This is a genomic window from Rahnella contaminans, from assembly GCF_011065485.1.
In the GTDB taxonomy this organism is placed as follows: domain Bacteria; phylum Pseudomonadota; class Gammaproteobacteria; order Enterobacterales; family Enterobacteriaceae; genus Rahnella; species Rahnella contaminans.
On record NZ_JAADJS010000003.1, the window covers coordinates 72284 to 129954 of the forward strand.

Annotated in this window: 55 protein-coding genes (2 of these 55 running past the window's edge); 19 read left to right on the forward strand and 36 right to left on the reverse strand. The window is 52.9% G+C overall.

Annotated elements, in window-relative coordinates; all coding sequences use genetic code 11:
• The 4 genes from GW579_RS15135 to GW579_RS15150 form a co-directional block, all read left to right on the forward strand.
• Positions 1-888 carry the 3' portion of a LacI family DNA-binding transcriptional regulator gene (locus tag GW579_RS15135; protein ID WP_165059839.1) on the forward strand. Its footprint begins 135 nt before the window's first position, so 888 of the gene's 1023 nt are visible here — the last part of the coding sequence; the start codon falls outside the window, past its left edge; it ends in the stop codon at positions 886-888.
• Between the two features lie 563 nt (positions 889-1451).
• Positions 1452-2177: a gluconate 2-dehydrogenase subunit 3 family protein gene (locus tag GW579_RS15140; RefSeq protein ID WP_152326752.1), complete on the forward strand. Its 726-nt coding sequence runs from the start codon at positions 1452-1454 to the stop codon at positions 2175-2177.
• A gap of 45 nt (positions 2178-2222) precedes the next feature.
• Positions 2223-3992, forward strand: coding sequence for a GMC family oxidoreductase (locus GW579_RS15145; protein ID WP_165059841.1), 1770 nt, complete (start codon positions 2223-2225; stop codon positions 3990-3992).
• Between the two features lie 15 nt (positions 3993-4007).
• Positions 4008-5279: a c-type cytochrome gene (locus GW579_RS15150; RefSeq protein ID WP_420821544.1), complete on the forward strand. Its 1272-nt coding sequence runs from the start codon at positions 4008-4010 to the stop codon at positions 5277-5279.
• Positions 5280-5335: 56 nt separating this feature from the next.
• On the opposite strand, the gene GW579_RS15155 is transcribed toward GW579_RS15150, so the two are convergent.
• Positions 5336-5725: a DUF4440 domain-containing protein gene (locus GW579_RS15155; RefSeq protein ID WP_165059845.1), complete on the reverse strand. Its 390-nt coding sequence runs from the start codon at positions 5723-5725 to the stop codon at positions 5336-5338.
• The gene (locus GW579_RS15160) at positions 5722-7110 is read right to left on the reverse strand and encodes an MFS transporter (RefSeq protein ID WP_165059847.1); all 1389 of its coding nucleotides are present in this window, start codon (positions 7108-7110) and stop codon (positions 5722-5724) included. Before GW579_RS15160 ends, GW579_RS15155 begins: the two co-directional genes overlap by 4 nt.
• Positions 7111-7224: 114 nt before the next feature.
• Between GW579_RS15160 and GW579_RS15165 the strand changes: the two genes are divergently transcribed.
• Both GW579_RS15165 and GW579_RS15170 read left to right on the forward strand, forming a co-directional pair.
• The gene (locus tag GW579_RS15165) at positions 7225-8139 is read left to right on the forward strand and encodes a LysR family transcriptional regulator (RefSeq protein WP_165059848.1); all 915 of its coding nucleotides are present in this window, start codon (positions 7225-7227) and stop codon (positions 8137-8139) included.
• Between the two features lie 28 nt (positions 8140-8167).
• Positions 8168-8695, forward strand: a complete 528-nt coding sequence (locus GW579_RS15170; protein WP_165059850.1) for a GNAT family N-acetyltransferase — start codon at positions 8168-8170, stop codon at positions 8693-8695.
• Positions 8696-8704: 9 nt separating this feature from the next.
• On the opposite strand, the gene GW579_RS15175 is transcribed toward GW579_RS15170, so the two are convergent.
• Positions 8705-9334, reverse strand: coding sequence for a Vat family streptogramin A O-acetyltransferase (locus tag GW579_RS15175; protein ID WP_152326745.1), 630 nt, complete (start codon positions 9332-9334; stop codon positions 8705-8707).
• A gap of 124 nt (positions 9335-9458) precedes the next feature.
• Here GW579_RS15175 and tehB point away from each other — a divergent pair, with 124 nt between their 5' ends.
• Both tehB and GW579_RS15185 read left to right on the forward strand, forming a co-directional pair.
• The gene (gene tehB, locus GW579_RS15180) at positions 9459-10058 is read left to right on the forward strand and encodes a tellurite resistance methyltransferase TehB (protein WP_152326744.1); all 600 of its coding nucleotides are present in this window, start codon (positions 9459-9461) and stop codon (positions 10056-10058) included.
• A 250-nt stretch (positions 10059-10308) separates the two neighbouring features.
• Positions 10309-10722, forward strand: coding sequence for a hypothetical protein (locus tag GW579_RS15185; RefSeq protein WP_165059852.1), 414 nt, complete (start codon positions 10309-10311; stop codon positions 10720-10722).
• Between the two features lie 504 nt (positions 10723-11226).
• Here GW579_RS15185 and GW579_RS15190 read toward each other — a convergent pair.
• The 7 genes from GW579_RS15190 to GW579_RS15220 form a co-directional block, all read right to left on the reverse strand.
• Positions 11227-12648 carry a gamma-aminobutyraldehyde dehydrogenase gene (locus tag GW579_RS15190; RefSeq protein WP_165060536.1) on the reverse strand — a complete coding sequence of 474 codons (1422 nt, stop codon included), beginning with the start codon at positions 12646-12648 and terminating at the stop codon, positions 11227-11229.
• A 12-nt stretch (positions 12649-12660) separates the two neighbouring features.
• Positions 12661-13467 carry an ABC transporter permease gene (locus GW579_RS15195; protein WP_165059854.1) on the reverse strand — a complete coding sequence of 269 codons (807 nt, stop codon included), beginning with the start codon at positions 13465-13467 and terminating at the stop codon, positions 12661-12663.
• Positions 13457-14389 (reverse strand): ABC transporter permease, encoded by a 933-nt coding sequence (locus tag GW579_RS15200; protein WP_193333166.1) that lies wholly within the window; start codon positions 14387-14389, stop codon positions 13457-13459. Before GW579_RS15200 ends, GW579_RS15195 begins: the two co-directional genes overlap by 11 nt.
• 15 nt (positions 14390-14404) lie before the next feature.
• Entirely contained in the window at positions 14405-15427 is a 1023-nt protein-coding gene (locus GW579_RS15205) for an ABC transporter ATP-binding protein (RefSeq protein WP_152326739.1), read from the reverse strand.
• A 26-nt stretch (positions 15428-15453) separates the two neighbouring features.
• The gene (gene ydcS / locus GW579_RS15210) at positions 15454-16593 is read right to left on the reverse strand and encodes a putative ABC transporter substrate-binding protein YdcS (RefSeq protein WP_152326738.1); all 1140 of its coding nucleotides are present in this window, start codon (positions 16591-16593) and stop codon (positions 15454-15456) included.
• 34 nt (positions 16594-16627) lie between these two features.
• Positions 16628-18091: a gamma-aminobutyraldehyde dehydrogenase gene (locus tag GW579_RS15215; RefSeq protein WP_165059856.1), complete on the reverse strand. Its 1464-nt coding sequence runs from the start codon at positions 18089-18091 to the stop codon at positions 16628-16630.
• Positions 18092-18238: 147 nt separating this feature from the next.
• The gene (locus GW579_RS15220) at positions 18239-19147 is read right to left on the reverse strand and encodes a LysR substrate-binding domain-containing protein (RefSeq protein WP_152326736.1); all 909 of its coding nucleotides are present in this window, start codon (positions 19145-19147) and stop codon (positions 18239-18241) included.
• Between the two features lie 205 nt (positions 19148-19352).
• Here GW579_RS15220 and GW579_RS15225 point away from each other — a divergent pair, with 205 nt between their 5' ends.
• Together GW579_RS15225 and GW579_RS15230 are read left to right on the forward strand one after the other, a co-directional pair.
• Positions 19353-19586, forward strand: a complete 234-nt coding sequence (locus GW579_RS15225; RefSeq protein ID WP_165059858.1) for a type II toxin-antitoxin system Phd/YefM family antitoxin — start codon at positions 19353-19355, stop codon at positions 19584-19586.
• An 88-nt stretch (positions 19587-19674) separates the two neighbouring features.
• The gene (locus GW579_RS15230) at positions 19675-19971 is read left to right on the forward strand and encodes a type II toxin-antitoxin system RelE/ParE family toxin (protein WP_235937398.1); all 297 of its coding nucleotides are present in this window, start codon (positions 19675-19677) and stop codon (positions 19969-19971) included.
• Between the two features lie 58 nt (positions 19972-20029).
• Here the strand turns inward: GW579_RS15230 and GW579_RS15235 are convergent, their stop codons facing one another.
• Entirely contained in the window at positions 20030-20461 is a 432-nt protein-coding gene (locus GW579_RS15235; RefSeq protein WP_152326735.1) for an OsmC family protein, read from the reverse strand.
• A gap of 145 nt (positions 20462-20606) precedes the next feature.
• Between GW579_RS15235 and GW579_RS15240 the strand changes: the two genes are divergently transcribed.
• Complete coding sequence (locus GW579_RS15240) at positions 20607-20786, forward strand: YodC family protein (protein ID WP_152326734.1); 180 nt, start codon at positions 20607-20609, stop codon at positions 20784-20786.
• An 86-nt stretch (positions 20787-20872) separates the two neighbouring features.
• Here the strand turns inward: GW579_RS15240 and metQ are convergent, their stop codons facing one another.
• The 3 genes from metQ to GW579_RS15255 form a co-directional block, all read right to left on the reverse strand.
• A complete protein-coding gene (metQ, locus tag GW579_RS15245) occupies positions 20873-21685 on the reverse strand; it encodes a methionine ABC transporter substrate-binding lipoprotein MetQ (RefSeq protein ID WP_165059860.1) in 813 nt (270 codons plus the stop codon).
• A gap of 292 nt (positions 21686-21977) precedes the next feature.
• Positions 21978-22187 carry a hypothetical protein gene (locus GW579_RS15250; RefSeq protein WP_152326732.1) on the reverse strand — a complete coding sequence of 70 codons (210 nt, stop codon included), beginning with the start codon at positions 22185-22187 and terminating at the stop codon, positions 21978-21980.
• Between the two features lie 206 nt (positions 22188-22393).
• The gene (locus GW579_RS15255) at positions 22394-23605 is read right to left on the reverse strand and encodes an MFS transporter (protein ID WP_165059862.1); all 1212 of its coding nucleotides are present in this window, start codon (positions 23603-23605) and stop codon (positions 22394-22396) included.
• Positions 23606-24038: 433 nt separating this feature from the next.
• Here GW579_RS15255 and tssD point away from each other — a divergent pair, with 433 nt between their 5' ends.
• Genes tssD through GW579_RS15270 form a run of 3 tightly spaced genes read left to right on the forward strand, consistent with a single transcriptional unit; the run spans position 24039 to position 25303 of the window.
• Positions 24039-24524 carry a type VI secretion system tube protein TssD gene (gene tssD, locus GW579_RS15260; protein ID WP_165059864.1) on the forward strand — a complete coding sequence of 162 codons (486 nt, stop codon included), beginning with the start codon at positions 24039-24041 and terminating at the stop codon, positions 24522-24524.
• Between the two features lie 6 nt (positions 24525-24530).
• A complete protein-coding gene (locus GW579_RS15265) occupies positions 24531-24971 on the forward strand; it encodes an STM2901 family protein (RefSeq protein ID WP_165059866.1) in 441 nt (146 codons plus the stop codon).
• The gene (locus GW579_RS15270) at positions 24965-25303 is read left to right on the forward strand and encodes a DUF1493 family protein (protein ID WP_165059868.1); all 339 of its coding nucleotides are present in this window, start codon (positions 24965-24967) and stop codon (positions 25301-25303) included. The genes GW579_RS15265 and GW579_RS15270 overlap by 7 nt, the downstream gene beginning before the upstream one ends.
• 45 nt (positions 25304-25348) lie before the next feature.
• Here the strand turns inward: GW579_RS15270 and GW579_RS15275 are convergent, their stop codons facing one another.
• From GW579_RS15275 to GW579_RS15305, 7 genes are all read right to left on the reverse strand, one after another.
• Positions 25349-27148, reverse strand: coding sequence for an ABC transporter ATP-binding protein (locus tag GW579_RS15275; protein ID WP_165059870.1), 1800 nt, complete (start codon positions 27146-27148; stop codon positions 25349-25351).
• Between the two features lie 2 nt (positions 27149-27150).
• On the reverse strand, positions 27151-28068 hold the full coding sequence (locus tag GW579_RS15280) for an ABC transporter permease (protein ID WP_165059872.1): 918 nt from the start codon (positions 28066-28068) through the stop codon (positions 27151-27153).
• Positions 28068-29042 carry an ABC transporter permease gene (locus GW579_RS15285; protein WP_165059874.1) on the reverse strand — a complete coding sequence of 325 codons (975 nt, stop codon included), beginning with the start codon at positions 29040-29042 and terminating at the stop codon, positions 28068-28070. The genes GW579_RS15280 and GW579_RS15285 overlap by 1 nt, the downstream gene beginning before the upstream one ends.
• Positions 29039-29989 (reverse strand): nucleoside hydrolase, encoded by a 951-nt coding sequence (locus tag GW579_RS15290; RefSeq protein WP_152326724.1) that lies wholly within the window; start codon positions 29987-29989, stop codon positions 29039-29041. The genes GW579_RS15285 and GW579_RS15290 overlap by 4 nt, the downstream gene beginning before the upstream one ends.
• Before the next feature lie 4 nt (positions 29990-29993).
• Complete coding sequence (locus tag GW579_RS15295; protein ID WP_165059876.1) at positions 29994-30944, reverse strand: nucleoside hydrolase; 951 nt, start codon at positions 30942-30944, stop codon at positions 29994-29996.
• Complete coding sequence (locus GW579_RS15300; RefSeq protein WP_152326722.1) at positions 30941-31825, reverse strand: dihydrodipicolinate synthase family protein; 885 nt, start codon at positions 31823-31825, stop codon at positions 30941-30943. Before GW579_RS15300 ends, GW579_RS15295 begins: the two co-directional genes overlap by 4 nt.
• Positions 31826-31923: 98 nt before the next feature.
• Positions 31924-33486: an ABC transporter substrate-binding protein gene (locus GW579_RS15305; protein WP_165059878.1), complete on the reverse strand. Its 1563-nt coding sequence runs from the start codon at positions 33484-33486 to the stop codon at positions 31924-31926.
• A 141-nt stretch (positions 33487-33627) separates the two neighbouring features.
• On the opposite strand from GW579_RS15305, the gene GW579_RS15310 reads away from it, so the two are divergent.
• Positions 33628-34515, forward strand: a complete 888-nt coding sequence (locus tag GW579_RS15310) for a LysR family transcriptional regulator (RefSeq protein WP_165059880.1) — start codon at positions 33628-33630, stop codon at positions 34513-34515.
• 421 nt (positions 34516-34936) lie between these two features.
• Positions 34937-37414, forward strand: a complete 2478-nt coding sequence (locus GW579_RS15315) for a membrane-bound PQQ-dependent dehydrogenase, glucose/quinate/shikimate family (RefSeq protein ID WP_165059882.1) — start codon at positions 34937-34939, stop codon at positions 37412-37414.
• An 80-nt stretch (positions 37415-37494) separates the two neighbouring features.
• On the opposite strand, the gene GW579_RS15320 is transcribed toward GW579_RS15315, so the two are convergent.
• Together GW579_RS15320 and GW579_RS15325 are read right to left on the reverse strand one after the other, a co-directional pair.
• Complete coding sequence (locus GW579_RS15320) at positions 37495-38790, reverse strand: type II toxin-antitoxin system HipA family toxin (RefSeq protein WP_165059884.1); 1296 nt, start codon at positions 38788-38790, stop codon at positions 37495-37497.
• A gap of 3 nt (positions 38791-38793) precedes the next feature.
• Positions 38794-39045: a helix-turn-helix domain-containing protein gene (locus tag GW579_RS15325; RefSeq protein WP_152326717.1), complete on the reverse strand. Its 252-nt coding sequence runs from the start codon at positions 39043-39045 to the stop codon at positions 38794-38796.
• Between the two features lie 207 nt (positions 39046-39252).
• On the opposite strand from GW579_RS15325, the gene GW579_RS15330 reads away from it, so the two are divergent.
• Positions 39253-39963 (forward strand): GntR family transcriptional regulator, encoded by a 711-nt coding sequence (locus GW579_RS15330; protein ID WP_152326716.1) that lies wholly within the window; start codon positions 39253-39255, stop codon positions 39961-39963.
• Here the strand turns inward: GW579_RS15330 and GW579_RS15335 are convergent.
• Complete coding sequence (locus tag GW579_RS15335) at positions 39960-41159, reverse strand: enolase C-terminal domain-like protein (RefSeq protein WP_165059885.1); 1200 nt, start codon at positions 41157-41159, stop codon at positions 39960-39962. The two genes, GW579_RS15330 and GW579_RS15335, sit on opposite strands and share 4 nt — an antisense overlap.
• A 322-nt stretch (positions 41160-41481) precedes the next feature.
• Between GW579_RS15335 and GW579_RS15340 the strand changes: the two genes are divergently transcribed.
• Positions 41482-42870 carry a PTS transporter subunit EIIC gene (locus GW579_RS15340; protein WP_165060539.1) on the forward strand — a complete coding sequence of 463 codons (1389 nt, stop codon included), beginning with the start codon at positions 41482-41484 and terminating at the stop codon, positions 42868-42870.
• A 2-nt stretch (positions 42871-42872) separates the two neighbouring features.
• On the opposite strand, the gene GW579_RS15345 is transcribed toward GW579_RS15340, so the two are convergent.
• The gene (locus GW579_RS15345; RefSeq protein ID WP_152326714.1) at positions 42873-43724 is read right to left on the reverse strand and encodes a fumarylacetoacetate hydrolase family protein; all 852 of its coding nucleotides are present in this window, start codon (positions 43722-43724) and stop codon (positions 42873-42875) included.
• 158 nt (positions 43725-43882) lie between these two features.
• Between GW579_RS15345 and GW579_RS15350 the strand changes: the two genes are divergently transcribed.
• Positions 43883-44806 (forward strand): LysR family transcriptional regulator, encoded by a 924-nt coding sequence (locus tag GW579_RS15350; RefSeq protein ID WP_165059887.1) that lies wholly within the window; start codon positions 43883-43885, stop codon positions 44804-44806.
• 28 nt (positions 44807-44834) lie between these two features.
• Here GW579_RS15350 and GW579_RS15355 read toward each other — a convergent pair whose 3' ends face one another.
• The 11 genes from GW579_RS15355 to pdxR all read right to left on the reverse strand — a co-directional run.
• Positions 44835-45800 carry an ABC transporter ATP-binding protein gene (locus tag GW579_RS15355; protein WP_152326818.1) on the reverse strand — a complete coding sequence of 322 codons (966 nt, stop codon included), beginning with the start codon at positions 45798-45800 and terminating at the stop codon, positions 44835-44837.
• 14 nt (positions 45801-45814) lie between these two features.
• Positions 45815-46819: an ABC transporter ATP-binding protein gene (locus GW579_RS15360; RefSeq protein ID WP_152326712.1), complete on the reverse strand. Its 1005-nt coding sequence runs from the start codon at positions 46817-46819 to the stop codon at positions 45815-45817.
• Positions 46816-47763 (reverse strand): oligopeptide ABC transporter permease, encoded by a 948-nt coding sequence (gene opp4C / locus GW579_RS15365; RefSeq protein WP_165059889.1) that lies wholly within the window; start codon positions 47761-47763, stop codon positions 46816-46818. The genes GW579_RS15360 and opp4C overlap by 4 nt, the downstream gene beginning before the upstream one ends.
• Positions 47763-48722, reverse strand: coding sequence for an ABC transporter permease (locus GW579_RS15370; RefSeq protein ID WP_152326710.1), 960 nt, complete (start codon positions 48720-48722; stop codon positions 47763-47765). Before GW579_RS15370 ends, opp4C begins: the two co-directional genes overlap by 1 nt.
• A gap of 51 nt (positions 48723-48773) precedes the next feature.
• Positions 48774-50393, reverse strand: a complete 1620-nt coding sequence (locus GW579_RS15375; RefSeq protein ID WP_235937418.1) for an ABC transporter substrate-binding protein — start codon at positions 50391-50393, stop codon at positions 48774-48776.
• Positions 50394-50800: 407 nt separating this feature from the next.
• The gene (locus GW579_RS15380; protein ID WP_104925214.1) at positions 50801-51787 is read right to left on the reverse strand and encodes a replication initiation protein; all 987 of its coding nucleotides are present in this window, start codon (positions 51785-51787) and stop codon (positions 50801-50803) included.
• Positions 51788-52292: 505 nt separating this feature from the next.
• Positions 52293-52472, reverse strand: coding sequence for a hypothetical protein (locus tag GW579_RS15385; RefSeq protein WP_165059891.1), 180 nt, complete (start codon positions 52470-52472; stop codon positions 52293-52295).
• A gap of 683 nt (positions 52473-53155) precedes the next feature.
• Positions 53156-53365 (reverse strand): plasmid partition protein ParG, encoded by a 210-nt coding sequence (locus GW579_RS15390; RefSeq protein ID WP_101078106.1) that lies wholly within the window; start codon positions 53363-53365, stop codon positions 53156-53158.
• Positions 53362-53988 carry a ParA family partition ATPase gene (gene parA, locus GW579_RS15395; RefSeq protein WP_014341720.1) on the reverse strand — a complete coding sequence of 209 codons (627 nt, stop codon included), beginning with the start codon at positions 53986-53988 and terminating at the stop codon, positions 53362-53364. Before parA ends, GW579_RS15390 begins: the two co-directional genes overlap by 4 nt.
• Positions 53989-55465: 1477 nt before the next feature.
• A complete protein-coding gene (locus tag GW579_RS15400) occupies positions 55466-56551 on the reverse strand; it encodes an ABC transporter ATP-binding protein (protein WP_165059893.1) in 1086 nt (361 codons plus the stop codon).
• A gap of 250 nt (positions 56552-56801) precedes the next feature.
• A protein-coding gene (gene pdxR, locus GW579_RS15405; protein WP_235937399.1) for a MocR-like pyridoxine biosynthesis transcription factor PdxR crosses the window boundary here: on the reverse strand, positions 56802-57671 show its 3' portion. 687 nt of this gene lie beyond the right edge of the window; 870 of the gene's 1557 nt are visible here — the last part of the coding sequence; its start codon lies off the right edge, out of view; its stop codon occupies positions 56802-56804.

A 57671-nucleotide genomic window follows, 5' to 3' on the forward strand; every position in this document is an offset into this window, starting at 1 on the left:
ATCGCCCGAGTGATGCAAGCCGTGAACGTGACCGGGTATATCCCCAATATGCTGGCCGGCGGGCTGGCCACCAGCCGCACGAAGCTGATCGCTGTGGTTGTGCCGCAGATTAACAACAATATGTTTGTCGATACCGTTCAGGCGATCAGCGATGAACTGGCCGCGCGCGGCTACCATATGCTGCTGTGTATTGTCGGTTACGAACCGGACGCAGAAACCGAGATTGTCGCCACCCTGCTTTCGCGCCGTCCGGACGGCATCGTTCTGACCGGTATTCATCATTCGTCAGATCTGAAACGAATCATCCTCAACGCCAATATTCCTGTCGTGGAAATTTGGGATTTGACCCCGACGCCGATTGATATGCTGATCGGTTTTTCCCATGAAAAGGTCGGCAATGCGATTGGCGAATACTTCCTTGAGAAAGGCTTCACGCGTTTTGGTTTTATCTGTGCCTCGGACAGACGCGCCGTGGTGCGCAAGAATGGCGCGATCTCCGTCTTACGTTCACAGCCCGGCACAGAAATCCGCGAAATGATGGTGTCGCTGCCTGCCAATATGGAAGTCGGACGGGCAGCGCTGAAAGAGATGCTTTCCCGCGGCGAGCGTTTCGACGCGATCATTTGCAGTTCCGACACGCTGGCTCAGGGCGTGATCATGGAAGCGGAAGCCCGGGGGCTGCGCGTACCCGACGATTTCTCGGTGATGGGTTTTGCCGATTTGAATTTCGCGGCCCATAACAGGCCTTCGATCACGACCGTCAGCGTAGATAAATGGGCGCTGGGGATCCGGGCAGCCACTATGCTGGCGGACAGAATTGAAGGGATTAAGGTTGAAGAACCGATTGTGGATACGGGGTACAGATTGGTGATCAGGGAGTCCGCTTAATTTTTGGGCTCGCCGCCCAAACAGCTTTGAAGCAGCGGCCTGGCGTAAATTTCGGTTTTTCAATTGCGGTTATCACTCAGCGGCTCGCGCCGAAACCGACCAAAGAGGCCCAGGAAGGAGCCTCTTAAGGCCAGTTTGGGCGGCAAGCCCAAGGTTTTTACCTTAATAAAAACATTAAATGTTAATTTAAATCCTCTTCCAAATTTTATTCCATTTTCTAAATGTTAAAAATGTTAGGTAACATTCATATCAACAAATAACATTAACTTTCCTCCCGGAATTATATTGACCTAAATTTAACCGGAATTATCCGGCGTTATTCTTTGATAAGAAATGCTAAATTTCCGAAACTAGACACCCAAACCAGATAATCATAACTCACTGTTTTATAAAAAATTTAAACTCACCACTGATATAGGGAAACATAAAGAATATCTCCTCCTCACATTCCTTGTGGAAATTAGTCATTTATTTTAAATGTAGCGGTGATATTATAAATTTGTACCCAAAAATAATAACAATTAACCCAAACTTAACATCAGGCATGTGAGAGTCGTAATTCTATGCTCCTTCAAAAAAAAACTACCCGTCGCAAGTTTTTACTTGGATCGCTGATGGCGTTGCCTGTCGGCACCATCATGATGAAAGGACTGTCAGCGGCACAAGCTGCGGAAATGGCTGCCCCGGACTTACTCGATTATAAACCGATCTTTTTCAGCGCCGGTGAGTGGCAGTTTATTATGGCCGCCGCTGACCGCCTGATCCCCGCTGGCGGTAAAGGCAAAGCGCCGGGCGCACTCGAAACCAACGTGCCCATTTTTATCGATCAGCAAATGCACGGCGATTTCGGTGAAGAAATTTACATGCAGGGCCCGTTCAACGTACATGCTCCGGCCACGATGGGGTATCAGATCCCCTTCCGTCCGCAGCAAATCTACAAAACCGGCATTCGCATCGCGAACAGCTGGTGTCAGCAAAATCATCAGAAAGCCTTCCATGAACTTAGCGATCAGGACAAAGACAGTGTGCTGACTCAATTGCAGAAAAACGGCATTAAGTTTGCGGATGCAGGCGAAGAAAATCTCGTCGCTTCGCAATTCTTCAGTGAACTGCTTTCCGACACCAAACACGGCTATCTGGCAGATCCGATCTACGGCGGAAACAAAGGGATGAAGGCGTGGATCGCCATCGGATTCCCCGGCGCACGCGCCAGTTTCACCGAGTGGGTTAAGCAGCACAACGTCCCGTATCCGCTGGGGCCTGTGAGCCTGCAGGGCGCGCGTGCCTGAGTGCCTCGCCCTATTCCCCTTTTCTGATGACTGACAGGATTTAAGATGGCAAAAGTAACGAAACCAGAAGTCGACGTCGTGGTTGTCGGCCTCGGCTGGGCTGGCTCGCTGATGAGTATCGAGCTGGCAATGGCCGGTCTGACCGTTCGCGCGCTCGAACGCGGCGGCGATCGCGGCTATGAAGAATTTGCATACCCGAAACCGGCAGACGAATATGCCTATGCGGTGCGCAACAAAGTCATGGCGACACCAGCAGAAGCCGCCGTCACCGTGCGATACAACATGAGTGAAACCGCGCTGCCGACCCGTAAATGGGGCGCGTTTGCGCCGGGTACCGGCGTTGGCGGTTCCGGTCTGCACTGGACGGCGGTTCTGATCCGCCCGACACCGACCGATTTGAAACTCAAAACGTATGCGGACGAAGCCTACAAGCCGGGTATCCTGCAGGAAGACATGCGTATCATGGACTTCCCGTTTTCCTGGGATGAAATCGAACCGTATTACACCAAGTTTGAGCACATCTGCGGTCAGTCCGGTAAAACCGGCAACCTGCGCGGTCAGATTATGGAAGGCGGTGACCCGTTTGAAGGGCCACGCTCCGAGCCGTATCCGCTGCCAGCGCTGGAAGACACGCTCAACAGCAGCATGTTTGCTGAAGTCACCAAAAAGATGGGCTATCACCCGTTCCCGAACCCGTCGGCCTGCGTGTCCCGCGCATGGACCAACCCGTACGGCAACCAGATCGCACCCTGTAACTACTGCGGTTATTGCAGTAAATATCCGTGCCTGAACTACTCGAAAGCCTCGCCGCAAACTGCCGTGATGGACGCGCTGAAACGCATGGATAACTTCTCTTATGAAGTCCATGCCAACGTGCTGAAAGTCGAGTTGCACGATGATAAGAAAACCGCCAAAGGCGTTGTCTACATGGATGCAGACGGCAACGAGTGCTTCCAGCCGGCGAAAATCGTGGTACTCAGCAGCTTCCAGTTCTGCAACGTGCGCCTGATGCTGCTTTCCGGCATTGGCAAACCTTACAACCCGATCACCGAAGAAGGCGTGATTGGCCGTAACTATGCGTTCCTGAGCAACGGCGGTTCGACGCTGTTCTTCAAAGACAAAAACTTCAATCCGTTTGCCACCGCAGGCGCCACCGGCCAGATGTTCAACGACATTTCTCCTGGCAACTTCGACGGCCCCTCTTTAGGTTTCATCGGCGGCGCAAAAATCCACAGTTCTCAGGCCACCGGTACGCCAATCAGCACGTCTCTGCCAAAAGGCACGCCTGCGTGGGGCACCGGCTGGAAAGAAGGGATGGAAGAATGGTACGGCCATTCGATGAAAATCAGCATCACCACCACCTGCCAGTCTTACCGCGACATTTATCTGGATCTCGATCCGAACTACAAAGATGAATACGGCTATCCGTTGCTGCGCATGACATTCGACTGGAAACAGAACGAGCTTAAATTGCAGCAATATCTGAAAGGCATCGTCGGCAATATCACCAAAGAGCTGAACCCGGACAGCTACAGCGAAAGCTTCCTGCCGATGGACGCGCACTTTGACCTGACCAAATACGTTTCCACGCACAATGTGGGCGGCGCGGTGATGGGCGATAACCCGAAAACCTCGGCGCTGAACAAATTCCTGCAAAGCTGGGATGTGCATAACGTGTTTGTGCCGGGCGGTAACGCCTTCCCGCAAAACTTCCAGGCCAACCCGACGGACACCATCGGGGCGATCACCCTGATGGCGGCGCAGGCGATTAAAGATCAGTACCTGAAAAACCCTGGCCCACTGGTTCAGGCATAAGCGGAGATGAACAGGATGAAACTCAAAAGTTTATTTATCGCTAATGCCCTGCTGCTGGGTGCAGGATTTATGGCGAATGCGCAGGCGGAGACCAACACACAGTCCGGTAACGCGGCGCTGATCAAACAGGGCGAATATGTCGCGCGTCTGGGCGACTGCGGCGCGTGCCATACGGTGGCGGGCAAACCGGCGTTTGCAGGCGGACTGGCGATCAATTCGAATCTGGGCACCATTTATTCGACCAACATTACACCGGATAAAGACCACGGCATCGGCGGTTATACCGAAGCGCAGTTCTCAGATGCGGTGCGTAAAGGCGTTCTGCCGGACGGTACGCGTTTGTATCCGGCGATGCCTTATCCGGATTACGCCAAAATCAATGATGAAGATATGCACGCGCTGTACGTTTACTTTATGCAGGGCGTAAAACCGAGCGCGGAACAGCCACCGGAAACGGATCTGAGCTTCCCGTTCAGCCAGCGCTGGGGCATGCGTTTCTGGAACTGGGCGTTCGCGTCTGATAAGCCTTTCCAGCCCATCGGCGGCGCTTCTGTGCAGGTGAACCGTGGCGCGTATCTGGTGGAAAGTCTGGGGCACTGCGGCAGTTGCCATACTCCGCGCGGCTTCGGTATGAACGAGAAAGCGCTGGACAGCAGTGACTCTGATTTCCTGGCGGGCGGCAGTCTGAATAACTGGGACGTCCCTTCCCTGCGCGGCGTCGCGCACTGGAACGAGCAGGAAATCGTCGATTATCTGGGCAAAGGACGTAATGACAAAGCGGCGGTGGGCGGCGAGATGACGTCTGTGGTGGAAAACAGTACCGCACACATGACCGATGACGATCTGAAAGCCATTGCGGCGTACATCAAGTTCCTGGGCGGCAACCCGCCGGTTCCGGCAGAGGATACGCAGAAAGCCAGCGCGACCGAAGCCAAACTGACCGCGGCGAAAAACCTCAGCGAAGGCGAGCGTTTGTATCTGGATAACTGCGGTGCCTGCCACTTCGTGACCGGTAAAGGCGCACCGGGCGTGTTCCCGCAACTGGATCAGGCAACGATTGTGAATGCGAAAGACCCGACCGGATTGATCCACACCATCCTCGCCGGAGCTCAGCAGCCGTCCACCGCACGCGCACCGTCCACGCTGGCAATGCCGGGCTTTGCCAACCGTCTGACTGATGAAGAAGCGGCGCAACTGTCGACCTTTATCCGTCAGGGCTGGGGCAACAACGCACCGGCGGTGACGGCAAAAGATGTCAGTGAAGTCAGAAAAACTCTGACGAAGTAATCCCTTTTGTAAGCACAAACGGCTTTCCTCACGGAAAGCCGTTTTTTTATACTCAATCAGGCCGCCGCCGTTTCATGCAAATGGCGCCACAAAATTTTCCCTTCTGCATCCACCACAAATAACACCGTGGAATAACGCAGCGTTTCCGGCTGGCCGGGCAACTGCTGGCGTTCCTGATACGCAACGACGGCGCCTTTTTCACTTTCCGCAACCAGCACCGGCTTTTCGACCTCAATCTTCAGTCCGCTTTTCGCGCCCCGCTGCGCCCTGAAAAACGCACACAATGCCGGATGGTCCAGCCGGTGGCCGGTGATCGTCACCATCGAATAGGCCGGACTAAAGCGCGCCAGCAGTTCATCGCAAACCTGCTCGGGTGCGCCGGAGTCTGAAAACCAGCGCTGGATTAACTCATGCGCATCAAACACTTCTTTCACAAAACGATTCATCTGCTCTCCTTTTGAAGTTCTTGCTGATTCAGTTCCTGCACAATTTCACGGCCAGGTAACCGCAGACACAGCAACACCGGAACAATAACGCTGACGGCAGCAAGAATGAACGCCAGCCTGAACGCCGATTGCGGAAGGTAAATCTGCAAAATATTGAGCATTACGCTGACCAGCGTCACGCCCAGACAAAAACTTAGCTGGCGGTTGATGTTCCAGAGCGCACTGGCATCAGCCAGTTTCTCCGTCTGAATATGTAAGAACGCGCCACTTTGCGCCGTGCTGCTGCACAAACTGCTGCCCGCTCCCATCAGCGTGAACGCGGCGATCGCCAGCCACGGTGCTGCGGGAAACACACTGAGCAGCGCCAGCAAGCCAATACCTGCTCCCTGAATCAGGCATCCGGGGATAAACAGCGCCCGCGGCCCCAGCCGGTTAAACATTTTGCCGGTAAAACTGATGGCAGCAAACGACGCCAGCGACCAGGGCAACATCAGACTGCCTGACTGCGCCGCTGAGAAATGATGTTCATTTTGCAGATACAGCATCGCAATCAGGCTGACGCCGGTAAACACGCCGGGAATGCACTGATAAACCAGCATGCCAGTGCGCAACAGCGGATCTTTTATCAACGTCAGATCCAGTAAAGGCTCCGTCTGTTTTCGGGATACGCGAATAAACATCGCCATCAGCCCTGCGCCCGCCAGCAATAACGCGCTGCCGCTCAGCCATTCACTGCTTTCGCCCAGCGATGTCAGTCCCCATAACACCAGCATCAGCCCGCCGTTAAGCAGCAAAAATCCGTTGAGATCGAACCTTTCAGCCGGTTCATACGGGGCTTCTGGCAACCATAAAAGGGCCAGAACCCAGGCCAGCAGCGCCAGAGGCAGGCTGGCAATAAACACCCAGCGCCAGCTGAAACTGTCAACGATAATGCCGCCGATGGCCGGAGAAAGCGCCGGTGCCAGCAGCCCGACCAGCATGATCACCGCCGAAAGTCTGGCGCGTTCATGGCTGGGGTAAAGTGCGTACGTCAGCGTCTGCCCGAGCGGGATCAATAATCCACCGCCCAACCCCTGCACAATACGCCAGCCAGTCAGCGTGGTCAGATGGGTGGCGCCAGCGGCACCAAAAGAGGCGACCATAAAAATCGTCAGGGAAAGGATAAACACCCGCCGCGCCCCGAAACGTGCGGTTAAAGCCCGGCTGAGCGGAATAACCAGCGTCAGCCCGAGGATATAGCCGGTGCTGACCCACGCCAGCGCACTGACCGGTGCATCAAACTGCCGTGCGATGCCGGGATAGGCTACGTTGGCGATAAACATGTTGATCAGATCAACGAAAAAACCGAGTAAATATACCGCGGCAACCCGCGCCCTGTGGCTCATCAGCTCTCTTCCACAATCCGTTAAGCCGTGCAATCTAACGGAGAACTTCTCTGGGATAAATGGGCGGGACACAGTTACACTGTCAAAATAATTTTGACAATAAGGAAGCGGGAAATGCTGAATTTGCAGCGGCTGGAGATTTTTGTGGCGGTGGTGAACGCAGGCAGTTTTACCGGCGCAGCAGCCTCGCTCGGGCTGACGAAAGCAGTGGTCAGTTTCAACGTCAAACAACTGGAAAGTGAAACCGGCGTCGCGTTGCTGACCCGCAGCACGCGACGGCTCGCACTGACTGAATCGGGCGAACGCTTTTATCAGCGTTGTCAGACCTTGTTGCAGGAAGCCGAAGCGGTGCTGGACGATGTGCGCCGCGATCACGGCGGCCTGAGCGGACAACTACGCATCACCAGCACCCCGGAATACGGCGCGCGCGTAGTAGTTCCGGCACTGGCGGCGTTTTCCTCGCTGCATCCGCAATTACGCATTCAGCACGTCGCGTCCTCGAATCACGATGATCTGATTGCCGGACGTTTTGATCTGGCGATCCGCCTCGGTCAGTTAGCCGATTCCAGCCACCACGCCGCCACACTGGGGAGTTTTGAAATCCTGGCGGTCGCCTCAGCGGAGTATTTACATCAATCGGGAGAAATTCAAACGCCGGAACAATTGGCTCAGGCTTCGTGGATTGCGCACAGCCGTTTGCCGCTGCCGATGAGCTGGCCGGTGACAACTCCCCCTGGAGAGAAGATACCTTTCCGGGTTTCTTCGCCCCCGGCCGTGACCGCCGACAGCGCTTCGGCGCTGTTAGCTTTTGCGCTGGCCGGTGCTGGCGTCGCCCTGCTGCCGGACTGGCTGGTGCAACCGGAAATCGACGCACTGCGTTTATGCCATTTGCTGCCCGATCACCGTTTCCGGCCACAGGGTATTTTTGCGCTCTATCCAAACACACGTCATGTCCCTGAAAAAGTGCGGTGTTTTATCGACTTTCTGAAAAAACAGATGGCAGAGTCACACGCTCAGTCTAAGATTTAGTTCAGCTAACAGAAGGAAAACGCTGACTATGATCCTCGAAACATCGCGGTTAATTCTCCGGCCTGTAGAGGCTGATGATATCGGTTCATTTTTCGCTATTTACGGCGATCCGCAGACAAATCTTTTTAATCCACGTGGCCCGATTAAAGACATGGCGGCGGCGAAGGAAAAACTCGGCGGCTGGTTACAGGAATGGCCGGAGCACGGTTTCGGACATTGGGCGATTACGCTGAGCCATAAGCCAGATGACATTATCGGTTTTGGTGGTCTTGGGGTCCGTGAAGGTTACGAGAATCACCGGGTGTTTCTCGGTTATCGCTTTGCGGTAAGCGCGTGGGGAAAAGGGCTGGCAACGGAATTTGCCAGCGCAGCGCTTAACGCCGGTTTTGAGAAACTGGGCATTAAGCGGATTTCCGCCACCGTGCGCGAAAACCATCTGGCGTCGCAACGCGTGCTGGAGAAAATCGGCATGCAGAAAGTCGGTTTTGAAGGTGATCCGGTACACGGTGTCGGGAGCTATCTTTACCGGCAGACAGATCACCGCACAATCCGCTGATCGTCAAAATCAGCAGGTGGCCAGCGCGTCAACGTCGCCTGCGGTGATCAGCGCCAGATGGGCGGAAACCTTCTCAACCGGCCAGTTCCACCAGGCGATCTGCTCCAGGCGTGCGATTGTCTCACTGTCGAAACGGTATCTGATGACCTTAGCAGGATTACCTCCCACGATGGCGTAAGCAGGGACATCGCCGGTGACCACCGATTTCGATGAAACAATGGCGCCGTTCCCGACCTTAACGCCGGGCATAAACAGGGCTTCATAGCCAATCCAGACGTCATGCCCGATCACCGTATCGCCTTTAAAAGGCAGGTCTTCTGCCGCTGGCGTCACCTTTTCCCATCCGTTGCCAAAAATTTGAAACGGATAGGTCGAAATGCCCGAGAGCTTGTGATTCGCCCCGTTCATGATGAATTTCACCCCGCGGGCCAGGGCACAGAACTTTCCAATCACCAGCTTATCGCCAATAAACGGAAAGTGATAAAGCACGTTGCGCTCGAAATCTTCTGAATCAACGGGATCGTCGTAGTAGGTGTAGTCGCCAATAATAATATCGGGATTGCTGACGGTGTTTTTGATGAAGCAGATCTGAGGAAAACCAGCCATCGGATGCTTGTTATCGGGGGACGGACCCAACATGTTATCTCCTTATATAAATGACCCGGCGGGACAGGACGCTGCCCCCCACTAAGAGTCATGGTGCCAGCACTCTATTTTAGAGGATAATCGCGGGTAATCGATTCACTATTCAGGAAATCAGCGAATGACACAGCAACCCGCACCAGAAGACTATTACACGGAAAAATACGGCCTGACCCGTACCCATTCAGAAATTATCAACGCGGTTAATTACGTTCAGCCGGGTAAAGCGCTGGATTTAGGCTGCGGAAGCGGGCGTAACTCACTGTATCTGAATCTGAAAGGCTTTGATGTCACCGGTTGGGACAATAACCCGATGAGCGTGGCGAAAGTGAATGACATTATTGCGGCTGAATCTCTGCAACACATCAGTATCAGCGAGCAGGACCTGAACACGCACCGTTTCAGCGGCGAATATGATTTCATTTTCTCCACCGTGGTGATGATGTTCCTGGAACGAAACAGCATTCCGCACATCATCAGAGACATGCACGCGGCGACCAGGCCCGGCGGCTACAACCTGATTGTCGCGGCCATGGACAGCCCGGATTATCCGTGTCCGCTGCCTTTCCCGTTTACCTTCAAACCGGAAGAGTTGCGTAATTATTACGAAGGCTGGGAAATCGTGAAATACAACGAAGACGTCGGCGAGCTACATAAACGCGACGAAAACGGTAACCGTTACAAACTGCGGTTTGCCACATTGCTGGCGAAAAAACGTTAATTAAGCATTAAAACGTTTATTGCCAATAAAGAGCCGATAGAGAAATCTCCGGCTCTTTTTTATTTCCGTCTACGCTCAGCAATTCAGGACTTTCGTTAACCTGTTTCACTCTGCCCACGACGTGAACAATCTTGCCAGAATGTCAAAGTGTGTGTGATAATACGTCGCGTTATTTACGACAAAAACAACGTAAAATCAAATTGTTAAGGTTTTGGCGGCTGTTGAGCGATGCGTAACGGAGCATCCGGACATGGCTTCTATCTTTCGTTTACTGCCGCAGCGGCAACATTCAGAGACATCTATGAACTGGGACGTAATGAAGTGGTTAATTGGTATTTATCTGGGCTGTTTTTTGGGACTCCTCAAAATGGCCTATTCAGATCCCAAGTTCTACCTTGATTATATTGATAAAAAATTCTCGTACGTCTGTTATACCTGTTTCATTGTCTGCGGTGCGCTATGGGCAGGGCTCTTTTTGTCCCGGGGTTATGTCATGGACAACATTGATTTAATTTCTGAACAGCAGACATTAATAGATAAAGAATATAATTACGTCACTTCTTATCTGCTTTCCATGATCATCGGCTCCGGAATTTCGTTCGCGGCCAGCATTCTGTTTATCGACATTGCCCGCAAAAAAATCGCAGCGTCCGGCGAGGCATAACGCCCGCCCGCCTGCTTCGGGAATAGATTCAATAATATGAGCTATCATTAGGGTTTAACTGATGAGGGCTCATACATGACTTCAGTTGCCAGTCTCACCGGCGGGATAATATTCATACTCATCGGGATTGTGATGATCTGGATACTGTTCCGAAACCACCGAAGCAAGACCAACAACAAGTTGCTGACTCCCGGCAACTGCTTACTCGCTGCTCTGACGGTCGTCTCGTTCATTATCGCCATCATATTCCTGAGCAGTTCATCGTAGATTCCGCTTCAGAAACGCAAAAAGGCCGCCTGATGGCGGCCTTCTCATTAATTTTTACCCCACCCGGCGCTTATCTCCGGCACTCTCATTGGCTTAGCTCTTGAAGGGGCGAACTCATCTTCTCAGATTCCTCCTAATAGTATTTAACAATAATTGCCATTTTGACTATTAGCCTGATAACAAATGATTTTGAAGATGTGCTGCGCCTGAGTAACTGCTACGAACAATGTGAACACGTTATTCGTGTTTTATCATTATGTGCCTAATCGCCGTGTAATCTTCCAGTCCGTACATCGACATGTCTTTGCCGTAGCCGGATTGTTTCTGGCCGCCGTGTGGCATTTCACTGACCAGCATGAAGTGCGTATTCACCCAGGTACAACCATATTGCAGGCGGGCGCTCAGGCGATGGGCGCGACCGATGTTTTGCGTCCAGACAGAAGAGGCCAGCCCATAGTTCGATTCGTTTGCCCAGTCCAGAACCTGATCTTCGGTGTCGAATTCGGTGATGCTGACCACCGGTCCGAATACTTCTTGCTGAACGATTTCATCATCCTGCCGCGCCCCCGCCAGAACGGTGGGCTGGAAGTAATACCCTTCGCCGGAGACGCGTTCGCCGCCGGTCACGACCTCAATATGCGGCACTTGTTTTGCGCGCAGTACAAAACCTTCGACACGTTCGAGATGCGCCGCAGAAACCAGCGGGCCCATTTCGCTGTTTTCATCAGTGCCTAATTTCAGCGTGGAAACCGCTTCGCCCAGCGCCGCGACCAGCCGGGCATAAACGCCTTTCTGCGCGTAAATGCGGCAGGCGGCGGTACAGTCTTGCCCGGCGTTGTAGAAGCCAAACGTGCGTACGCCTTCAACTACCTTATCGATATCCGCGTCATCAAACACAATCACCGGCGCTTTGCCGCCGAGTTCCATGTGGGTACGTTTGATACCGCTGGTGGCTTGCGCAACAATCCTTTCGCCCGTCGCGACCGAACCGGTCAGGGAGATCATGCGCACTTTATCGTGATGTGTCAGCGCGTTACCCACCGTCTGACCGTCACCAAACAGCACGTTCAGCACGCCCGCCGGAAAAAGATCTTGTGCCAGTTCGCCCAGCTTCAGCGCCGTCAGTGGCGTGATTTCAGACGGTTTGATCACCACACAATTGCCCGCCGCCAGTGCGGGCGCGATTTTCCACGCCGCCATCATCAGCGGATAGTTCCACGGCGCGATAGACGCTACCACGCCCAGCGGGTCGCGGCGGATCATGGAGGTATGTCCGGTCAGATACTCGCCACTCGCCAGCCCGTTCAGACAACGGCTGGCACCGGCAAAGTAACGGAACACGTCGGCTACCGCCGGAATTTCATCGCCCAGCGCCAGATGATAAGGTTTACCGCAGTTCAGCGATTCGAGTTCCGCTAGGGTTTCAGCACTGGCTTCGATACGATCGGCCAGCGCCAGTAACAACTCAGAACGGCTTTTCGGCGTGGTCTGCCCCCAGCCGGTAAATGCGCGGTGCGCCATATCGACGGCCTGTTTGGTCTGCTGTTCGCTGGCCTGCGCCAGGCGCACAATTTCCTGTCCGTTATGCGGGTTGAAAACCGGCAATGACGTCCCTTCTCCGGCAACCAGCTCACCATTAATCAGCATGTTCGTTTGCATCATTTTTCCTTATTATTTGCCGTCACCGGCCACATCAGACCCGTTTCTTGTCAGATACCACGCCCCTAAAATCGGGAACATGGTCAGTACCATCAGGCTCAGTGCGACGACGTTCGTCACCGGCACTTCGCGTGGCCTGCCCAGCTGGTTGAGAAGCCAGATAGGCAATGTCCGTTCGTGACCGGCGGTGAATGTCGTCACAATGATTTCATCGAAAGACAGTGCGAACGCGAGCATTCCGCCCGCCAGCAGCGCCGTGCTGAGGTTGGGCAAAATGATGTAGCGGAAGGTCTGCCAGCCGTCGGCCCCGAGATCCATAGACGCTTCAATCAGGCTGTGGGTGATCCGCCGGAACCGCGCGATGACGTTGTTATACACAATCACCATGCAGAACGTGGCGTGACCGATAACAATGGTCAGCATGCCCGGTTCGATCTGCGCGGCGTGAAAGGCGTTGAGCAGCGCCAGCCCGGTGATGATCCCCGGCAGCGCGATCGGCAACATGAACAATAATGTGATGCTGTTTTTGCCGTAGAAATCGCGCCGGTACAGCGCCGCCGCTGCCAGCGTGCCGAGCACCATCGCAATCACCGTGGCGTAACAGGCGATTTGCACCGAGAGCCAGACGGCGTCGAGAATGTCGTGACGCCCTGCCGCCACAGCGAACCAGTGCAACGTAAAGCCTTTCGGCGGAAAACTGAACGCCGCGTCTTCGGTGTTAAAGGCGTAAATCGCGATGATCAGCAGCGGTAAATGCAGGAAAACCAGCCCGCCCCACGCGGAAAGTTTCAGTAACCAGGGTGCGCGTTTAGAGTGCATCGAAAGCTCCCAGTCGTTTAACCATCGACAGATAAAGCGCGATCAGCACGATAGGCACCAGCGTAAACGCGGCGGCCATCGGCATGTTGCCGATCGAACCTTGTTGTGAATACACCATATTGCCGATGTAATACCCCGGCGGCCCCACCAGTTGCGGGATGATGTAATCGCCCAGCGTCAGCGAGAAAGTGAAAATCGACCCGGCGGCAATGCCCGGCACGGCCAGCGGAAAAATCACGTAGCGCAAGGTTTGCCACGGCTTAGCGCCTAAATCTTCCGATGCCTGGATCAGCGACGGCGGCAGGCGTTCCAGCGCGGCCTGAATCGGCAAAATCATAAACGGCAGCCAGATGTAGACGAAGACCCAGAAGCGCCCCATCCCGGACGTCGATAACGTGTTACCGCCAATTCCCGGCAGGCTCAGCACCGCCGTCAGCAGCGGTTCCAGCCCGAGATGCTCCAGGAACCATTGCAGCACGCCGCCTTTGGAAAGCAGCAGCGTCCATGCGTACGCTTTGACGATATAGCTCGCCCACATCGGCATCATAATGGCGATATAAAAGAACGCCTTTTTCTTGCCAGTGATGTAGCGCGCCATGTAATACGCAATCGGAAACGCCAGCACCGCGCTGAAAAATGACACCAGCAGCGCCATCGTCACGGTGCGGAGAATAATGTCGGCATTCACCGGATCAAACAGCGCCTTCAAGTTAGCCAGCGTCAGCGTGTTGGACACCGTCATGGTGAAGTCGTCGAAGGTATAAAAACCCTGCCACAACAACGCAAACAGCGAACCTAAATACACCGCACCGAACCACAGCAGCGGCGGCACCAGCAGCAGCGCCAGATAAAATCCGGGGCGACGATGCAGGAATGTCACCAGCGCCCGGCCACGCCGCGATCGCTTCTCGTAAGGAGTCATGCTGATATCCATCGTTTAACCCTCAACCAGCGCCACCATGGCATCTTTGTCCCAACAGGCCACCACCGGTTGCCCCTGATGGAAGGTGTTTTTCGCGCTGACCGGAAGGTTATTTGCCTCACTGACAAACAGCTTTTCACCGCCTTCGAGCGCCAGTTCGTAGCGCGTTGCGGCGCCCTGGAAATGAATATCTTTGAGGATGGCGCTGACCTGAACCGAATCCGTTCCGGCCGCCGGTTGCGGCGTCAGGCGGATATGTTCAGGGCGGATGGAACGGCTGCCGGGAAGGCCGGTGAGCTTCAGGGAAAGTTCGGAAGTCAGCACGTTTGCGGTGCCGACAAACTGCGCGACAAATGCGGTGCGCGGGTTGAGATAAAGCTCGCGCGGCGTATCGACCTGTTCGATGCGGCCATTGTTAAACACCGCGACACGGTCCGACATCGACAGCGCTTCGCTCTGATCGTGGGTAACAAAAATAAAGGTGATGCCCAGCTCACGCTGTAGCTTTTTCAACTCACCCTGCATCTGCTCACGCAGTTTGAGATCCAGCGCGCCAAGCGGTTCATCGAGCAACAGTACGCTCGGCTGATTCACCAGTGCCCGAGCCAGCGCCACGCGCTGACGCTGACCGCCGGACAAAAATGCCGGTTTCCGGGCAGCGGTAAAACCGAGCGCCACGCGTTCCAGCGCTTCCATCGCCTTGTGCGTTCGCTCCTTTTTCCCCACGCCTTTGACCATGAGGCCATAAGCAACATTCTCGAGCACCGTCATGTGCGGAAACAGCGCGTAATCCTGGAAAACGGTGTTCACGTCACGCTCATACGGCGCAAGCTGCGACGCTTCCTGCCCGTGAATGCGGATGGATCCTGATGTCAGCGTTTCAAAACCTGCGATCAGCCGCAGGCAAGTGGTTTTCCCCGAGCCCGAAGGCCCGAGCATAGAAAAGAACTCGCCGTCCTGAATATCAATCGACACATTATCGACGGCTTTGGTTTCCCCGAATATTCGGGAAACATTGATAAATTGTACGGCGGCCATAGTCAGCTCCTGTAAATTGACAGTGATTAACGACCACCCATGATCGAAATATAATCCTGAGTCCAGCGTGAATAGGAGACGTACTTACCGTTCTCCGACTGCGGCGTTTTCCAGAATGAAATCGAGGCGAATTTGTCGAAACCGTTGGTCTGACAGCCTTCTGCGCCTAACAACGGGCTGGCTTTACATCCGGCGGGAACCGCAGGTACGGAACCAAACCAGGCGGCGACGTCGCCCTGCACTTTCGGCTCCAGCGACCAGTTCATCCATTGATACGCGCAGTTCGGATGTTCGGAATCAGCGGCTAACATGGTGGTATCCGCCCAGCCGGTGACACCTTCTTTCGGGAACACCGTGGCAATCGGCTGCTTCTCACCTTTCAGGGAGTTGGCCTGATACGGCCATGAAGAACTGGCAACAACACCTTCGTTTTTGAAATCGCTCATCTGCACAGACGCATCGTGCCAGTAACGGTGGATCAGCGGATGCTGGGCGCGCAGCAGTTTCAGCACGGCCTGATACTGGGTTTCGTTGAGCTGATACGGATCGTCGATTTTCAGATCCGGCTGGGTACTTTTCAGATACAGCGCGGCATCCGCGATGGCGATCGGGCCGTCATAGGCCTGCACGCGTCCCTGATTGGGTTTGCCATCAGGCAGATTTTGCGGAACGAAAATGACCGCCCAGCTGTCCGGCGGCGTCGGGAAGGTTTTCGTGTTATACATCAGCAGGTTTGGCCCCCACTGATAGGGCGTACCGTACACTTTCCCGCCAACGTTAAACCATGCGCCCTTCGTCAGACGCGGGTCGATACTCTTCCAGTTCGGGATAAGCGCCGGATTAATCGGCTGTACGCGTTTACCGTAAATCAGGCGTAACGACGCATCGCCGGACGCCGTCACCAGGTCATAGCCGCCTTTCGCCATCAGGCTGACCATTTCATCGGACGTTGCCGCGGTTTTCACGTTCACCTTGCAGCTGGTTTGCTTTTCAAACCGGGTCACCCAGTCGTAATTTTTGTCGCTTTCACCGCGCTCGATATACCCCGGCCAGGCCACTATATTTAACTGACCTTCGCCTTTACCAATACTTGCCGGTGTTTCCGCGGCCAGAGCGGTATTTAAAAAACTCAGCAGGCCCAAACAAATAGCAGATAGCTTTTTCATCGGTTACTCCTGTCCTGTCGTCATTGATATGTTTTTAGAATTGTGGTTTGAACTTCGCCATGATGTGTCTGACTACGCTGTAATCCTGTAATGAATAACTGGAAAGATCGTTGCCGTACCCGGAGCGTTTTAATCCGCCATGGGGCATTTCGCTGACTAAAGAAAAGTGGGTATTAATCCAGGTAGTGCCGTACTGCAGGTGGGAAGAGATTTGCATTGCAAGGTCGATATTTTGTGTCCAGACCGACGATGCCAGTCCGTATTCTGATTCGTTTGCCCAGCTGACGACCTGCGCAATAGTGTCGAACCGCGTGACGCTCACGACCGGCCCGAACACTTCGCGCTGTACGATTTCATCACTTTGCAGACAGCCTGCCAGCAACGTCGGCTGGTAATAAAAACCGGGGCCGGGATGCGACGCCGCGCCGGTAATACGCTCGATGTGCGGCTGGCTCAGTGCCCGCTCTACAAAACTCGACACGCGATCCCGCTGGCGGCTGCTGATGAGCGGCCCCATAAAGTTTTCGCTGTCGTTTTTGCGCGCGAAAGATAACTGCGAGACTGCCTCGCCCAGTTTTTCTACCAGACGTTCATAAATTCCGGCCTGCGCATAGACGCGGCAGGCGGACGTACAATCCTGCCCCGCGTTGTAATACCCCCACTTGCTGACCGCCTCCACCACATCGTCAATATCGGCGTCATTACACACAATCACCGGCGCTTTACCGCCCAGTTCCAGATGCGTGCGTTTCACGGTTTTGACCGCGGCCTGAAGGATGCGCTGGCCGGTGACGATATCGCCGGTCAGGGAAATCAGGCGAACATGCGGATGGCTGACCAGCGCATTACCGACGCCCTCGCCGCTGCCAGTGATCACGTTCAGCACGCCAGGCGGCAGGATTTCCTGTAAAGCCGGCAGCAGCGCAAGAATGGTCAGCGGCGTATGTTCAGAAGGTTTAAAAACAACGGTATTTCCCGCGGCCAGCGCGGGTGCAATTTTCCACGCCGACATCATCAGCGGGTAATTCCACGGCGCAATCGAGGCCACGACGCCCAGCGGATCGCGACGAACCATTGACGTGTGGCCGGGCAGATATTCACCGGAAAGCTGCCCCTGCTGACATCGGATGGCACCGGCAAAAAAACGAAAAACATCCACGGCGGCGGGCAGATCGTCATTGAGCGCCTGATGCAGCGGTTTACCGCAGTTCAGGGCTTCGAGACGCGCCAGCTGAGGCGCATGCTTTTCAATAGCATCGGCAATACGCAACAAGATCGTGGCACGTTCGGCGGGCGTGGTACGTGACCAGCGGATAAATGCCTGGCTGGCGGCGTTAACAGCCATATCCACCTGCGCCAGTGACGTTTCCGCCACTTCTGCAATCACTTCGCCAGTGGCGGGATTATAAATACTCTGTGTTGCGCCCTCGCCATGCAGAAGGTTACCGTTGATCGCGTGTTTATCAGAGAAACTGGCAACAAATTCTGCATCTGACATCGTACTGGCCCTCAGAGAAGTCAGTCATCGTGAATTAACAAAAATGTTATTTTTTAGTAACAATTCGTCTATTCACATTAGGTAATTTCTCTGAGGGCAACAAATAGCAATTACTGAAGGCTGCGTTCGGAAAAAACGAAGGCTCCGTTAAGCAGGGCGGCGCTTGGCGCTGTTTTCGCGTGCAATGGTGAGAAACGGCGTCACCAGTTCCGGCCGCGCACTGCCGCGCCGCCAGGCCAGCCCGATATCCAGCGGTTCGATGGAATCCTCCAGTTTACTGGCTTCGATCATATTGCCTTCCAGCGACCACGCGCGGTACGCCATGTCCGGCTGAACGGACACACCAAGCCCTGCCGCCACCAGGCTGCGCACGGCTTCGGTCGAGGCGGTTTTCATTGCGATATTCGGTTTTAGTCCCGCCCGTGCCCACAGCCGCTGCGCGTGCTTTTCCATTTCATCCACATTGAGCTGGATCAGTGGTTCGTCAGCGATATCGGCCAGCGAAATGCTTTCGCGCTCCAGCAGCGGATGCAGCGGCGGCAGCCATAAGCGATAAGAGGAGTGGGTCAGAACTTCGGTCTGAAGCGCATCGCGGTCTTCAAGATTTGAGAGGATCAGCACACCAATGTCGATCTCGCCGCTGACCAGCAGATGCTCGATGTACTGGCGCTCATCCTCGACGACTTTCACCTCGACATTCGGGTAATAGGCGTTGAACTGCTTGAGTAAATCCACCAGAAAATAGCCGGCCACCAGGCTGGTGACGCCCAGTGTGATTTGCCCGGTCACGCTTTCGGTTCCCAGCTGCAGGCTGCGTTTGGCGTTATCGACGGTTGCGAGGATCAGATACGACTGGCGCAAAAACTGGTGCCCCTGATGCGTCAGCGTCATCCCTTTGGCATGGCGGTCAAACAGACGCGCCTCTGTTTCCGTCTCAAGTTGTTGAATCGCCTGTGTCAGCGAGGACTGCGAAACAAAAGAGGCCTGTGCAGCGGCCGATATCGATCCGGTTTCAGCAACGGCAATAAAATGGCGGATCTGGCGTAACGTCAACATAGCGCGATCAGGACCTCTACATATAATCGAATACAGTCGCTCAGCATTCGGTTTAAGGGAATGATCAAGTAATGGCAGGCGGCGGATTTTTGTCAAACCGGGGAGCGGGGTTTTGCGAGACGTGCGGGAGAATGGGAAACTTACTTTGCAAGCAGTCTTTAAAAGAACCATATCCAGACCGTAAAACTTGGCTGAGAAATTAAACATGCAAATACAGACTATCAGCTCCGTAAAGAAGCATGCTGCTGTACTTGATTTATCACAACCGATACTGGTCACTCAGAATGGTGAACCGGCTTACGTGATTGAATCCTTTGAAGACAGACAAAAAAGGGATGAAACCATTGCTTTACTCAAGCTGCTTACGCTGGCAGAAAATGATAAAGCAGAAGGCCGGACATTCACGAGAGAACAGTTGTTAGCAGACCTTGCCAGATGAATCTCTCATCTGATCTGCTGCTTATTGGGATCAATTTATGTCTGCAACGAAAAGTAAAATTACGATTGAGTACCTGTAAACAGTAGAGTTGTCTATTGATGAAATTGCGTCGTTCCAGACTTCACAGGGAAACGATGCGCTAGAAAACATCAACGCAGTGTTGGATGAGTTTGAAGCAAAAGTGAAAATTTTTCCTTTATCCTGCCCGGTTGCACCCGATCTTGCCGCGCTGGGTATCATCAAATATCGCGAAGGTAATACATTGAATGCCTACCGCATCATTTATACCTATGATGAACCAGCAAACGTTATCTCCGTGTACGTGCTTCTTTCGCAGCGGCAAAATGTTCAGGAACTGTTGTTCAAAAAGTTGATCATGGGTTAACAACAGAAAAGCCACGCAAACTTCGCGTGGCTTTCAGATTCAAAACTTCAGTCTTTCATCAATTTTCCAGCTGATAAGTCAGCGTGATTTCCGCGTTCAGCACCTGAGAAACCGGGCAACCGGCTTTGGCTTTTTTGATGATTTCGTCAAATTTGTCTTTATCGATACCCGGCAGCTTGATTTTGCTGTCGAGCGCAATCTTAGTGATGGCAAATCCGCCGTCCACTTTATCCAGTGACACGTCCGCAACGGTATCGATGCTTTCTGGCGTGTGCCCTGCTTCGCCGAGCATCAGCGATAACGCCATCGAGAAGCACGCGGAATGCGCAGCACCAATCAGTTCTTCGGGATTGGTACCGACTTTGCCTTCAAAGCGGGTGTTAAATCCGTACGGCTGATCCTTCAGGGCCCCACTTTCAGACGAGATGTAACCTTTACCGTGTTTAATATCGCCTTCCCAGTGTGCCGAACCTTTCTTATGAATGGTCATGTTTTTCCTCCGTTTTGTATTACATTGGCTATAAGTATAGCTATAACGCTGTAATTCGCGAGGATCGCCTGGTTATGCGTCTTTAACGCGGTTTTTCGCAAAGTACGGCATTCATTCACCCTCACAAAAAAATAGAGAGGAAAACATGTTTAAACCTCAGGATCTGGTTCAGTCAAAAACCGGCGGACCGCAAATGATTGTGCTGCGCGTGGAAGGCGAAACGTTATGGTGCGCGCGCACGGATGATTTTTCAAAAAAAGAGATCGAAGTGAGCGCTGATTCCGTAAATCTGTATCACTTAGACGGTGATTTCGGCGTCTGCTGAAAACCTTTTTTTGATTTTGCAGATACAAAAAATCCTGAGATTGCAAAATCTCAGGATTCAATGATTACTTATCCGTGACTGTGTACTTACCAGCCTTTTACCGCGTCACCGTGATAGATGGCGTCCGCCGCTTTAACTGTTGCATCAGTCTGATAAGCTTCAACCAGTTCTTTTACAGCCTGACTGTCTTTGTTATCTTCCCGCGCCACAATAATGTTCACGTAAGGCGAATCTTTGTCTTCCACGAACAGACCGTTTTTGCCCGGCGTCAGGCCAACCTGACCGGAATACGTGGTATTGATCACCGCCAGTTCGATTTTGTCATCGTCAATTGCGCGGGTCAGCTGCGGAGCTTCAATCTCAACAATCTTGAGATGTTTCGGGTTCTCAATGATATCCAGCGACGTTGGCAACAAACCCACGCCGTCTTTCAGTTTGATCAGCCCTTGTTTTTGCAGCAGCAACAGCGAGCGGCCAAGGTTAGTCGGGTCGTTCGGCACGGCAACCTGCGCGCCATCGCTCAGCTGATCGATGGATTTGATTTTACGTGAATACGCAGCAATCGGATAAACAAAGGTTTTACTCACTTCCACCAGTTTATAGCCACGTTCTTTCACTTGTTTGTCGAGATACGGGCGGTGCTGGAAGGAATTGACGTCAATATCGCCGCTGCTCAGTGCAGAGTTAGGCAGCACGAAATCGTTGAAGGTCACCACTTCTACGTCCAGATTGTATTTATCTTTGGCCGTTTTCTTAATGGTTTCCCACATCTGCTGATCGATACCTGCACTGATGCCTACTTTAATGTGGTTCTCTTTAGATTTTTGGTCACAAGCGGTCAGCGCCAGAGCGCCAACCAGCGATAACGCCAGGAGTGTAATTTTTATTGCGGTACGCATGGGGTTTACTCTTTCCGTGAATAAAGAAGTGTTCAAATTGAAGCCGTAGCTTTACAGACACAGTGTTTCAAAACGTTTTCACATGAGCAAATACGAAAAAGAAATAACCTAATGCAAAAAGGGGATTTTCGGGCGGGCATTTATACATTAATTCAATAAAACGATAACCAGAATGTTGTGAATTTGTTGTTTTACCTTTATACAACCTGTTTCAATAAAAACAAAACATGGTCTAGGATTATTCTTAAGACCATGTTTTTTTCTGGGGTATAGCATTACAAGTAAAATAATATTATCTTACATTCAATTCCGTTGCCCACGCAGAAACTGTATCAGGAGAAATATAATTTACTTCGTAAATACAACCACTTGATGAAGATGTTAAATAGCCAATGCAGGGGAAAGAATCAGGATGCAATTCAACCAGAGCCTGCTGGATTTCTTCATCGCTCATTAAAGGGGAGATCGGGGCATCTGAAAACCGGAAGTAGTCTTCAAACATCCACGATATATAGTCCCTTTCACTCCTCAACACTCTCATATAACGCACTCCCTCCGGTTAAATCCCATTAAAAAAATAGCAGGGCGGTGGAATTCGTGCGAACAATAATTGAACTGAAATTGCCTTAAATCAAATAAAGCCCGCCGGAGGCAGGCTTCTGAGAGGTCAGGATCGCTTACGTGGAAAGATTTCCTGATCGCAAACGATCATTCTTTGGCGGAACGCAGTGCAACGGGCTGCGGGTGTGACAGGAAAATGGTGATGCCCGCCAGCAGCGTGAGCGCGCCGCCGAGAAGAAACGCACTGCTGACACCGGCGTTGTCCGCGAGGATCCCACCAAATAACGCGCCCAGCGCCAGCGAGGTCTGAAATACGCAAACCAGTAACGCCGAACCGGTTTCAAACAGAGCGGGCGATGCCTGATAAGTCCAGATATTCAGACACACCGGCAGCGCACCAAACGCCAACCCCCAGAGGATCACCAGCGCGCTGGCCAGCGGCAGCGGCAGGTTTAACAGTGACAACGCCAGCACCGAAAGGCTCAGCAGCAACATGTTCAGCATGAAGGCTTTCTTCACGCCAAATTCACGCACGGTGATTTCCGTCGTCAGCGTGCCAATCAGCCCTGCAACCCCGTAGCCCATCAGCAATAAGGAAATATCGCTGGCAGGCAGTTTCAGGTTAAAGCGCAGCCAGGGTTCGAGATAGGTGTAAGCCGCGAAATGGCCGCCCGCCATAAAGACGCCGATGATCAACGCATAACGGATCCCGGCCACTTTCGTCACGCCGAGCATTGCGCGCAGGCCGATGGACTGCTGCGCGGGTAAAGAAGGCAGCGCCAGCCATTGCAGCACGAAGAAAACCAGCGCCAGCGCCGAGTTGAGGGTAAACGCCATCCGCCAGCCAAACAGATCGCCGATAAACGCCCCTGCCGGAACGCCCGCCACGGTTCCGACGGCCACACCGGCGGTGATCAGCGAAATGGCGCGTGCGCCCTGCTCTTCCGCCACCAGCCTGCGCCCGGACGGAATAGCAAACGACCAGAAACCGCCGACACCGATGCCCAGAATGATGCGTCCAATCAGTAAAACGTTGAACGATTCCGCCATTACCGCGATGCCGTTTGCCAGAATCACTGACGCAGAGAGCAGTAAAAGCAGATTCCGGCGATCCATTTTTTTGGCGAAAAGCATAATCAGCGGCGCAGAAATTGCCGCAACCAGCCCCGGCAACATCACCGCCAGCCCGGCGTGGCCTTCCGTCACGCCCAGAGATTGCGCAATCGGCGACAGCAGGCCGATAGGCAGAAATTCAGTGTTAACCAGAACAAAGGTACCGCAGGCCAGTGAAAAGACCGCCAGCCAGCGGCGAAAAGCGGACGTCTCTGGCCGGGTGTCCAGCGATGAGCACTCAGTCATTATTGTTATCCTTAGCGAAGTGAATTATTACGGACATGTATTTTGATCGTAATAAAACGTGATCGCCGTCACCAGGTCAAGACTATTTATAACGACCGTTAGGGTATTTCTAATGACCATTTGGACTAAGCCAGAGCCCGCCTGCGATGCGGCTTACAGAGGGATCTTATGCCGCCGGTTTGCAGGGCACATACAGATAATGCGGACAGAAAATCTCTCCACATATAAAGTATGTTGTAACTAAGTTGCGTAACGAGCGGATCCCGGCTGGCATCCGCAGAAATGTGCTGAGTAAAAGTGACTGGTTTCTTCGGGGATAAGTTATCGATTTCATGTACTACTCTTCTGAAAATAACATGAATAATCAATCACTAATTGTTAACAGGCGCGGGGAAGCATACGGTGTTGTCACACAAACAACAGGGAGTTAAATATGGCAATTCCAGCTTACTTATGGCTCAAAGACGATGGCGGAGCACTGATTAAGGGGTCAGTCGATGCCAGAGGTCGCGAGCACTCAATCGAAATCACATCGTTCAATCATTCCCTCAGTATTCCCACTGATAGTGGCACGGGAAAACTCACAAGTACGCGGGTACATGGAGCAATGCAGGTTGAGAAGGATTTTGATTCCTCCTCACCTTATCTATACAAAGCTGTGGCCACCGGCCAGACCCTGAAATCAGCAGAATTGAAATGGTACTGGATCAATGACGCGGGTCATGAAGTTGAATATTTCAACATGTTCATGGAAGGCGTGAAGATCGTCTCTGTCGTCCCGATGATGCATGACACAAAAGCGGTGATAAATGTTGGCCATAAGGAAGCCATTCAACTGCGCTATCAGATAATCACATGGAAATATTTGGATGGAAACATCCAGTACAGTGATGCATGGAATGAGCGCATAACCGGGTAACAAAATATGGATACTACCGAACAAACCAGTGGCTACTACTTCAACGGGTTATCTAATTTATCACCAGGGGAACTGTTCTTTTGGGTTTTTCTGGATGAAACCGGCAAACAGGTAGGGATTACCGATTTTGCAAACCTTGCTCTGATTGTTCTCGGCCAGCCCATGAAAGCGACACGTGCCAAACCTCTTGGCGCAACACCTGGAACCTCGATATTAAGTTATCATCTGAGGCAATGGCTTAATATAGAGGTTAAGCAATGGCCTACTCTAACTAACGGGAGTATCCGGCGGTTAAAATTCTCCTACGTAACAAATCTCGGGGCATTTGTTGGCCGATGGATCCCTTTTGTTGGTTGGGTAATACTCGCTGATGATGTTGCTACAATTGCCTGCAAAACCACTAACCGTTTTAACACCATTGCCAATGAGAAAGATCGCCTATGGTAAGTAATGAGGAAATCATAAATTGGTACAATGAGCGTTATAACAAACCGGGTTATTTCTCTAAAAAACGCAGGCCGGTCACTATTGATACCAGCCTTTCTACCGGCCGTTATGTCTGGGCGTGTGAAACCGGGGACGACATCATGAAAGAATATTTCGAGAAATTCCAGGTTGAACCTCAGGGGTTTGATTTCTTGAAGTACTGGCCAATTGAGGCGTCTGGCCTGTCAATTTTTGCGTTATGCACCTGCGGAGATGATTACGAGGAGCCACTACCATTAACGCTCAAAATGTTGGCTGAATCAGCGCGTGCGGGAAAGTGGCTATATGGCTAAAAAATTAATTTTAATTCTCTCTTCTTATCTGATCGGATATTTCATTCAAACCTGCACAAAATGCCCCGCGCTGACTTCGCGGTAATGCCGGGCGGGCGGCAGATAACTGGCGCTGCGCAGCGGGCTGGCGAGTTCTTCCGGCGCGATGGCTCGTTTACGGCGGACATCCGGGTTGGGCACCGGCACGGCGGCCAGCAGTTTGCGGGTATAGGCGTGCTGCGGGTTTTCGAAGATGTCTGCGCGCGAACCGATTTCCACGATTTCCCCCAGATACATTACCGCCACGCGGTGGCTGATGCGTTCCACGACGGCCATATCATGCGAGATAAACAGATACGCCAGCCCGAGTTCCTGCTGGAGATCGAGCATCAGATTGATCACCTGCGCTTTTACGGAGACGTCCAGCGCCGAGACGGCTTCATCGGCGATAATCATTTTAGGTTCCAGCGCCAGTGCGCGCGCGATACAGATCCGCTGACGCTGGCCGCCTGAAAACTGATGCGGAAATCGGGACGCCATATTGCTTTGCAGCCCGACCTGTTCGAGCAGCTGCGCGACGCGGCGTTTTGCCCCTTCTGCATTGTGCAGGCCGAGGCTCATCATTGGTTCAGCAATCGCCTGGCCGATTCGCATACGCGGATTCAGGCTTTCATACGGATCCTGAAAAATCATCTGCGCCTGCGTGCGGATTTCCGTCAGATGCGCCGGATCTGCCCGGCGGATATCCTGACCGGTGATCAGCACGTCGCCGGAGGTGGCTTCGGTGAGGCGCAAAATCGTGCGGCCGGTGGTCGATTTTCCACAGCCCGATTCCCCGACCAGCGAGAGCGTTTCGCCCGGTTGCAGGCTGAACGAGAGATCTTCAACCGCATGGACGCGCGCCGTCACGCGCCGCAGCAGGCCGGATTTCACATCAAAACGCGTGATCAGGTTTTTTACGTCGAGCACTGGCGGCCCGTCGCGTATCGTGTTGACCGGTTCGGCGACCGGCAGCGGTGCTCCGGTGCGCGTGTCCGTCAGCGGAAAACGGGTGGGCAGCGTCGTACCTTCCATCGCGCCGAGCCGTGGCACCGCAGAAAGCAGCGCGCGGGTATAAGCGTGTTGCGGCAGATGAAAAATTTCGCGCGTTGAGGCTTGTTCCACCGCTTCGCCGCGATGCATCACCAGCGTGCGGTCAGCGACTTCCGCCACCACGCCCATGTCGTGCGTGATGAACAACACCGACATCCCCTCTTCTTCCTGAAGCGATTTTATCAGCGCCAGAATTTGCGCCTGAATAGTGACATCCAGCGCCGTGGTCGGTTCGTCTGCAATTAATAAACGCGGATTACAGGCCAGCGCGATGGCAATCACCACCCGCTGGCGCATGCCGCCGGAAAAGCTCAGCGGATATTCATTGAGCCGGGAGGTGGCCGCCGGAATACGCACTTTTTCCAGCAACCGGACAGCTTCGGCGCGCGCGGTGGCGTCATCCATGCCGCGATGGCGTTTGAGCACTTCGGTAATCTGGACACCGATTTTCAGCACCGGATTCAGGCTGGTCATCGGTTCCTGAAAAATCATTCCGATGCGATTTCCGCGAATACTCTGCATCTGGCGCGCGTTCAGGCTGAGCAAATCCTGCCCGCCGAACTGGATTTTTCCCGAATAGCGGGCCTGTTTTTCATCCAGCAAACGCATGACCGACATCGCCGTCACGCTTTTCCCGGAGCCGGATTCGCCCACCAGCGCCAGCGTTTCTTTCGGGCCAATCGAGAAGGAAAGATCCCGCACTACGTTCAGCCATTCGCCGTCTGAGCTGAAAGCGGTATTAAGGCTTTCGACCTGTAAAACCGGATTGTGCATCTTCAATCCTTATTCCGGGGGTTAAGGATATCGCGCAGCGCATCACCGACTAAGTTGATAGCGACAATCAGCACCAGCAACGTCACGCCGGGGAAGACGCTGATCCAGTAGTCGCCGGACATCAGGTAATCAAAGCCGTTGGCGATGAGTAAGCCCAGCGATGGTTCGGTCACCGGCAGGCCGATGCCGAGAAATGAAAGCGTGGCCTCAAGCATGATCGCGTAGGCAATGCGCATGGTCGCGACCACAATCAGCGGCGGCAGACAGTTGGGCAAAATGTGGCGAAACAGAATGCGAGGGTTCGACAGCGCCATGCTGCGTGCGGCGTCCACGTAACTTTTGCGGCGTTCAAGCAGCGCCGAACCGCGCACCGTGCGCGCGTAGTACGCCCACTGCGTGACGATCAGCGCCAGAATAATTTTATCGACGCCCTGCCCGAGCACCGCCAGCAAAATCAGCGCGATTAATATCGGCGGGAAACTCAGCTGGATATCGACAACGCGCATGACCAGCGCATCGGTTTTGCCGCCGGCATACGCACTGGTCAGCCCCAGCGCTGTGCCAATAGTCAGGGCGATCAGCGCACTTGAAACGCCGACCAGCAGGCTGGTTCGCATGCCATAAAGAATGGCGCTCAGTAAATCGCGCCCCTGATCGTCCGTGCCCAACCAGTAGATCATGCCGCTCATGCTGGCCGTGCCCGGTTTGAGGCGACCATCCATAATGTCGAGTTGCGATAAATCGTACGGATTTTGCGGCGAAATCCACGGCGCGAGCACCGCCAGCAAAATGGCGATCCCTAAAATAATCAGGCCGCAAAGGGAGAATTTATTGCGCAGCAGCGCGCGCGCAGTGTGATAAAACGCCGAATGCGCTTTGCCCTGCACGATGTTTCGCGTATGTACTGAATCAGATGTCATCAGCTTTCGCCTCCCAGCCGAACACGCGGATCGACCAGCACGTACAACACATCCACCAGCAGGTTGATCAGGCTGAACATCACTACTGTGATCATCAGATACGCCAGAATCACCGGCCGGTCGAGCACCGCAATCGAGTCAATAATCAGTTTGCCCATTCCCGGCCAGGCGTAAATGGTTTCGGTAACGACGGCAAACGCAATCAGTGATCCCAGCTCCAGACCGATGACGGTAATGAGCGGGATCAGCGTGTTTTTCAGAACGTGAACCAGCACGATGCGGCTTTCAGAAAGCCCTTTGGCGCGGGCAAAACGGATGAAATCCTGTTGCAGACATTCGAGCACACCGGCGCGGGTCAGGCGGATAATCAGCGAGATCTTGAACAATGCGAGATTGAACGCAGGCAGGACCAGATGAGCGAGGCCGTCAGCTGTAAACAGGCTGACGGGGACGCCAAAAACGTCCACCGTTGCACCACGCCCCGACGCGGGCAGAACGCCCAGTTTGACGCTGAAAAACATAATCATCATCAGCCCGATCCAGAATGTGGGCAGGCTGAAACCTAAAATCGAGACGGTCATGATGGATTTGGAAAGCCAGCCGTCCGGGCGCAAACCGGCATACACGCCGAGCGGGATCCCAATCACCAGCGCCAGCACAAACGCCACCAGCGCCAGTTCGAGCGTGGCGGGCATCCGCTGAAAAATCAGGTGCAGCGTGGGCTGGTTGTAGATAAAGGAGTTGCCCATGTCGCCGTGCAGCGCGTTCACCAGAAACAGGCCGTATTGTTCCCATAACGGTTTGTCGAGGCCGAAAGACTGAATCACGCTGAGCCGTTCGGCGGGCGTTGCGGTGGTGCTGAGCAGCAGATCCACCGGATTTCCCACCAGATAAACGCCGCCGAACACCAGCAGCGACATCACAAACAGCGTCAGTAACGTTTGTCCGAACCGGCCGAGCAGATATCGGCTCATTTTGGGGCAGTACCATAGCGGGAAATCACGCGGCGCAGCAGGCTGAAGAATCCGTATTCATCGACGGTCTGCATGACGTGCGCATTGGGCGGTGTCGCCAGTTTTTGCCAGAAATCAGCATAGGTATAACCGGCGGTTTTGCCGGAGATCTCAACGCCCACGCGGGCAGGTAAACCATCGAACAGCCCCGGCTGTAGCAGCCAGGCGATCGCGGTGGCGTCATGAACCGGCCCGCCGTCCCGGCCAAAACGGCGTAAATCGCTGCGATCAAACGCGCCCAGCAGCGCCGCAATAGCCTGCCCCGGAAGGCCGCCATCCTGTTTCAGGGCGTCAATATCATCGGTGCCAATCAGCGCCTGAAACGTCATATCCAGCGGCATGATCACCAGCGGAACGCCGCTGTTAAACACTTTTTCCGCCGCGTGCGGATCGGCGTACACGTTAAATTCAGCCCAGGGCACGCGGTGCCCGAGCGCGGTAAACGCGCAGCTCATGGTGACGATTTGTTTAATGCCGCGCGCCACGTCCGGGTGCATCCCGAGCGCCAGCGCAATATTGGTCATCGGGCCAATGACGCACAGCGTCACCGGGTCGTTGTCTCCGGCAGCTTTTCTCAGCGTGCGCACCAGAAAATCGACGGCGTGTTCCGCCTGTGGTTGCAGTTCGCAATCCGGCACCAGCTCATTTCTGAACGCGCCGATATGTGCATATTTGCCGTAAACCTGTTCACGCACCAGCGGACCGGGCGCACCGGCAAACACCGGCGTCGCAGTTTTTCCCGAGAGCGCGACAATTTTGCAGGCATTCTGTACGGCGTCTTTCAGCGCCACATTTCCGGCGACCACCGTCACGCCGAGCACGTCCAGTTCCGGCGAAGCCAGCGCCAGCCACAGCGCAATGGCGTCATCCACGCCCGGATCGGTATCAATAATGATGCGCTGCGTCATAGGATTATTTCCCGGCATAGCGTGAGAGCAGTTCGTAAAACAGCGCGAAGACTTTATTCGCATCCACGCGTGTCACAATATCGACGTTCGGGGTTTCGCCCGATTTTCCGTACCAGTCGGCGACGGTCTGCCCCAGACATAACTCACTGTTATGTTCGATAAAGACCCGTGCTTTTTCCGTGCCGAACAGCTCCGGCGCAAGGACATACGCGATCACCAGCGGATCGTGTAACGGCCCGCCGCGGGAACCATATCGGCGCACGTCGTTGCGATCCCAAAACGCCATCAGCTCACCGAGTTGCGCAGAAATACGGCCGGAAACTTTCACAAACTTCGCCACATGTTCCGGCGTCAGAATGACCTGATGCGTCGCGTCGAGCGGTAAAACCGTGATGTTAAGCGGGCTGGAAAAAACGATATGCGCGGCGTGCGGATCGGCCAGCATGTTGAATTCAGAAGTCATGGTGCGGTTACCGGCTTCGCGGTACGCGCCGCCCATCAGCACCACGCGGGAAATGCCGGCGGCGATGTGCGGTTTGATGCGCAGCGCCGTGGCAAGGTTGGTCAGCGGCCCGAGTACGCAAAGCGTCAGCGGCTGATTATCCGCAATCGCCTGCTCGCAGCTGTCGATAAGGAAATTAACTGCGTGCTGAGTTTCAGGCTGCTTTTTGGGTGCCGGAAACGCGGTATTCCCCAGGCCGTTTTCACCGTGGAACTGGCCGTGGATGGGCGCGCGCAGCATCGGCTGATGGCATCCGGCAAATACCGGAATGTCCACACGATAACCCAGTTCGGTAATTTGCAGCGCGTTGCGGGTGGTATTCATCAGCGGCTGATTACCGCACACCGTGCAGATGCCGAGAATGTCCAACTGCGGTGCAACAAAAGCACTGAGCAGCGCAATGGCATCATCGATGCCCGGATCGCAGTCAATAATCACTGGCAGAGTTTTCATAAGGCACCGACCGAACGCAGGACTTCTGCAATTTCCTGCCGCGCAGAATCATTGAGCGGAATTTGCGGCGGGAGCGGATCACCGACTTCAAATCCCTGCAATTGCAGTGCGGCTTTGATGCATCCGGCAATCGAATATTTGGCGAAGATTTCGTTGATGCGCCACAGCGGCCGTTGCAGTTCCATGGCTTTTTTCCAGTCGCCCTGGCGTGCGGCTTCATAAAGCGCGAGGCTCTGTTTCGGGACAATACAGGCCGGTCCGGCCATCCAGCCCACGCCACCAATCATCATCACACACACCGGAATATGCGCCGACGCGGCAAAGACCTGCATCCGCCCTTGCGTGCGTTCAATGATCGACAGCAGCCGCCCGGTGTTGGTCGACGCATCTTTAATATAGTTAATATTTTCAACATGACTCAGACGCTCAATCACCGGCAGGCTGAGATCGGAACGCTGGAATTGCGGATTGGTGTAGAGCACGACGGGCAGTTTTCCGGCGGCCAGCGCGATGGCGCGGAAGTAATCTTCCACGCCCTGTTCGGGCACCGGGAAATACGCCTCCAGGATCGCCAGAATACCGTCGGCACCCAGAGCGGCGTAGCGAGCGGTTTGCGCGACGGCGTCCTGGATGGTGGTGGCTGCGACTCCGGCGATTACCGGAACGCGGCCCCGAGCGGCTTCGACGACGGTTTTGACTATCTCAGTGCGCTGCTCTGCGCTGAGATAAGCAAACTCACCTGTACTGCCCAACGGCGTCAGACCGTGCACGCCGCTATCAATCAGATGCCCGACCAGTGCCGTGAGCACCGGTTTGTCTATCTGGCCGTCGGGGGTAACCGGCGAAACCAGATAGGGATACACACCGCTAAAAGAAGTCATAGCTTCTCTCTCTTTTCTTAGAACAACCCTGGTGTTGGTGCTCTATTCCCGCCTTGGTTCGGTATGCACGTTGTCCGTGTTCTTATGCCGCTGAACACTTACTTTTGATGGACAAAGTACGGCAATGTGTAGCCATCAGATCGGCCGGTGTAGCTGTAAGGGGTTTTCATCGCCCAGGTATACGAGAGGAACAGCAGCGGAATGGTGCCTTCGTCCTTCATCGCAATCTCTGTGGCCTGTTGCAACAGCTTTTCGCGCTGGCCGTCGTCGAGGGTTTCCCGCGCTTTGGCCAGCGTTTGATCAAATTCAGGATTCGAGTAACGCCCGCGGTTACCCTGCCCGCCGTTCGGCCCGAAAGTTTCGAGCAACGGCCCGAGTACACCGGACGCCTCACCGGTTTCGATCGCCGCACCGCCCATAATCAGACTGAAATCGCGTTTGGATGCACGCGAAAAATACACGCTGCCCGGCATGGTCACGACGTCGGTTTTAATGCCAACGCGGCTGAACATCTGACCCAGCGCCTGCGCAATTTTAGAATCGTTCGGGTAACGATCGTTTGACGCGTGGAACGTCAGGGTAAACCCGTCCGGATATCCGGCCTGCGCGAGCAGCTGTTTGGCTTTTGCCGGATCATAAACCGGTGCGGCAATCGACGGCGTGTAACCGAAATACCCTTTCGGCACCAGCTGTGACGCCGGAACGCCCTGCCCGTCCATAATGCGGTCAACGATTGCCTGACGGTTAATCGCCAGCGACATCGCCTCACGCACTTCCCGTTTTTTCAGCGGATTGCTACCGTCCGGCCCTTTGGCAAACGGCGACACATCGCGATCCTGATCCGGGTGTAAATACAAAATGCGGTTACCGGCGACAGATTCCAGATGCAGGCTGGTTTGTTTCGCCAGATCCCGCCCGTCCGCCGTCGGCACGCTTTCAATTAAATCCACGTCACCGGAACGCATCGCGGCCACGCGTGCGCTCGGGTTTTTGAAGACGCGCAACGTGACTTTGTCCCACTGCGATTTTCCGTCCCAGTACTGGTCATTACGCGCCAGCACAACGTTGTCGTCCGGCGTCCAGCTGACAAATTTGAACGGCCCGGTGCCAATAACGTCTTTCCCTTCATTCAGGGTTTGCGACGGCACCGTTTCCAGACGTGCCGGTAAAATTGCCACGCGACTCAGGTTGTTAAGCAATAAAGGTGTAGGCGTTTTAGTGACAATTCTCACCGTTAACGGGTTCACTTCTGTGACGTCAGCAATGTCGTTGACGTAAGGCGTGTAGGCGCTCGGGCTGTTTTTAGACGCCAGTGCCACGCGTTTGATGCTGGCGATCACGTCTTTAGCGGAGAAGTCACTGCCGTCGTGGAATTTCACGCCGGGACGCAATGCGAATTCCCAGGTGGTGTCGTTGATAACTTTCCACGAGACGGCAAGTGCAGGCGAAATGTGTTGTTTTTCGTCCTGATTCACCAGGCCGTCGAAGATGTTGCGGGCCATCGCGCTGTTGGCGCCACCCACGTAAAACTGAGGATCCATCGAAGTCGTTGACGCAGCAAGACCAATATTCAGGTCAGCAGCTTGCGCCGCAAAGGTTTGAAACCCTGAAATGGTGGCCAGCGCCGAGGACAACACTGCGGCCAGAACGGACTTTCTCATGCATTTAACCCTTAATTTTTTTAGATTTTCAGGCAATGTGTGACAGATCGTAAATTGGAGTCTAGGGGGTGGACTTCTGGATTGAAAATTGTATTTTGTGTTACATCCATAAACAAATGTTATGGATTCTGAGGAAATATTATGAAAATTAATCCCCGACAGGTCGAAGCCTTTCACAAAGTGATCCTCACTGGCGGGATTACGGCGGCGGCGAATATGATGAATATCACGCAGCCCGCGGTCAGCAGGCTGATCCGTGACTTTGAATATGCCATCGATCTGAAGCTGTTTGACCGCGACGGGCGAGGGCTGATTCCGCGCGACGATGCCATCAAGTTGTACCGTGAAGTCGAACGTCTTTACCTCGGACTTGAACATATTTCACGTATCGCCGACGAAATCCGTCATTCAAAAGGCAGTGTTTTGCGCATCGGCAGCGTCGCGGCGCTTTCGCCGTTGTGCGTCGAACACGTTCTGCCGCCGCTGATTGAAGAGATTGCGGATATCTCGCTGTTTCTCGATATCGAAAGCACGACGCACATTATGGATGTGGTGACCGGCAACCAGTACGACGTAGGGTTTATCTTCGGAAAGCCCGATGTGAAAGGGCTGGAAGCCGAGATGCTGGCAACCGCCAAAGCCGTGGCCGTGATGTCGCCGAGGCATCCGCTGGCGAAACAGGATGTGGTCACCGCCATGGATCTGACCCGCTATCGCCCCATTATTCCCGGCCGGAAAACGCCGCTGCGAGAACAGCTGGATCAGGTCATGAGCCGCCTCGACTTGTATATGAACAACCCTATCGAAACGTCGCTTAATAATTGCTGCATCATGGCGGGGAATAATCTGGGCATCGGCATCGTTGATTACATTACGGCGCGCAGCCACAAGAGCGATATTGTGCTCAAGCCCTTTACGCCAGACATAAGTATTGCCTATCTTGCCGTATTCCCGCCGCAGATCCCGAAAAGCCGTCTGGTAGAACATATTACTAAAGAAATGAAGACCTTAATCGAAGGCTATCTGTAGCTACTCGCAGCCCACGTCAGTAAAACTCCCCAAAAGGTTCACACAAAATCATACTTCTTAGTGATCTCTGTCACATTCCTCACACCAAACGACGTTCTCGTGGGCAAATAGTGCGCCCACATAGACTTAAAAGCTATAAATCAGCGTTTAAATATCATTTATTTGAATAAGTTAAATTATTTAATCATTAAATATCAATGCCATAACTGGTAGCCGCACAAAGAGTAATCTCACTTATAATAATTTACCTAATTTCAAACTCTTCGTTACACATTCACAACCCCGATGAGAAGTATTACTATTTGCGCGAAATTGTCCTATCTGGTTCATTTGATAACGGGTGTTCATTACGTGTTTCCAGCTTTTCCCACATCTTGACTACAATATTTTTGTCGACAACATAAGTGCAGTGAGATAAATCATGCCAACAACTAAGAGTAAATGGACCTGGCTCCTCTGGCTGCTGAGTGCGCTGATGGCCGTTATCGGCCTGACACTCGGCATCGGCGGTGCGTATCTGGCCACATTGGGAGGAAGCATTTACTTCCTGCTGATGGGTCTGGCCCTCGTCGTTTCCGCCGTTTTAATTTTCAAAGGTAAGCCTTCGGGCGCGTGGCTCTACGCCGTCGCCTTCGTGCTTTCTGTTATCTGGGCTATCTGGGACGCCGGTTTCACCTTCTGGCCGCTGTTCTCCCGCCTGTTCACGTTCGGCGTTCTGGCCTTCCTCGTCGCACTGGCGTATCCGCTGCTGAAAACGCGCGCGGGCCTTGTTGCCCGCAAAGGGCCGAGTTTCTCGCTCGCCGCCGTGCTGGCAGTTGCCCTGATCGCGGCATTCGGTAACACGTTCGTCCCGACGCCAATCATCAGCGCCGACAACGATCAGGTTCCGGTCAAACCGGTTGATAAAGGTGCGGAACAGAAAAACTGGGCGAACTGGGGTAACACCACCGCAGGCGACCGTTTTGCTGCACTGGATCAGATCAACAAAACCAACGTCGATAAACTGCAGGTGGCGTGGACGGCTCATACCGGCGATATCCCGCAGAGTAACGGTTCCGGCGCTGAAGACCAGAACACCCCGCTGCAAATCGGTGACAAACTGTTTGTATGTACCGCGTACAGCAAAGTGATCGCCCTGAATGTGGATGACGGTAAAAAGCTGTGGTCTTACGACTCCAACTCTACCGCGCCGAACTGGCAGCGTTGCCGTGGTCTGGGCTATTACGAGAACAGCAGCGTAAACAGCGCAGCGCCACAGGCTCCGGCTGCCATTCCTGCGGCTGAACCGGCCACTCCAAACGCCGCTTCAGAAGCTGCCGCGCCTGCAACAGATGCGCCGCAAGCGCCTGCTGCCACCGGCGGTACCGTCAGCGCGACCTGCGAACGCCGTCTGTTCCTGCCAACCATCGATGCGCGTCTGATTGCCATCAACGCCGACACCGGCAAGCCTTGCGCTGATTTCGGTGACAACGGCGTGGTTGACCTGAAAGTCGGCATGGGCGAAGTGAAACCCGGCTATTACCAGCAAACCTCTACCCCGCTGGTCGCGGGTAATGTCGTGGTTGTTGGTGGACGCGTGGCGGATAACTTCTCCACCGGCGAACCTCCGGGCGTGGTGCGTGCGTTTGACGTTCACACCGGCGCACTGGTATGGGCATGGGATCCGGGTAATCCGAACATCACCAAACTGCCACCGGAAGGTCAGACTTACACCCGCGGTACGCCGAACGTCTGGTCTGCGATGTCCTACGATCCGAAACTGGGTCTGATTTATATGCCAACCGGCAACGCCACGCCTGATTTCTTCGGCGGCACACGTACCGAGCTGGATGATAAATACAGTTCCTCTGTCGTCGCAGTAGACGTGGCTACAGGTAAAGTTCGCTGGACGTTCCAGACCACGCATCACGATCTGTGGGACTTCGACCTGCCGTCTCAGCCGCTGCTGTATGACCTGCCGGACGGCAAAGGTGGCAGCACGCCGGTTCTGGTGCAGACCTCCAAACAGGGCATGATCTTCATGCTGAACCGCGAAACCGGCCAGCCGGTCGCGAAAGTGGAAAATCGTGAAGTGCCGCAGGGTAACGTCCCTGGCGAACGCTACTCCAAAACGCAGCCTTTCTCTGTCGGTATGCCAAACATCGGCAACCAGACGCTGAAAGAATCTGACATGTGGGGCGCGACGCCGATGGATCAGTTGCTGTGTCGGATCGAGTTTAAAGGAATGCGTCACGAAGGCGTTTATACGCCTCCGGGTCTGGATCGTTCCCTGCAATTCCCGGGTTCTCTGGGCGGCATGAACTGGGGCAGCGTGTCGGTTGACCCGAACAACGCCATCATGTTCGTGAATGATATGCGACTGGGTCTGGCGAACTACATGGTTCCGCGTGCCCAGGTTCCGACCGGCGCAAGCGGTATTGAGATGGGGATGGTGCCGATGGACGGTACGCCGTACGGCGCAGTCCGCGAGCGCTTCCTGTCTCCGCTGGGCATTCCTTGCCAGAAACCACCATTTGGCACCATGTCTGCGGTTAACCTGAAAACCGGTAAAATCGTCTGGCAGGTTCCTGTCGGTACGGTAAAAGACACCGGTCCGCTGGGCATCAAAATGCGTATGCCAATGGAAGTCGGTATGCCAACGCTGGGCGCAAGCCTGTCAACGCAATCCGGTTTGCTGTTCTTCGCCGGTACGCAGGATTTCTATCTGCGCGCATTTGATACCGCAACCGGTAAAGAAATCTGGAAATCCCGCCTGCCGGTGGGCAGCCAGTCTGGCCCGATGACGTACGTTTCACCGAAAACCGGTAAACAGTACATCATCATCAGCGCCGGTGGCGCACGTCAGTCCGCAGAACGCGGCGACTACGTGATCGCCTACGCATTACCTGATCAGAAGTAATTCGATTTAATTTTGTCGAAAAACAAAGCCCGCCGGTGTGAACTGGCGGGCTTTTTTGTTTGGGGATGTTTATGGGGTGTTCAGGGAAGCCTTGATGCCTGACTCTTTAATCCTGCGAATATTGCTTCGCTGATTTTTACAGGAAAACCGGCGGGCAATAAAGCCGCGACGTCCTTAATCACCTGCGGAGTTTTTTCTTTCATTTCCGCCATCATACGGACCACACTCTCTTGCGGAAAATCGACCCGCTGCGCCGTTGTGCCAAAATGCCGGGGAAGGATCCTGTCCCAGTGAAAATGCCGGTTTTTCCCCAGAACAGCCATCGCCATTTTGGCTTTTTTCGCCGGTATACCTTGCGGATGCATAAGCGGGAAAGCAGACATCACGTCATACAGTGGCGTCATCCGGTATGCGCTTCCGGGTTCAATATACACGCTAAAGTTCTTCGCATGACCGTCAATGGCAGCGAGCATCCAGAACAGAATCTGACTCTTAAAAAACAGTTCCCGATCACGTAAAACCTGCTGTGATCCAAGCAGAAGTTTCATTGCCGCCGCGATGCCCGGACCACCATCAGACTGGTATTTCAGCGCCGGAGCCACGCCCAGCGCCTGACAGAAATCTTCCTGCGGCAACCGCATCAGCCAGGAACCATCCTGTGACCAGCGGCGGTCAAAACGCTCAACGACCAAAACCTTCTGAGCGCCAAAACTGGCAATCTCAGACCGTGCAACCGGGAATCCAAACTTTTCGGCTATCTTCAGGCACAGCCATTCATTTTCAACACTTTCGCTTAAATCGATTCCATTGTTTGCTATATAGCCAATGGGAAGTTTAAGAATATGGCTCGTCGGCGTGCTCCCCTGCGGACGATGCCACTGGTCGCGATACCATAACAGGGCTGTTTTTTCCTGAGCTCCGGCCAGCGAAATACGAAAGTCATCGACTTCCGCTTCCATGCCCAAAGGGGCTTCTTTATAGCCCTGAAGAAGATGTTCCACTTCTTCATCGCTTAGCGGTTGGGCATGAATTTCAGTTACCGGCGTGACCTGGCTGTTCTCCGGATACAACTGAACTGCACCGACACAATCGCCCCCAATGCGGGAAAGCAAATCGAAAGGCTGCTTCGTCGGAATGGCAAAACGCGCCTGAATACGGCTTCGGATTTGCTCATTATCGGGGAGAAGGTTATCAAAAAAGTTGTATACCACGGCACCACGAAACTTTGCAGTTTGCAGCGGAAGCGATAACGAAATAGCACGAGCTCCCGCCCGGTTCAGCCAGCTTTCGTGATACACAAATGACATTTCACCGCCACTGGCTTTCTCTAACGTCCCCACCGTAATGCCATTTAACGCGAGCGTTAACTTATCCATGTATTACCACTCCTGATCCCACGACGTTTTGTCCTGTGGATCACTGTTTCTTGGTGCTATCTGCAGCTCTAAATCCAGCGCAGCGAGCAGTTTAAACAGTGTTTCCAACCGCGTTCCATCCGGGTAATTTTCAAATTCAGAAACCGTGGACTGTTTCAGGCCCATTGTCTCAGCGGTTTTACTCTGGCTCAGTTTGCGCTTTTTACGCTCATTCCGCAGTGCATTGGCCAACATTTTTGTTGAAGTTATATTCATATTATCCTCCCTGGCGGATATTTTCAGTATATCCCCTGTAAGGGATAAATCAATTTCTATCCTCTAAAGCGGATAATATTAAAATATCCTCTACACCCTATAAGCTGTAAAAATCTAATACAGCCTTCAGGCTGTAATTTGCCCTTTCTGCCTGTCGTATGTTTCAATGCGTTCCCGATCTCCCTGTCTCAAATAAGCCAGACGCCCATGAAAAAAAGTGAATTTATCGCTCAGGATTTACTGAGCAAAATTTATCAGAACAGCGGATCGTTGCCGGAAAAGCTGCCACCGGAACGCCAGCTGGCGGAAGAATACGGGGTTTCGCGGTTTACCGTGCGCAAGGCGCTGGAAAAACTGGTGAGTATCGGTGCGGTCCGCATCGTGCAAGGCTCGGGGATTTATATCAATGCGGGCGTCAGCAGTAATCCGCTGGTATACAACTCGATTACCGAGAAGAAATTCACCGAAATCAGTTTCAAAATGCTGGAGTTACATAAGCGGCGGCCTGACCGCGAAGAACAGCAGGTTTTCGATATAACCGCGGATGATTTTATCTGGGCGTTTACTCGTCTGCGACGCATCAGCCAGCGCAACGTACAGATTGAGTATTCGCGGATGCCCGCCGAAGGTTTTTCGGATCTGAATCAGAAAACGATCGAGCATTCCATTCAGCAATACGTTCTGAATAAAGGCTTCGCGATTTCGCATTCCCTCACCCGTTATCAGGCGGTCAGCGTCAGCAAAGAGCAGGCGCAGCTGCTGGGCTGCAAGAAAGGCATCGCCGCCATGCAGATCACCAACAGAGGGATTTTGCAGGGCGGCCGCGTTTACGCGTTCAGCGATATCCTCGACATCGATTATTCATGTACTTACGTCATCCCGTTTAATCAGGATAATCTGGCGTTTCGGCAGACTTAAGGCGTGTGGATCACGCCGTCGGGCAGGCGGCTTTGCGTCCATTCATGCGGGCGATACACCACAGGAAATTCATTCGCCGCCTCGCTGTTGAAATCCACGCCGATCCCGGCTTCTTCACACGGATAAAAATACCCGTTCATCGGGGCCTGTGCGCCGGGGAAAACCTGCTGCGTATTGGGCGGATAAGCAACAAATTCCTGAATAGCCGCATTATGCAGATGAATATTCAGGTGCGTATTCACCGCCGCGCCGACCGGCGTCATGTCCGGCGGGCAATGCCAGGCCAGACGCACGCCAAAACTCTGGCAGAAATGCGCCAGTTTTAAAGCCGGTGTGATACCGCCGATTTGTGAAACGTGACAGCGGATAAAGTCGATCCTGCGATTAATGATCAGATCCTTCCATTCCGCCGGATTATTGAATAATTCGCCGGTTGCCAGCGGCACGGCGGTCTGGCTGCGGATCTGCACCAGCCACTCGTTCTGATCGGGCGGCAAAATATCTTCAATAAAGTAAGGCCGGTATTGTTCCACCGCTTTGGCAAACTGCACCGCCTGTTGCGGGAACAGGCGCTCATGAACGTCATGCAGAATGTGAAACTGATTGCCGTATTTTTCACGCAGCGCTTTAAACATCGCGAGCGTGTTATCCATGTACTGATCCTGATCGTAATACGCGCCCGCCGCCGGTTCGCGCGTGGTGTGGAAATCGCGCGCGTTGCCACCGTAAAAGCCCAGCTGGCAACGGATGTGGCGATAACCTTCGCCCAGAAGACGATCCACTTCGCCGTAGAGATCTTCCAGCGTTTCCCCCGCCGCGTGGCTGTACGCGGTGACCGCATCTTTCGATTTACCGCCGAATAAATGATACAGCGGCATATTCGCCAGCTTGCCTTTGATATCCCACAGCGCCATATCGATGCCTGCGATGGCGTTGTTGATCACCGGCCCGTTACGCCAGTACGCGTTCACCATCATCATCTGCCACAAATCTTCGATGTGATTCGCATCGCGGCCTAACAGCAGCGGTTTGAGGTATTCATCGACCATCAGTTTCACCGCCAGCGGACGCTGCTGGAATGTGGCGCAGCCGAGGCCGAAAACACCGCAGTCAGTTTCAATTCTGACGATCACCAGATTATGGCGATCGGGGCGCGTTATCTGGCATTCAATATGCGTAATCAGCACAGGTTTCATGGAAAATCCTTAATAATGGCCTTCAGCTCTTTTAAGGAAAAGAGTGCGGGAATATTGGTATTGCGGTTATTTCACCGTATTTTACGCCCGGCTGTAAACCTTAATTTCATGCATTTATTTTGGTATGAAAGAACGGTCATTTACTGAAAAAAACCAGACCAATTATCATAAAACCCCGTCTGACCAGGCTTAGAAGGCGGATTGTGTGACCGGGATCCTGTTTTATTGGTTTGTTTTTAAAAACCACGCTCATTACACTCCCTTCCCATCTGAGAATAAAAATACAATTTCCGTCGCGGGGTTCAGGGTGAATACAGAAATAATGCAGTCCGTTATTAAAGGCGTCGGCGGTGCAGAAAATATTAATAAAATCTGGCATTGCATGACCCGTCTGCGTTTTGATTTAGCCGACGAAAATAAAGTGGCGTGGGATGAGATAAAAAATCTGCCCGGCGTTTTGGGCGCGCAAAGCCAGAGCGGTCAGGTGCAGATTATTATCGGGCCGAAAGTGAATACCTGGTACGAAGCGATTGTTTCGCAGCTGGATCCGGCGTCAAAGCCAACAGGAAATGTTTCCACAAATGCGCGCAAAAGTCTGATCTCAATGTTCATGGATACGGTGTCCGGCGTGTTTGGCCCGATCGTTCCGGCCATTGCGGGCGCGGGAATGATCAAAGGTTTGCTGGCCGGTTTAATCGCCCTCAAGGTGATTTCGGCGAAAAGTGAAACCGTGATGATCATCGATCTGATTGCCAGCGGCGTTTTCTATTTTCTCCCGTTCTTCCTCGCTGTCTCTGCCGCGAGAATCTTCAAAACCAATGAATATCTGGCTGCCGCAGTCGCCGCCTGTCTGATGTATCCGACGCTGATTGACGCCGCAAAAGCGCTCGCCAGCCATACTGCGGATGCGCCAACGGCGTTGTATTTCATGGATATCTTGCCGGTTTCGGTATTTAACTATTCGGCCAGCGTGATTCCGGTGATTTTCTCGGTGCTGGCGCTGAGCTACATACACCGCTGGGTGGACAAAATCATGCCGGACGTGCTGAAAACCGTTTTCACGCCAACGCTGACGTTATTTATTGCGGCGCTGGTTTCACTGACGGTGATTGGCCCGGCCGGAATTTACCTCGGTAAACTGCTGGCGCTGGGTATTCAGGGGCTGTTTGAAGTGTCATCGGTGTTCGCCGGTTTTATTGTTGGCGCGATCCGCCCGGTGGCGATCCTCACCGGAATGCACCACGCCATGACGCCAATTGCCTTGCAGAACTTCACCGATCAGGGCTGGGACATGCTGATGCCGATGATGTTTATGGCCAACATGGCGATTGCCGGTTCGACCTTCGCGATTTATTTCCATGTGAAAACCCGCGAGCAAAAATCAGTCGTGCTGTCGGCGGCGATTTCCGGGCTGCTGGGGATCACTGAACCGGCGCTGTTTGGCGTGCTGACACGCTATAAAAAAGCGTTTATCGCCACCACGATCAGCAGTTCTGTGGCGTCGGCGTTTATTGCATTCTTCGGGGTGCGGTTGTACGGCTATATTCTGTCGAGCATTTTCAGCCTGCCCGCCTACATCGGTCCGTACTTCATTTATATCGTAATGGGCGTGGTGTTATCGCTGGGGCTGTCATTTACGCTGACATATCTGATGGTCGTTAAAAACAAAGACACCGAAAAATCGGTGCCTCTGGTCAGTCAGGTGCGTTAAATTCAGGCAGCGGCGCTGGCTGCTGCCTGGATTTTATTAGTCAAACGACCGATGTTCTCAATTTCCACTTCAATCGTGTCATTGTCATTCAGGTACAACGGCGGTACGCGGCTTTTGCCCACGCCGCCCGGTGAACCGGTCATGATCACATCCCCCGGCGAAAGCTGCGTAAACGTGCTGATATAGGCAATCATCTGCGGAATGCTATGCACCATGTTAGCCGTGGTGTCGTTTTGCACCAGCCGGTCGTTCAGCCAGGTTTTAATGCTCAGATTCTGCGGATCGCCCACTTCATCCGGCGTCACCAGCCACGGCCCGAACGCGCCGGTGGCAGGCCAGTTTTTCCCGGCGGTGTACCACTTATGCTGCCAGTCGCGCACCGAGCCATCCATATAACAGCTGTAGCCCGCAATGAAATCCAGCGCATCTTCGGCCGGAATATTGCGGCCGGTGCGGCCGATAATGATCGCCAGTTCCCCTTCGTAATCAAACTGGCTGGAAGAGGCGGGTTTGATAATGATGCCGTTATGGCCAACCTGCGAATCGGCGAAGCGGACAAATAACGTCGGCGCGTCGCTGGTTTCATTGAACTCTTTGCGCTTTTCGGCGTAGTTCATGCCGACGCCGAAGATTTTGCCCGGACGGTCAATCACCGGCAGAAAGCTGATGTCGCTCAGCTGAAGATCGGCCGGAAGCTGCGCATAGCGCTGCAATTCGTCAAGCTGATGATGCGCCATGAATTCGTTAATATCCCGGCAACCTGAGTGACGGCCGACATCAATAATGCCGTCTGTCTGGAAGATGCCGAAGCTTTTGGTGTGTTCTTTACTGAGGGTGAAATTAACAATTTTCATAGATGCGCTTAGTTTCTTATTTTACATAAAACAGGTGAATTCACTGGCGTTCAGATTGCGGAGACGCTCACGCCCCTGCAAAGATCGCGAGATTATTGACCGCGCCTCTCATGCCTTCTACTATATTTTTTTACCAAATCGATGAATTTCAGGAATGTATGATTAATAACAGGGACTTAGATTATTTCGTCACCGCTGCGGAGATGATAAATTTGAGACTTGCGTCACAAAATTTAAATATTACGCAGCCCGCGCTATCGAAATCCATCACCCGTTTGGAGAAAGAACTCGGCATTAAATTGTTTAAAAGAGCCGGCCGGGGTCTGGAGCTGACCGAGGCGGGTCGCATTCTTTATCAGCGGGGCCTGGCGCTGCAAAACTCCTATCATGAGATGGCAGAAGTCATGACGGAACTGAGCAGCGGCGCGGGCGGGATTGTGCGTGTCGGCGTGTCGGGTTCCGCGACACAATTTTTACTGCCGGAAATCTGCAAAACGCTGCAATTACAGGTTCCCAACGTAAAACTGGAAATCCAGATCGGCATGAACGACGTGCTGTTTACGCTGATGGAGCGCCACGTCATCGACATTATTATCGGGCCGCTGGTGAACTATGAAAGCCCGGTGGTTCAGGTGCCGGTTACCGCCGATCGCGTGGTCGTCGCGGCGTCACGCGACCATCCGCTGGCGGGCAGGCCGGTTTCGCTGCGCGACATGAGCCGTTACGGCTGGATTTTACCGGCCAAAACCGTGTCGATGCGCCAGTGGCTGGACAAGATGTTCTATGAAAATCATTGCCCGCTGCCGGACGTTAAAGTGGAAATCAGCTCGCTGGCGTCAGTGCCCGGTCTGATCGCCAAAAGTGGCCTGCTCAGTTTTCTTTCTGAAAACATTCTGGTCGAGGAAGAGTTTATCTCCCGCCTGATCCGGATTGATAACGATCAACTGATGATGCCGCGTCGTGTGGGCATTACCTGGCGGGAAGGCGCATTTCTTTCACCCGCGACGCAAAAGGTAATTGAAGTGACGCAAAACGTCGGGAAGAAAATGCAGAGTGAAGCCCGCCGCATGCTGGAAGACTAGGCCAGCCGCGGCGGGAAAGAGCCGGAAATTACACCAGATGGCAGGCGACGCGGTGGCCGCTTTCCACTTCACGCAGTAACGGAATTTCAGCGCGGCAACGTTCGGTCGCGCGCGGGCAGCGGGTATGGAAACGGCAGCCGGACGGCGGTTTTGACGGATCCGGAATTTCACCGCTGACCATTGCCACCGGTTCGCTGTCAGGATCAAGCGTCGGCACGGCGGCCAGTAACGCCTGCGTGTACGGATGCAAAGGCTGGCGGAATAAAGCATCGCGGCTCGCGGTTTCTACCAGTTGCCCCAGATACATTACCGCCACGTCGTCGCACAGATGTTCCACCACGCCCAGATCATGCGAGATAAACAGAAACGTCACACCGTGATCGTCGCGTAAATCCGAGAATAAATTGATGATCTGCGCCTGAATCGAGACGTCGAGCGCGGAGATCGGCTCATCGGCAATAATGAATTCCGGTTGCAGGATCAGCGCCCGCGCAATGCCAATACGCTGGCGTTGCCCGCCGGAAAACTCATGGGGAAAGCGGTTGTAATGCAGCGGCGACAGCCCGCAGATTTTCATCACTTCCACCACTTTGCCGTGCAGTTCAGCGCGTGAGCAGAGTTTATGTTCCAGCATCGCTTCGCCGATCGCGTCACCAATACGAATACGCGGATTCAGCGAACTGTAGGGATCCTGAAACACCAGCTGGATTTTCGGTCGCAGCGCTTTAAGCTGTTTCGGCTTGAGCCGGTGCAGGTCTTCACCACGAAACTTCACGCTGCCCGCCGTTTTGTCGTACAACCCGAGAAGCGTTCTGCCGACGGTGGTTTTGCCGCTGCCGGATTCGCCCACCAGCCCGAAAATAGTGCCTTTGCGGATGTTAAAACTGACGCCATCTACCGCGCGCAGCTGGCCGGTTTCCTGCCCGAATACGCCGTCGCGGATCGGGAAGTGTTTCTTCAGGCCATCCACTTCTATCAGGTAGTCAGTACTCATCAGATTTTCAGCACTCATGGCTGCAACTCCTTCTGCGTCATTTCATTTGCCGGATTCAGCCCGCTGTAAAAACAGGCCGCCTGCCGCGACCGCCCTTCCAGCGGTGGGATCCCCTGACGACAGCGGTCGGTGGCACGTTCACAACGCTCGGTAAAAGCACAGTACGGCGGCAGCGCAGCCAGATCCGGCACCTGACCGGGAATGGAATACAACCGCCGGCGACGCTCGCCCGGCGTGGGCCGCGACGCGATCAACCCCTGCGTGTACGGATGCAGCGGATTGCGCAGCACTTCCGCCGTTGCGCCCTGCTCAACAATTTTCCCGGCGTACATCACCACCACGTGATCGGCCATCTGCGCGATCACACCCAAATCATGCGTAATGAGCATCAGCGCCATGTGATTTTGCCGCGCCTGATCGCGTAACAGCCGTAAGATCTGCGCCTGCACGGTGACGTCCAGCGCGGTGGTCGGCTCGTCCGCAATCAGCAACTGCGGCTTACAACTGAGCGCCATCGCAATCATGATGCGTTGTAACATGCCACCCGAAAGCTGGTGCGGATAACTGGTCATCAGGCTTTCCGCACGCGCCAGACCAACGTCGGTGATCATCTTCGTTGCCTTTTCCCAGGCCGATTTTGGCGATTCCCCGAGATGGCGGATCAGCGGCTCAACCAGCTGTTCACCAATGGTCAGCACCGGATTGAGCGCGGTCATCGGTTCCTGGAAAATCATCGCCAGCTGGTTGCCGCGTAGATCCGCCATTTGTGATGCGCGCAGTTTCAGTAAATCACGCCCCTGAAACAGGATTTCGCCGCCATCAATGCGCGCGGCCTGTGGCGGCAGTAATCCCATCAGCGACATCGCCGTGACGCTTTTTCCGCAACCGGATTCGCCCACAATGCCGACGGTTTGCCCTGCCTGAACGTCAAACGTGACGTCCTGCACTGCACGCACACGCCCCTGATCGCTGGAAAAAGACAGCGCAAGCTGATTAAAACGGATCAACGGTTCTGTCATTTTTTACTCCGTTTCATCTTGGGATCGAGCGCATCGCGCAGGCCATCGCCCAGTACGTTAATCGCAATAACGGTGATAAAAATCGCCACGCCCGGCGGCATCCATAACCACGGACGGCGCTGGAAGTCGATCAGGCTGTTGGCCGCGTCCATCATGTTTCCCCATGAAGGCGTCGGTGGCACCACGCCCAACCCGAGATAGCTGAGCGCCGATTCACTGAGAATGGCGTTTGCCACCGCCATCGTCGCCATCACTACCAGAATGGGCACAGTATTGGGCAACAGATGGCCGAACAGACGACGGCGCGCGGATAACCCGAGCACCTGCGTCGCCAGCATAAAATCACGCTCGCGCAGGGACAGAATTTGCCCGCGCACCAGACGCGCCAGCTTCGGCCATTCCAGCAAACTGAGCATCACGATCACCATGTAGACGCGCGAATCCGGCGAGAAATCCAGTTCCGAGAGCATCGCGCCCATCACAATCAGCAGCGGCAGGCTCGGAATGGTCATCACCAGATCGGCAAAACGCATGATAATTTTGTCAGCAACGCCGCCCAGATACCCCGAAACCGCGCCCATCAGATAGCCGAGTGTCACAGAGAGCAACATGGTAAGCAGGCCGATGATCAGCGAAATACGCCCGGCCAGAAGCAGGCGCGTATAAACGTCGCGCCCAAGAAAATCGGTGCCCAGCCAGTGATCGGCATTTGGCGCTTTATTAATCATCAGTGCATCGGTAGCGTCATCGCGCCATGGCGAATAGTAAGGGCCCACTATGCACCAGACCGCCATGACCAGCAGAAGGATGAGGCAAAACATCGCCAGCCGGTTCTGTCGCAACGATTTCCAGGCCTGCTGCCACGGTGACGGTGTCACCTGCGCCATCGCCGGTATTCCCGCTTCACGAAGCCGGCGGTGTGTTGAAAATAATGATCCAAACATCACGACCTCACACGAATACGCGGGTCAGCCCACGCATAAAGCACATCGGCAATCAGGTTGCCCAGAATGGTGAGAACCGCCAGGAACAGCGTGAATCCCATCAGCACCGGATAATCGCGCGCTGCCAGCGAATCAATATGAATGTGCCCCGCGCCCGGCCAGTTAAAGACCTTTTCGGTGATCAGCGCACCGGAAAACAGCCCCGGCAGCTCGAATCCTAACAGCGTGATAATTGGCAACAGCGCGTTCCGCAGCGCATGTTTGAGGATGACGGTGCGCTCGCGCAGCCCTTTGGCGCGCGCGGTGCGGATGAAATCCATGCGTACGACGTCCAGCATGCTGGCGCGGAAATAGCGCGTCAGGCTGCCCGCCTGAAGCATCACCAGCGCAATCACCGGTAATACCAGGTGCGCCGCGACCTGCATCACCCAGGCCCAACCCGTGGCGTCACTGCCGGTATTGGTCATGCCGCCAACCGGCAACCAGTGGAGATCAACCGCAAACCATTTGATCAGCAGCAGGCAAAGGAAAAACGTCGGAAATGACATCGCCGCGAATATCACCACGCTGACGACGTGATCAAACAGCGAATAGGGTTTCATGGCAGAAACAATGCCCACCGCCAGCGCGATCCCCCAGTACAGCACCATGGCGATGGTCGCCAGCAGGAAGGAGTTCCAGATGTACTGATTCAGCAACTGACTCACCGGGATCTGATATTGCAGCGAAAAACCCAGATCGCCCTGGAGCAGGTTCCCCAGCCAGTGCAGATAGCGGCTAAGCAGAGGCTGATCGAGGCCGTATAACGCTTTGAGTTCGGCGGCACGCTGAGCGGTCAGGGTAATATTGCCGTCGATAAAATCGCCCGGCGTTTTGGCAAACAGCATAAAGATGAGCAGCGAAGCGAGGAACAACATCGGGATGGTTTGAAGCAAACGACGCAGAATGAAATTTCTCATGACTTTCTCATTGAAGCTGCCGGTAAGGACCGGCAGCAACGTGATTTCTGATTATTTGACGATTTTGACATCCGGCAGGCTGCCGGTCAGGCCGTTGTAAATATCCGGTTTGAAACCGGTCACGCGGGCACTGCTGGCCGACAAAATTTTACGGTTGCCGAGCAGGATCACCGGCGGATCGTTCGCCAGAACTTTGTACAGTTCGTGGTAAACCGGCTTACGTTTTTCGATGTCGAGGGTCGCATTACCTTCGTTGATCAGCTTATCCACTTCAGGATTGTTGTAACCCTGCTCCGTGGCCTCTGTGCTGTAGTAATCCCAGACGCCGTCGTGCGGATCATTGAGTGTGCTGGTGCTGAATGACGCCAGATCGTAATTCCCCGCTTTACGTTGCGACATCAGCGCGTTGAAATCCACAACCTGTGGTTTCAGCAGCACACCAATCTTCTGGTAGTCCTCTTTGGCGATAGGGATCAGGGCGTCGTTCAGTACTTTTTTGCTCACCAGCAGCGTCAGTTCCAGACGTTTTCCGTCTTTCACACGAATGCCGTCAGCGCCGGTTTTCCAGCCCGCTTCATCCAGTAATTTACTGGCCTGCGCCGGATCGAATTTGTACGGATTCACGCCTTCATTGTTATACGCCCAGGAGATTGGCGCGATCGGCTCGATAGCCACGGAGCCGTAGCCCTGATACACCACGTCGATCAGTTTCTGGCGATCCAGACCGTAAATCAGCGCCTGACGAACTTTTACATCCTGCAATACCGGGCGATGAAGATTGAACTCAATCTTGCTGTAATCGCTGGATCCGTACAGGTTGATGTTCGCAAAACCCAGCAGTTTAAGCTGTTCGATATCATCCGGGCGTGACGTAAAAGCGTCGTAGTCGGTATCGCCGGTCTGGAATAACTGGAAGTTCGTCGACGGATTGGTGACACGATAAATGAAACGTGGCGTCGGAGGCGTACCGCGGTAATAGTGTGTGTTGGCGTGGAAACGGATCTCCTGCCCCGGAATGTATTTGTCGTAAACATACGGGCCGTTACCCAGCGGTTTGCCATGCAGCGTGCGCAGTGTATCGAGATTTCCACGCTGATAATCTTTGCCGTAATAGGCTTTCGACAGCACCGGCCCGCCGATTTTTTGCAGCGTGGTCGCGCCCGGTTGCGTGGTTGTCACCTGAAGGGTCAGCGGGTCGATAACTTTCAGACCACTGACGCTGTCCGCTTTGCCCTGCTTATATTCATCGCCACCGGCAATGTGTGCCAGCGTGATGTCGGTGTCGCCGTCATATTTCGGGTCGTACAACACGGTCAGCGTGAACGCGACGTCTTCCGCCGTCAGCGCTGAACCGTCGCTGTACTTGAGGTTCGGACGCAGTTTGATGGTATACGTTTTGCCGTCCGGGCTAACCGTCCAGCTCTCCGCCAGACCCGGAACCAGTTTGCCCTGACTGTCCCAGTCAATCAGGCGGGCGAAGATCACGTTGGTGACGTTTTCATCCCAGCCATTCACGAAGAAGTAAGGGTTAAAAATGCCCTGCGGTTCGGAGATCCCGGCGATCACGGTGTCCGTACGCAGTTTCGCGGCAGCAGGCACCTGGCTGGCGTCTGTGGCCGGAGTGATGCCTTCTTTAAGAACATCGTCCGCAAAGGATAAAGAAGAAAACATCACGGCGCTGGCCAGTAATGCGATTTTAAAAGAAGCGGTGCGGCGCGCGCGGGAGACGGATTGCGCGGGGGCAGAAGTGAGTAACGTAGCCAAGTGACATCCCTCATCAATAAGTGTGCAATAGGTTTACAAAACATGACGAAGAGTAAGGTTGGGGTTTGTCCTTGTCTAACAACGAAAAAATATGGCTTATAGCTTTTGGGCAGTACGCTGAAAAAGCCGCCAAAACGGGTAATGTGGAATGATTTCCTGCCCATACCCAGTAAGCACTCACTAACCATTCAGGTCAGGATAATCAGTAAGTTAACTGTAATGGACGTCGGAATCCTCCGGATCCGTACAAAGAAAAACGGCGTATCTCATCGAAGATACGCCGTTCATTTCGGAATGCTTTCCGGCCGGGACTGTCAGGCAGCGGTTTTCTTACTGCGGGAACTGACCTCAGAGAGGATCTCTTTTTGTTTGCTCTTCTCGCCGATCAGCTTGTACCAGCCTGAAAGCTTGCGCAGATCCGGCAACGTCGCCTTTTCTTCAACGTCGTAAGCGCTTAATTTCTCACGATACTCTTCGAAGATGGTGATACAGCGGCGTGCCCACTCGCCTTCCAGCGCCGAACCTGCCACTGCGCGCGGACGGCGCGGTAAGCGCGGGCGCAGTGGTTTACTGGCTTCTGGCGCTGACTCATCGACATACGCGAACTTGATCGAAACAACGGTTCTGCCCTGCTTCACCGGCTCCCAGACCACGGAGATATCGGTATTGGCGTTGATGCGGTTGATCGTCGGTTCAAGCAGCTTCTGGCGGAAGTCACGGTAATCCTCGTATTTGCCTGCCAGACCGGCCTTCTCGCGCATCCAGTTGAGATCCAGGGTCACTTCAATGGCTTTACCGCTGCGTCTGCCGTAGAGGTTTTTGGCTTTGATTAACCAGCCATACAGACGCACGGAGAACGGCGTATCCAGTTTAGCGATATTAGCAAAATTGAGTTTGGTAAAAGATTCTTTTAATTCATATAGATACGGTGCAACGTCCTGACCAAATCTCAGTACAACGGCGCTGTGATCATCACTGCTGACGTATTCCAGCCGCGAGAACCACGAAAGCTGAACGGTACGCACCTTTCCGGTTTTCGTATCCGGTTTGTAGATGGTGACCGGCTTTTTCATCAGGCTTTCTGCAGCTTCACGCAACTGGCGGTGGCTGCTGGTCGGGTTTACTCCGTAGATCCGCTGGTAATCCTGAGGGAAAAGTCGATATAACGTGTCCGGCTGAGGTTTCCTGCTATCAATTTGTGCCAGCGCCAGGTTAAGCAAGCGCATTTCATCCAGAGTGACGCTGTAAGCGCCTTCAAGAAGATCGTTCCCCTGAACTACGGTGAGTTTATTCAGTTCCATGTAGCAGGATCCATAAGTGGAAAGTAGGTAAATTATTCCACATAAAAAATACTGACGTAAAGTAAAAACAAGGCTTATTTATTCCTTTACTTTCAAATTGTTATAAGAGGATCCTAAAACATCGATCAGGAAAAACTTCCACATATGATTTTCCACCGACTCCGGGATCCTTTTTTTAACATGCTGGATCGGCTCGCTTTTTACAGGAAATTACTCCACTTATCGGACTGAAGATCTCCAGCCCGGAATGTCTGAGATACTCGCTGCTCTCCCCTGCCGATCAGAAAATTCTTCCACATATAAGTCCATACTGCACGTTAACTGACCGTAAACGGCTTTGTGATCCCGTTCTCATTTCAACATACCGGCCCGTTCCCTGTCTGAATCGGGATCTACAGGAAAACTTTCCACATATATGTGCCCCGGCGATCAGAAAATGTCTCCACATTTAGGGATACACGATCGGCGATCAGGAAATAACTCCACATATGGGGGCGTTCCGATCTCAGAAAATCTTTCCACGTATAGCAATGCGCGGGATCAGGAAATACTTCCACGTATTCCAGCGTAAGGTGTTAACTGACTGCACAGTTACCGTGAATTCACGCACGTTGATCAGATAATTCTTCCACATATAGGCAAGTGACAATGTCACGTATTTTCTAACCCACTGTTTATAAAACATTATATTTCCAGAGATCGTTTGAATAGCGTTAATCAGATCAGAAAATGTCTCCACATAACCGCTGATTGGATCAGGAAAATCTTCCACATATGCCCTGCTCTGCTGCCCGTATATCGATTTCTGAAGCCGATTATGCCTGACCAGGATGATCCTCTCCCTGCTGCGTGACACAACGTGACGCTGTCACAGGAAATGTCTCCACATTAGGGCTCGTTCTGGGATCAGGAAATTACTCCACCTATCATAAAAATGAGTTGTGGCAATATGTTAGTGTTAAATCTAAGCTGATGTTCATGACATGGGTTCCCAATGGAAACTGTCCACAGAAAAAAGCTCCACGTATCCAGTGGACTGATCTGTAAGGGAATTATCCACAGGAAAAAGCTCTACATTCATCATGAAAAGGATCCACATCCAACAGGAAGGATCTCCACTCCGGGCAGGAAATATCTCCACAAGACGCGTTGTATTCTGCTGATTTACTTAATAAAAAACCTCTCTTAAAGAGAAAGATCTAAACTTATAAATAAAACAAAACACTATTTGATCTTGGGATCCTGATAAGGACTGGCGACGTTAATACGTAAGGGATTAGGAAAAGGAAACACCAGAAGGGACAAGGTTGTGCAGGCTTCAGAAACAAAAGCGGGCCAGAAAAGGCCCGATCCAGACGGAACAAACGATCAGGAACGTTCGTTGGTGATTAGCCAGGCATTGATCAGCTCTGTCAGAACGTCTTTCATCTCGCGATCTTGCAGGAAGCAGCTGGTTTTGAAACGGCGATGCAGCTCTTCATCGATGTTAGTCTGTAACTTCTTCACTGAAGCGGGCGGCTTTGCTACAGCGTCCAGTGCTGTAGTCAGTTGTCTGTGCTGGCCAAGTTTCATTTTCATTTCAACAACTCCGTAATTTCTTTGGTCATAATTTCAATCTCGCCTTTCGCATTACCGTCCGTTGTATCGAAGACTGTTCCGCCATCCATCATGGTACGGATGTATACCTGGCGCTGAGTGGTGCCTGTGCGCAGTGCCGGAACGCCTGTATCAGCAATCGATTCTTTCAAGACTTCCAGCATCTTAGCGGATGCGACTTTCTTGGTGATCAGAAAACGCGCGATGACAGGCTGTAAATTTTCACGCGCCTCAACAACGGCAAGTATAGCGCCACAGGCTGCAAAATCTAAAGGTGACGGTGTCACGGGGATCAGGACTAAATCACTGACCATCACCGCTGCTGATGAAATTGCCGAGATTGCTGCTGCACCGTCGATGACTACGTAGTCATATTCTTTCAACTGCTTACGTACGGTATAAACTTCTTTTTCTGATGCGGCTTCCGCCAGGTCGAACTGGCATTTGCTTTCGTCGTACCAGTTGCTGATGCTTCCTTGTGGATCGGTATCGACCATCACGACTTTATGACCTTGTCGTGCAAGACAGGTTGCGATGTTAATAGAAGTCGTGGTTTTCCCTACCCCGCCCTTCCCGTTCAGGAAAGAAATAATTTTCGCTGCCATAACAACCTCTTGATGAAGCGCTAAATGAAGATTATTGAATCCCGTAATCATAAGGTTTCGGGATTCATTATTTATGTAATCATAGGATTCTGGGATTTAAAAATCCATGAATCACAGGATTGAAGCACTACTATAAAGTTTACATCCGATGATTTCAATATTTTAGGATTACCGAATTATATTATCCTGTGATTTCAGGATTACGTGATTACCGGTTGATTGATTACGGCGGTAACATAATGTTCAGGATGTTATGATTTTTGAATCCCATCATCCCAGGGTTTTGGGATATCAGGATTGCAGGCGGATAAGGCTGAAGTATCGATCTCAGAGAATAAGGGTGCCAAATGGAGCTACAAGGATTTCGCTATCTTGTGATTTTATGATTCTGCGTTCTTGGGATTTTCGCGGGGATGCATCATGCCAATAAGAGCGCCAAAAAGTTTCGGCTGGTGTTGACGTTCAAAACAGTAGCCATGAAAATCTCACCATCTCACCATCTCACCATCTCACCATCTCACCATCTCACCATCTCACCATCTCACCATCTCACCATCTCACCATCTCACCATCTGATGATTCCTGTATTCAGGGATTTGTGCATCTTTGGATTTCAGAAGCATGTGATGCCAGATATGTATCCTATGATTACAGGATTAAATGATTCTTACACGCCTGAGATTACAAAATCATGAGATGTGCAGATATAAATCGTAGGATTACGGGATTAAGTGATCTTTGAATTATTAATTATCAATTGAAGCACAAACAGGTATGTACGGCACGAAAGGATTCCAGGATGACATGCTTCCGTAATCTTAAAGAGGATTACAGGAGTATAAGATTACACGTTGATAAGTGAACAATGGACTTAACTTATTATGTGTATCACGTAATCCTGGGATGTAGAGTGAATCTCAGGATTACATGATACTGTTTTGGGATTACGAGATTCCATAATCATGTCATACAAATCAATTAATTATCTACACAAGGTGGAGCTAAGTATAATCAGCCTTTAGAGGATGTCAGGATTCCATGATTTCCACTAGGATTTTGAGATTACAGGATGTCCATAATAAATCACGGGATTATAGGATTATCGTGACGCGCTGGGATTCAGAGATTCCATGATTATGGAGATAGTGAATCCAGAATATTAAGATTCAAGGATTCTGGGATTTATAGATTGAATAAGATTACGGAATCTTAAAATCTCAGGATTGTCACGGCCTGTGACGGATGTTGGGATGCCGGGATTTTAGGATGGTGTGATTTAATGATTATGAAATACAGGCCTGAAGGATGTTGTGATTATAAGATTCTGGGATTTATCTTGTGATGACAAGATGACAAGATGACAAGATGACAAGATGACAAGATGACAAGATGACAAGATGCAGGAAAAATCAAATCCCAAGATTATAATATTCTCGGGATTTCAGGATTGTAAGATTCAGAGATTTTAAAGGCAGAATTAATGAGTTACCACATCCAGTGCGCGCAGGTGTTCAGGCAACCAGGAAAGCAGTACTTCTGATCCGGCTTTCCAATCCGGATTCATGTGTGCGGCAGAAAGCTTAACCATGAAATTATCCTGACCAGCAACTTCGGTCATCATACGGACATGGTCGCCCAGATAGATGAACTGTTTAATCCGCGCTTTGACCTGTTCCATACCCGGCTGAGGATTGTTGATACTGATCCGCTCGGGGCGGATTGAGAGCAAAATTTTCTTACCGGGTGAACTCGGGCGAATTTTAACGGCGCGAAGAATTGTGCCGTCATCGAGAGATGCGCGATAAAAATCACCTTCGGCTGCCGTATTGGTTGCCAGCAGACTGTTATTTTCTCCAATGAACTGTGCAACAAACGCATTATCCGGTTTTTCATAAATCACACTCGGGCTGTCCATCTGCTGGATAACGCCGTCGTTAAATACCGCAACGCGGTCAGACATAGTCATCGCTTCGCTTTGATCGTGTGTCACATAGACAATCGTCAGATCCAGCATCTGGTGCAATTGCTTGATTTCCATTTGCATATGTTCGCGCAGTTGTTTATCCAGCGCCCCGAGCGGTTCATCCATCAACACCAATTTCGGTTCGAACACCAGAGCGCGGGCGAGGGCGACACGCTGCTGTTGCCCGCCGGACATTTGCGCCGGATAGCGATCTGCCAGCGGTTTAAGTTTGACCATATCCAGAATACGGTCAACTTTCTCCTTGATATCCGTCTTGTTAAGACGACGTATCGTCAGCGGAAACGCCAGATTCTCGGCCACCGTCATGTGCGGGAACAAGGCGTAATTCTGGAAAACCATCCCGATATCACGCTGGTGCGGAGGCAAATTATGCAAAGGTTTATCGCGTAGCAGAATTTCTCCCTGAGTCGGCGTTTCAAACCCTGCAAGCATCATCAGGCTGGTTGTCTTGCCGGAACCTGACGGGCCAAGCAGCGTCAAAAACTCACCCTCATGGACATCAAGATTGAGGTTTTTAACGACCAGTTTATCGCCGTCATAGCTCTTCTTGATATTTTTGAAGCTGACATACGTTCTCATAACAGGTACTCCGCGAAGAAAAATACTGGAAAGTGGATGACGCAACCCGGCACAAATCATGCATAAAACATCCTCAGAAGGAGTGTTTGTGTGGCGTTATTAAAAATCTTTACCACCCGTCCGAAACGCTAACAAGCATTTTTTAGCAAAAAACCACAAAAAACGAGCCTGAGAGAAATCTCGCAGGCTTATGAATTTTATTGCTATTTTTAAAAGTTTTCTGCTTATTGCTAGCAATATGAAAGAGGGATTACGCAGGATCAGGCAAGTCGTCAGCTTCCGTTTCGGTGATCTCAATCATCGCCTCCTGCGCACTACAAGATTGCAGCCTGCGCCGTAAACAATCCACGATATGCCCAAACGCGGGCACAATTTCTTCCTCCGAAACACCACCATAACCGAGCAAAAGCCCGCGCCGCGGGGCCGGACGCAGGTAATAAGCGGAAAGCGGGCGGGTCAGCACACGCTTTTGCTCCAGCTCAGCGCTCAGCGCTACGTCATCAATCGAATCCGGCAACGACAAAATCAGATGCAAACCGGCATTGCTGTTTTCGCTTAAAAACTCCGGCCCGAGCTCCTGCTCAATCAGCTTCGTCAGCACATTACGCCGCTTGCCGTAAATCAGCCGCATCCGGCGGATATGCGCCGCGTAATGACCTTCGCGTATAAATTCCGCCAGCGTAAGTTGCGTCAGTCCGTTACCCGCCCGGTACAACTCGGAATGTGCAATCTTGAGGCGTGAAGCCAGAGGGCGCGGCAAAACGACGTAACTGATTCGCATCGCCGGGTACAGCGTTTTGCTGAACGTCCCGATATAAATCACAGGTGCATCACTGCTCAGGCCTTGCAACGCGGGGATCGGACTGCCGGAATAACGAAATTCGCTGTCGTAATCATCTTCCACCACCCAGCTGCCTTGCTGGCTGGCCATCGCGAGAATTTTTTGTCTGCGCGCCAGACTCATTACCGCACCCAGCGGATAGTGATGTGACGGTGTCACGCATATCAGTTTAGGCGCGCGGCTTTCTGGCGGATTTTCAGGCGGATCCATACCGTTTTCATCCACCGGAATTGGCTGAATATCCACGCCGTTGATGGTTAGTACATTGCGAATTCCCCA

Coding starts and splice junctions, on each gene's coding strand:
- GW579_RS15330 (WP_152326716.1), top strand. CDS start 39,253: ATGAAAAAAAGTGAATTTATCGCTCAGGATTTACTGAGCAAAATTTAT.
- GW579_RS15300 (WP_152326722.1), bottom strand. CDS start 31,825: ATGACTTCTTTTAGCGGTGTGTATCCCTATCTGGTTTCGCCGGTTACC.
- ydcS (WP_152326738.1), bottom strand. CDS start 16,593: ATGAAAAAGCTATCTGCTATTTGTTTGGGCCTGCTGAGTTTTTTAAAT.
- GW579_RS15150 (WP_420821544.1), top strand. CDS start 4,008: ATGAAACTCAAAAGTTTATTTATCGCTAATGCCCTGCTGCTGGGTGCA.
- GW579_RS15285 (WP_165059874.1), bottom strand. CDS start 29,042: ATGAGCCGATATCTGCTCGGCCGGTTCGGACAAACGTTACTGACGCTG.
- GW579_RS15140 (WP_152326752.1), top strand. CDS start 1,452: ATGCTCCTTCAAAAAAAAACTACCCGTCGCAAGTTTTTACTTGGATCG.
- GW579_RS15305 (WP_165059878.1), bottom strand. CDS start 33,486: ATGAGAAAGTCCGTTCTGGCCGCAGTGTTGTCCTCGGCGCTGGCCACC.
- GW579_RS15170 (WP_165059850.1), top strand. CDS start 8,168: ATGATCCTCGAAACATCGCGGTTAATTCTCCGGCCTGTAGAGGCTGAT.
- GW579_RS15250 (WP_152326732.1), bottom strand. CDS start 22,187: ATGTTTGAAGACTACTTCCGGTTTTCAGATGCCCCGATCTCCCCTTTA.
- GW579_RS15185 (WP_165059852.1), top strand. CDS start 10,309: ATGGCTTCTATCTTTCGTTTACTGCCGCAGCGGCAACATTCAGAGACA.
- GW579_RS15295 (WP_165059876.1), bottom strand. CDS start 30,944: ATGAAAACTCTGCCAGTGATTATTGACTGCGATCCGGGCATCGATGAT.
- GW579_RS15345 (WP_152326714.1), bottom strand. CDS start 43,724: ATGAAAATTGTTAATTTCACCCTCAGTAAAGAACACACCAAAAGCTTC.
- GW579_RS15225 (WP_165059858.1), top strand. CDS start 19,353: ATGCAAATACAGACTATCAGCTCCGTAAAGAAGCATGCTGCTGTACTT.
- GW579_RS15235 (WP_152326735.1), bottom strand. CDS start 20,461: ATGACCATTCATAAGAAAGGTTCGGCACACTGGGAAGGCGATATTAAA.
- GW579_RS15355 (WP_152326818.1), bottom strand. CDS start 45,800: ATGAGTACTGACTACCTGATAGAAGTGGATGGCCTGAAGAAACACTTC.
- GW579_RS15275 (WP_165059870.1), bottom strand. CDS start 27,148: ATGCACAATCCGGTTTTACAGGTCGAAAGCCTTAATACCGCTTTCAGC.
- GW579_RS15380 (WP_104925214.1), bottom strand. CDS start 51,787: ATGGAACTGAATAAACTCACCGTAGTTCAGGGGAACGATCTTCTTGAA.
- GW579_RS15315 (WP_165059882.1), top strand. CDS start 34,937: ATGCCAACAACTAAGAGTAAATGGACCTGGCTCCTCTGGCTGCTGAGT.
- GW579_RS15145 (WP_165059841.1), top strand. CDS start 2,223: ATGGCAAAAGTAACGAAACCAGAAGTCGACGTCGTGGTTGTCGGCCTC.
- GW579_RS15155 (WP_165059845.1), bottom strand. CDS start 5,725: ATGAATCGTTTTGTGAAAGAAGTGTTTGATGCGCATGAGTTAATCCAG.
- parA (WP_014341720.1), bottom strand. CDS start 53,988: ATGGCAGCGAAAATTATTTCTTTCCTGAACGGGAAGGGCGGGGTAGGG.
- GW579_RS15370 (WP_152326710.1), bottom strand. CDS start 48,722: ATGAGAAATTTCATTCTGCGTCGTTTGCTTCAAACCATCCCGATGTTG.
- GW579_RS15390 (WP_101078106.1), bottom strand. CDS start 53,365: ATGAAAATGAAACTTGGCCAGCACAGACAACTGACTACAGCACTGGAC.
- GW579_RS15375 (WP_235937418.1), bottom strand. CDS start 50,393: ATGTTTTCTTCTTTATCCTTTGCGGACGATGTTCTTAAAGAAGGCATC.
- GW579_RS15340 (WP_165060539.1), top strand. CDS start 41,482: ATGCAGTCCGTTATTAAAGGCGTCGGCGGTGCAGAAAATATTAATAAA.
- GW579_RS15270 (WP_165059868.1), top strand. CDS start 24,965: ATGGTAAGTAATGAGGAAATCATAAATTGGTACAATGAGCGTTATAAC.
- GW579_RS15195 (WP_165059854.1), bottom strand. CDS start 13,467: ATGCACTCTAAACGCGCACCCTGGTTACTGAAACTTTCCGCGTGGGGC.
- GW579_RS15310 (WP_165059880.1), top strand. CDS start 33,628: ATGAAAATTAATCCCCGACAGGTCGAAGCCTTTCACAAAGTGATCCTC.
- GW579_RS15385 (WP_165059891.1), bottom strand. CDS start 52,472: ATGTTTTATAAACAGTGGGTTAGAAAATACGTGACATTGTCACTTGCC.
- GW579_RS15220 (WP_152326736.1), bottom strand. CDS start 19,147: ATGTTGACGTTACGCCAGATCCGCCATTTTATTGCCGTTGCTGAAACC.
- GW579_RS15325 (WP_152326717.1), bottom strand. CDS start 39,045: ATGAATATAACTTCAACAAAAATGTTGGCCAATGCACTGCGGAATGAG.
- tssD (WP_165059864.1), top strand. CDS start 24,039: ATGGCAATTCCAGCTTACTTATGGCTCAAAGACGATGGCGGAGCACTG.
- GW579_RS15290 (WP_152326724.1), bottom strand. CDS start 29,989: ATGACGCAGCGCATCATTATTGATACCGATCCGGGCGTGGATGACGCC.
- GW579_RS15265 (WP_165059866.1), top strand. CDS start 24,531: ATGGATACTACCGAACAAACCAGTGGCTACTACTTCAACGGGTTATCT.
- tehB (WP_152326744.1), top strand. CDS start 9,459: ATGACACAGCAACCCGCACCAGAAGACTATTACACGGAAAAATACGGC.
- GW579_RS15165 (WP_165059848.1), top strand. CDS start 7,225: ATGCTGAATTTGCAGCGGCTGGAGATTTTTGTGGCGGTGGTGAACGCA.
- GW579_RS15175 (WP_152326745.1), bottom strand. CDS start 9,334: ATGTTGGGTCCGTCCCCCGATAACAAGCATCCGATGGCTGGTTTTCCT.
- GW579_RS15320 (WP_165059884.1), bottom strand. CDS start 38,790: ATGGATAAGTTAACGCTCGCGTTAAATGGCATTACGGTGGGGACGTTA.
- GW579_RS15400 (WP_165059893.1), bottom strand. CDS start 56,551: ATGAGAACGTATGTCAGCTTCAAAAATATCAAGAAGAGCTATGACGGC.
- metQ (WP_165059860.1), bottom strand. CDS start 21,685: ATGCGTACCGCAATAAAAATTACACTCCTGGCGTTATCGCTGGTTGGC.
- GW579_RS15280 (WP_165059872.1), bottom strand. CDS start 28,068: ATGACATCTGATTCAGTACATACGCGAAACATCGTGCAGGGCAAAGCG.
- GW579_RS15200 (WP_193333166.1), bottom strand. CDS start 14,389: ATGACTCCTTACGAGAAGCGATCGCGGCGTGGCCGGGCGCTGGTGACA.
- GW579_RS15215 (WP_165059856.1), bottom strand. CDS start 18,091: ATGTCAGATGCAGAATTTGTTGCCAGTTTCTCTGATAAACACGCGATC.
- GW579_RS15350 (WP_165059887.1), top strand. CDS start 43,883: ATGATTAATAACAGGGACTTAGATTATTTCGTCACCGCTGCGGAGATG.
- GW579_RS15190 (WP_165060536.1), bottom strand. CDS start 12,648: ATGCAAACGAACATGCTGATTAATGGTGAGCTGGTTGCCGGAGAAGGG.
- GW579_RS15255 (WP_165059862.1), bottom strand. CDS start 23,605: ATGACTGAGTGCTCATCGCTGGACACCCGGCCAGAGACGTCCGCTTTT.
- GW579_RS15205 (WP_152326739.1), bottom strand. CDS start 15,427: ATGGCCGCCGTACAATTTATCAATGTTTCCCGAATATTCGGGGAAACC.
- GW579_RS15160 (WP_165059847.1), bottom strand. CDS start 7,110: ATGAGCCACAGGGCGCGGGTTGCCGCGGTATATTTACTCGGTTTTTTC.
- GW579_RS15335 (WP_165059885.1), bottom strand. CDS start 41,159: ATGAAACCTGTGCTGATTACGCATATTGAATGCCAGATAACGCGCCCC.
- opp4C (WP_165059889.1), bottom strand. CDS start 47,763: ATGTTTGGATCATTATTTTCAACACACCGCCGGCTTCGTGAAGCGGGA.
- GW579_RS15360 (WP_152326712.1), bottom strand. CDS start 46,819: ATGACAGAACCGTTGATCCGTTTTAATCAGCTTGCGCTGTCTTTTTCC.
- GW579_RS15240 (WP_152326734.1), top strand. CDS start 20,607: ATGTTTAAACCTCAGGATCTGGTTCAGTCAAAAACCGGCGGACCGCAA.